We start from the raw sequence: 57,511 nt of genomic DNA on the forward strand, positions 1-57,511 counted from the left end.
TTTAGTTATCAAGGTTCTTTCTCTGTTCTTTCTCAAGTGACAGCTTTTACATTTTATCAAAAGCTTTATCATTTGTCAAGAACTTTTTTAACTTTTTTCATTTTCTTTTTTGTGAAGCTTTCTCTCAACGAGTCAGCTCATATATAATATCATTTGTGTCAGTTTTTGTCAAGAACTTTTTTGACTTTTTTCAAAAACTTTTCTGATATTATTTTGATACGCTATTTTCCTGCTTCCCGAACTACGGTTTGCAATTCTCACCGAATATTCGACAAGATTTTTCGCGCATCAAGCGGAGAAGGAGGGATTTGAACCCTCGCGCCGCTACTAACGACCTACTCCCTTTCCAGGGGAGCCCCTTCAGCCAACTTGGGTACTTCTCCAAAAACGGAGAGGGTGGGATTCGAACCCACGCGCCCTTTCGGACAAACGGTTTTCAAGACCGCCTCGTTATGACCACTTCGATACCTCTCCATATTTACAACAGTGAAAATCGGCTTATTGAACTTCCCCTGTGCAACGTACGTTATGATATCACATGTACATTTCCTATGTCAAGACCTTATTTTATATTTTACAGATTTTTTTGTCTTTTTTCCATAATTGCAGAGCGTATTTTTCTGCTAAACTGTTTTTTCTACTTTATATGATATAAAATACCGGCTGTTTCTCGGAAAAATCCGCAATACAGCCGGTGTCTGGCGCAAAATTTGTCTATGACTCTCTGTTTCTATTTTTGAAGAGTATACTTATTTGCCGACAAACGCTTCTGCCACCTTTAAATCTTCGGGAGTTGTGATTTTTATATTCTCATAAGATCCCTCATACAATTTGACCGATTCACCCAACATCGTTTCCACAACCATAGCATCATCCGTTACAGCGCTTTCTCCTTCTTTTTCCAACAGCCGGTATGCACGTTTTATCAACTCCGTATCAAACACCTGGGGCGTCTGAACAATCCACACATATTTTCTTTCCGGGGTCTGGGATACAATATTATTGTCGTCTACGATTTTAACTGTATCTTTTACAGGCATCCCTGCCGCGCAGGCATGTTCCCGCACCACACATTCATATCCCCTGCGAATAATATTTTCATTCACAAACGGGCGGGCGCCGTCATGGATGTATACATATCCCGCCTTTGTCTCTTTTAAACCGTTCCAAACCGAATGATATCTCTGTTCGCCTCCGCATATGATTTTCTGTACTTTAAAAAAGCCATATTTCTCCACAATCTCTGTGCGGCAAAACTCTTCTTCCCCTTTTCCGACAACAAGAATGATCTCATCTATAAGGTCGGATTGTTGGAATGCCTGCAGGGAATACGCAAGTACCGGCTTTTCACACAACTGCAAATATTGCTTATGAACTTTTGTTCCCATTCTCTTTCCGCTGCCTGCCGCAAGCACGATTGCTGTACAATATACTTTCGTCATAGTTCCACCCCCCTTCCGCTTCCACAATCTCACCTTTATCTTCTCTGTCTATGACATTCTTCGGCTTTAACACTCTTTGCCTCTAACATCCTATCTTTTTGATATTCTCTGTTTTAAAACTCTCCGCGTCTTTAACATTCTATCTTTTTGGCATTCTCTGTTTTAAAACTCTCTGCTCTTTAACATTCTATCTTTTTGGCATTCTCTGTTTTTAAACTCTCTGCGTCTTTAACATCTCATCTCTTTGGTATTCTCTATCTTTGATATTTTCTGATTTTTCTATCGTTCACCGAGTTTTAAATTCGGCACCGCATTCAGATCCCATCCATGACGCGTACCTGCAAGATATTCATAGAATCCTGCTGCGCCTATCATTGCCGCATTATCTGTGCAATAAATCGGAGACGGATGATAGAATTGAATGCCCCGCTTTGCACACGCCGCTTCCATAGCCGTTCTTAACGCCGTGTTAGATGCAACGCCGCCTGCGATCGCAAATTTGCGCATACTGTAATCTTCCGCCGCCTGCATAGACTTCTCTACCAATACTTCCACAACCGCTTTCTGAAAAGATGCGGCAATATCCGCAGGATCAAAACTTTCACCTTTCATCTTGCAGCCGTTTATATAATTGAGAACCGCCGACTTCAAACCGCTGAAACTAAAATCATATTTTGCACCGTCTACATTTGCTTTCGGAAATTTTATTGCATCAGGGTTTCCCTCTCTTGCAATTCTGTCGATCTTCGGTCCTCCCGGATATCCCAATCCGATCGCACGCGCTACTTTATCATAAGCTTCTCCTGCCGCATCATCCCTTGTTCTTCCAAGTATTTCATACTTTCCGTAATCTTTCACACATACAAGATGAGTGTGCCCCCCGGATGCAACAAGGCACAAAAAGGGCGGTTCTAATTCGGGATGCTCGATATAATTTGCCGAAATATGCCCTTCTATATGATGCACGCCGACAAGCGGAAGCCCCGCCGCATAAGCAATCGCCTTTGCTTCTGCCACTCCGACAAGCAGCGCCCCTACAAGTCCCGGGCCGTACGTAACCGCGACCGCATCAATATCTTTCAATGTTACCTCCGCCTCTTTCAGCGCTTCTTCAATCACCTGATTGATTTTTTCAATATGTTTCCGCGATGCAATTTCCGGAACAACTCCGCCATATAATTTGTGCAGATCGATCTGCGATGAAATAATGTTTGAAAGAACTTTTCTTCCATTGTGGACAACTGCAGCCGCAGTCTCATCACACGAACTTTCAATCGCCAAAATATTAATGTTTCTTATCTCTTTCATTTCACGCCTCTCAATCTTCAAACATCAACTCCGCAGTCATGCCGTCATTTCCCGCTTTTGCCCTCGGAAAAATACGGCGCACCTCATCCATATAATACTGCGGTTTTGTCAGCGACGGACTGTAATGCGTCAGCCACATCTCCTCTACTTCGGCTTCCTTGGCAAGTGCCGCCGCCTCATAGAACGTCATATGCTTGTATTCTACTGCTTTTGCCGCTTTTTCTTGTTCTCCGTACATTCCTTCACAAATAAACAGATCAGAACCGGCCGCATTTTCTTTGATCGAGTCCGTAGGCCGGGTGTCTGTCGTGTACGTCAGTTTTATCCCTTTTCGCGGAGGGCCAAGCACAAGATCAGGGGTATAGACTTTATCCTCTGTCTCAATCGTCTCGCCATTTTGAAGCCGGCTCCAATACGGAAGCGGAATTCCCTGTTCTTTTGCCCTCTGAGCATCGAATTTTCCGGCGCGGTCAATTTCCATCGTATATCCGTAACAAAGTACGTTATGATTTACACGGAAAGCTTTCAGTCTGTATCCGTTTATCTCGAATGTCTGTTCAGCGCCTTCTATCTCCTTAAAAACGATCGGAAACGGAAGCTCGGGCGCAATCACTCTAAGGCAGCTCACCACCCGCTCAAGTCCTTTTGGTCCGATCAATGTAAGCGGCTCTGTACGGTCTGCATTTCCCATCGTAAGGAGCAGTCCCGGAAGACCGCTTATATGATCTCCGTGATAATGTGTAAAACAAATCACATCAATCGGTTTAAAACTCCATCCTTTTTCTTTAATCGCAACCTGCGTTCCTTCTCCGCAGTCTATAAGCATACTACTTCCATTAAACCGCGTCATAAGCGCCGTCAGATAACGATAAGGAAGCGGCATCATCCCGCCGCATCCCAACAAACATACATCTAACATTTATTTTTCTGTCCATTCTTTTTGTTTTAATTTTTCACTCTGCGTCAACGGGTATTTTAAAAGAACTCACAAGATCATCATAACAAGATTCGCACAGATCAAAATGATGCCTTTCTCCGTCCTTCTCCGAAAAATACCCCCATTCGCAGTCTGCACTAAATATGCCTTCCCGGGGTTCCCCGTTTCTGACAACAATTTCTTTTCCGCACCGATTGCAGATAATCGCCTCGGTTTCTTTTATCATTTCTCTTTCTTTCAAATAATATCGGCGCATATCTTATCCTCCTGTAAATAGAAATTTACGTTTCCGCTATGCCCAAAGTATATCTGAATTTTTTTCAAATTTCTATCGGAAACCGATTCCGTTTTTGTCGGTTTTTGGCATTATTAATTTTATTTAACTGTTTTGCTCATCAAAACCGCATCTTCATCAGGGTCAGAATAAAAATGCTTTCTGATCCCGTCTTCCGTAAATCCTTCGCTTGTATATAATTTGTGTGCCGCTTCGTTTCCTGACCGCACATCCAACAATATTTTTTCAATTCCCGACTGTTTCCCTATCTTTTCAAGCGCGCCTAAAAGTTCCCGGGCAACCCCTTGCCTCCGCATCTCTTTCACAACGCCTATACGCGCAATTTCCATTTCTTCCGCAGCCGTATATGCCAAAAGATATCCCGCCGTGCGGTCTGCTTTTTCTGCGATCAGACAAATCGCATTCGGCTGTTTCAGCGTTTCAAGAATTGATTTTTCACTCCATGCATCACGGAACAAACTATACTCCAGTTCCGCGATTGCCGCTCCGTCTTCCATGACCATACGGCGGATTTCCGGAGCCGCATTTTTTTCTTTTGCCGCTCTTTCCCGCTCCGCCTGAGAAACGCGCAGATAATCCGGTTTATGTTCTGCCGCCGTTTCATAACGTCCCATCTTAAAATAGCGGATACCAAGCGCTCCTACCACTGCCGCACGCTGTCTGTTTAAATATGACGGCGCAAAAAAATACGGAACTTTCAGACCCTTTTCCAGCATCTTGCGATATACAGGTACTCCATCGCCCAAGAATACGACTCTGCGTCCATAGATATTCAGCCTTCGTATCAAATCTTCCACTGAAACCGCCATCTGTACACGTATTACCTGAAATGCATATTTCATCTGTCCGTGTTCGGAATCTTCACTCTCCTTTTTCGGAACAAAAGAGTAGATTCCTGTATAAACCTGATTTCTTCTTGCATCCATGATCGGACATATAATATCCTCGCATCCGTAGATACTGTATGCCATCGCATCTGCTGTCGGTATATGGATCAAGGGCTTGCCTAACGCAAGCCCCAAACCTTTTGCTGTTGCAGATCCGATCCGAAGTCCTGTAAACGATCCCGGTCCTCCCGCAACTGCGATCGCATCAATCGTGTTCAAATCCGCTTCTACCATTTTCACCATTTCATCAATCATCGGCAGAAGTGTCTGTGAATGTGTCTTTTTATAATTTATTGTAAATTCCGCAATCGTCGTGTCGTCCTCTACTATTGCAACCGTAGCTGTCAGACCCGAACTATCTATTGCCAAAACTCTCATGCTTTACATCCTGCTTTCCTTTTCGCTTTCTTCCGGCATTCGTCCGCCATTCTTCATTCATAACCGCAGTTCACTGCCGCCAAACTTTATACCGTCTTATCCGGTCTTATCCGATCGAACCTCACTTCATCTCATTGATTATGATCTTCCGATAGTCAAACCCTTTTTCCAAGTCTTTTTCTATGATAACTTCCGTCCGGTTTTCCGGAAGAATCTCTTCGATCAGATTCGCCCATTCGATCAGCGAAACACCGTCGCCCATAACATATTCTTCAAATCCCACTTCATCCATCTCTTCGATATCCCCGATCCGGTACACATCAAAATGATACAGCGGCAGGCTTCCTTCGTCATACACCTGCACGATCGTAAAGGTCGGACTGTTTACCGGTTCTTCGATGCCAAGTCCTTTGGCAAGTCCCTGTGTAAAAACAGTTTTTCCGACTCCGAGATCTCCTGTCAAAGTAATCACCTGCCCCGGAAATGCTTTTTCTCCAAGCTGTCGCCCTGCCGAAAACGTTTCCTGAGGACTATTCGTTTCTAAAATCATGTTACAGCGCCTCTTCTTAATGATGGAATAAGCGAATTCCGGTAAATGCCATTGCCATTCCGTATTTATTACATGTAGCGATCACATTATCGTCTCTTACAGAACCGCCCGGCTGCGCAATATATTTCACGCCGCTCTTATGCGCGCGTTCAATGTTGTCACCAAACGGGAAAAAGGCATCCGATCCAAGAGCAACATCTGTCATTTTATCAAGCCATTCTCTCTTTTCTTCTCTTGTAAACACTTCAGGTTTTACTGCAAATGTATTTTCCCACACGCCGTCCGCAAGCAGATCCATATACTCATCGCCGATATACAGATCGATCGCGTTATCACGGTCCGCGCGTCCGATACCGTCCTTAAACTGAAGTCCGAGCACTTTCGGGCTTTGACGCAGCCACCAGTTGTCTGCCTTCTGTCCGGCAAGACGTGTACAATGTATTCTTGACTGCTGCCCCGCTCCGATACCGATCGCCTGTCCGTCTTTTACATAACATACAGAATTTGACTGTGTATATTTCAAAGTGATCATGGAAATAGCAAGATCTATCTTCGCCTGTTCCGGTATCTCTTTGTTTTCTGTAACAACATCAGAGAAGAAGTCCTTATCAATATTCAGTTCATTTCTTCCCTGTTCAAATGTGATGCCGAATACTTCCTTATGCTCAAGCGCTGCCGGAACATAATCAGGATCGATCTCGATAATATTATAATTTCCTTTTTTCTTTTGTTTTAATATTTCAAGAGCCTCCGGTTCATATCCCGGTGCGATCACGCCGTCGGAAACTTCTCTCTTGATCAATTTTGCGGTATCCACATCACACACATCAGACAACGAAATAAAATCTCCGAACGAAGACATTCTGTCTGCGCCTCTCGCCCTTGCATATGCGCAGGCCAGCGGAGACAACTCCCCGAGATCATCTACCCAGTAAATTTTCGCAAGCGTATCAGAAAGCGGAAGTCCGACTGCCGCCCCTGCCGGAGATACGTGTTTAAACGATGTTGCCGCCGGAAGTCCTGTTGCTTTTTTCAACTCGGACACAAGCTGCCATCCATTAAATGCATCAAGAAAATTAATATACCCCGGACGTCCGCAAAGCACTTTGATCGGCAGTTCACGTCCGTCACTCATATAAATTCTGGACGGTTTCTGATTTGGGTTGCATCCATATTTTAATTCTAATTCTTTCATCTTCTTATCCGCTCCTTATAATCTTTATTTGCGATCTTTATTCGTGATCCTTATTCGTAATCCTTATTTCGTAATCTTTATTTATGATTTTTATTTACGATTTTCGTCTCATACTTTCCTGTCTCTATATCGATATAACGCACGAAAAGAGATACTTTATTATCTTCATTCAGGCTGTGCCATAACGTCTCGGTGAACTCGTCCATATCGTTCGGGATTCCGATCAATTTCGGTTCTCCTTCAAAACTCGGCAAAGGATTCCCGTCACACATATAAGTATGGATAAAATGTCCCTCTCCCGCAACCGGATTCTCATATGCAAATGTATATCTGCAGCAGCTTTCCGGATTCCCGTTATTACTTTTCAAAATAGACATTGCATAGTTGTACGTTCCGTTTTCTATATGCATTACTCCGGAGATACGCGGCGTATAATTCGGACCGTCAGGTTCAAACTCGCGGGAGCGAAGTGACTGCTCGAATGTCATCTGCTTATCCATCCCTTCATAGATAGTATCTGTCTGATCTCCGTTTGTAACAATCGTTTTATTACCGAGGACACGCACCGGCGCATAAATAATAAGGCTCGGATCTTCCAGTTTTGCCGGATCAAACGCCTGTGTACGGATTCCTTCTCCTTCTTCCACAAACACACGGTTTCTGCTGTTCTCACTTCTTCCCATGATAAAGTAAGCCGTCACAGCCTTCGTTCCGTCCTGTGTTTTCCCGATAACGACCCCTCTCCCCGGATAAGAATTGTTCTTCAGCTCTTCTTCAATAGACAGCATCTTCATTACACTGTATCTCCTTTCATCTCTCTGTTCAAATTTTCGTCTTCTTGTAAACTTTCCCATCGTCTGACTCAGACAGGTTTTTATTTCAAGTCTTTCATCCGCAGACGGACTTGCGTGATACGGTTGTCTTTCACTTCTTCGATTTTAAATATCAGACCATCCGTTTCTATGATATCCCGATCTTCTTTTGCGGGAATATGCCCCAGTTTTTCAATAAGATATCCCGACAGTGTATCATAATTTTCCGTTTCAAGCTTCAGTCCGAGTTCATCGTTCAAATCATCAATGAGAACTCCTCCGTCAATCTTGTATTCATCTTCTCTGACACACTCTATCTCAGGAACTACTTCCTCATACTCTTCGTTAATATCACCCATGATCTCTTCAACGAGATTTTCGATCGTTACAATTCCCGAAAAGCCACCGTACTCATCGACCAAAAGCGCCATATGATGCCGTGTCTCCTGCATAATCCGAAACAGTTCATCCGCTTCCTTTGTTTCCGGAATAAAGAACGGTTGACGAAGCATCTGCCTGACATCTCCTTTCTTCAACGGATGTTTTCGCATCTCGATCATCATATCTTTTACATGAAGCACACCGATAATATTATCAATGTTTTCTTCATATACCGGAATCCGATTATGTCTTGTCTCAAGGATCTCATCGATCATCTCCTCAAACGGATCGTCAATATCAAATGCTATCACTTCTCGCCTCGGAACCATGATCTCTCTTGCAGTCCTTCTGTCAAACTTAAACACCGAATCGATCATCTCTTTTTCGTCATCGTCAAATGTACCGCTTTCATTTCCCATTTTTAAAAGCGCTTTCACTTCCTCTTCCGTCACCGCTTCTTCCTCATCTTCCGTTTTCATCCCAAGAAGCTTTAACACAAACTTCGTAGACATGGAAAGAAGTTTGATAAACGGAGACAGTATGATCGATATATAGTGTACCGGCATTACCGTAAACATACAAAACGCTTCCGCTTTCTGCAGCGCGATCCTCTTCGGAACAAGCTCGCCGAACACAAGGTTAAAAAACAATCAGCACAAGCGTCACCCCATTGTAAGCAATCTGCGAACTGTACGGAACGCCTGCAGCCTCAAGTGACTGCGCCAGAACAGGCGAAATCCCCGACGCTGCCGATGCCGACGAATAAAATCCCGCAAATGTGATCGCAACCTGAATCGTCGAAAGAAACTTCGTCGAATCCTCAAATAAACCTTCGATCACTTTTGCCTTTTTATTTCCTTCATCCGCCATACTTCGAATCCGGTTCTTATTCACCGATACGACCGCCATCTCCGCCCCGGCAAAAAAAGCGTTCAGCAAAGTGAAAAATAACAACAACAGCAAGTTAAACAAAATAGAATTCCCCGCAGGGTCTGCGTCCATAAAAAATACTCCTCCTGAAATAAATTATTTTCAGGAGAAGTATATCATGCGCCTATCATTTTAGCAAGTTGACGCCCGGTATTTTTGCATTCGCCTTTTTACACACACGCTTTAACTTCATATTCGTTGTCCAGAGAAAGCCGCAGTTTATGGAAGCATATGACCTGCCGCCATATAGATCGCATACCATTCTTCCCGTGTAAGAGTGATCTCGCATGCCTTACAGATCTCCCTAAGCCTCTGCAGATTCATTGTGCCGGAAAGAACCTGCATGTGCGCGGGATGTCTTAAAATCCACGCGGTGGCGATCGTTGTATCGCTGACCCCGTACTTTCCTGCAATCTCGCGGATTTTTTCGTTTAGAACCGCAAACTTGTCGCTGTTTAAAAACACTCCTTCGATCATTCCGTACTGAAATGGCGACCATGCCTGAATCGTAATGTCATGCAGCCGGCAATAATCTAATACGCTTCCATCCCGGTCAACGCTTCCAGGCGTCGTCATATTTACTTCCACTCCGCTCGCGATCATGGACGCATGAGCAGCGCCAAACTGGAGCTGATCCGCCATAAGCGGCTCACTCACATATCTGCTTAGAAGCTCCATCTGCATCGTATTCTGATTCGATACGCCGAAATATCTCACTTTCCCCGACGTATGCAGCTCCTCAAAAGCCGCCGCTACCTCTTCTGGTTCCATGAGCGCATCCGGTCTGTGAAGAAGAAGAGAATCCAGATAATCTGTTCCGAGTCTTTGCAGAGAATCTTCTGCTGATTTTATGATGTGCTCTTTAGAAAAATCGTACATCACCCCCGGCACAATTCCGCATTTGCTTTGAATCCACATATCTTCACGGCTTATTTTCGCTTCTTCCGCCGCCTCTTTAAAACGCTCTTCGCAGACTCCCCCTCCGTAAATATCCGCATGATCAAAAAAATCGACCCCCTCTGCCATTGCCGCATCAACCAGCTTCGCCGCTTCTTTTACGGTCAGTTCTTTCATGCGCATACATCCCATGACAATAGCCGGAACCTGTTTTCCCGTACTTCCGAAATTCACTTTTTTCATCTGCATTTCCACCTCTTTCTTCCTTGCTGTTACTTATATTGTAAACGCTGTAAACGATAGTCGTTTCCCATGTTGGATATCATAACCGATATCCAAGTTCATATGCTCCACGCACAGCTTCCAGCGCCTGCGCCACTTCTTTTGCATCTCCGATCACATATGTTTCATAAGTGTCTTTGATTTCTTCATACAACGGATTCCATGCCTTTGAGCCAACCGCGCATATCACATGTGTAAATCCCGGATATTTCATCTCACCTTTTTTTGTATCTGCGATAATTGTTCCCGCATCAATCTTTTTTACTCTTGCGCCTGTAATCATCTGTACATTTTCCTGTCTGAGACGAGCCATAGTCGGCACAAGATTATTCGGAACCATTCCCTGACCTATGCTGTCTGTCATCTCGATAAGAGCTGCTCTTGCCGCTCCTCTGGAATGATGAAGCACATATTCCGCCGTTTCTATTCCAACCATTCCTCCTCCGATAATCGCTGCATTTCCGCCGAGAATCGGAACTTTTCCGCTCAATACGTCATTTGCCTGAATCATAGTTTCCTTGCCTTCTACCGGAAGTACGATAGGTTCTGCTCCTGTTGCAAGAATTACGATATCCGGATTCTCCGCTTTGATCACATCTGCATTTACTTCTATCTCATAGCGAATCTCTGCACCATATCTGTCACATTCCTGCAAAAGATATACGATCCATTTTGAAATTTCTTGTTTAAACGGAGCGCGGCATGCCAGATTCAACTGACCGCCTGCTTTTTTCTCTTTCTCAAATACGACCACATGATGTCCGCGTTTTGCAAGAATTCTTGCTGCGGCAAGTCCGCCGATTCCCGCTCCGACGACCAGAACATTCTTTTCGGATTCCGCCGGCTTTTCCTCGAACTCTGTCTCTCTTCCCGCCAACGGATTGATCACGCAAGACGCCGGACGTCTTTTCGTCTGTTCGCCCACACATCCGACTCCGCAGCCCGCACAAGGAGCGATCTCGTCATAGCGTTTTTCTTCTGCTTTCTCCACAAAATCCGGATCTGCCAAAAGAGCACGGCCAAGCACAACTCCGTCAACTTCATTTGTTTCAATCACATCTTCCGCCAACTGTGCATCCAGGATTTTTCCGACCGTAATCACCGGTTTTGCAGTTATCGCTTTAATCGCCCGAGCCTCTTTTAAGTTCGTAAACTCTTCTTCTCCATGACATGGAATAATCTTATTGCAGCGCTCGTACTGTGTTCCTCCACTGATTTCAAAACAATCGACTCCGTGTTTTTCCAGATAAGGGATCAGACGTTTCATATCTTCCAATGTATTTCCCTGTGGATCTCTTTCGCTTCCGGACATTCTTAAAACGATCGGGAAATCTTCTCCGCAGGTTTCTTTGATCGCATCCAATACTTCAAACAACAAACGGGCGCGATTCAACAGACTTCCTCCGTATTCATCTGTACGTTTATTTCGTAAAGGTGACAAAAACGATCCAAGAAGCATATATGCATGGGCACAATGCAGTTCTATCCCGTCGAACCCGGCCTCTTTCGCATTTTTAGATGCTTTTGCATAAAGAGCGACAATTCCCGGCAGCTCTTCTTTGGTCAGTTCCCTTGTCATCTGTCCCATAGAATTCGGATAAGAACTGCTGGCCACCGGCGCCACTCCGAAAAATGCACTGATACTTTCCGGACCCGGATGCGTAATCTGCGGAATGATCTTACAGCCATAAGAATGAACTTTGTCTGTAAAGCTTTTGTATTTTTTGATACTTTCTTCATCCCGAAAACAAAGTGTATTTCCAAGATACGGAACATTCGGATCAACACTTGTAGCGTCTACGATGATACATCCCACACCGCCTTGCGCACGCCTGAGCCAGTAAGCTTCCATTTTCTCATTCACAGTACCATCCTGACTTTCATATCCCAGCGACATCGGAGCCATAAAAGTTCTGTTTTTCACTTCCATTCCCGCAATCTTAAGCGGGGTAAACATTGTTCTCATACGCTTTATCCTCCTATATTTCTACAGTGTTCTTGCCGCTTCAAATCCTTCCGCGATCGCATCCAGAGCACGTCTTGCGGATTTTGCGTCTCCGATCACGCGGCACGGAATCTGCCTTTTTTCACATTCTTCCACAAGTAAATGTGAATCATTTGAAGCAAATCCAACAGCAAATACCGCGCAATTACACGGCACAAGAGTTTCATCTTCCAGCACAATTCCTTCTTCCGTAAATTTACACACTTTGCTGTTTGGAAGCATTTTCACCTGCATCTGCTGCAATTTCATCATAACGGCAATCTTACGAAGGCTGCCCAGATCGCTTCCGATCTCATCTTTCATTTCCAAAACAGTTACATCACATCCGTCTGTCGCAAGAGTATCCGCTGTTTCCAGTCCTACCAGACCGCCTCCGATAACAGCGACTTTTCCTTTCGGACACACTTCATGCCTGAGAACTTCCGGTGCTGATGCATGCTGCAACTTATCCATACCTTCTAACTTAATCGTAATCGGAGAAGAACCGATTGCCAAAATAACAGCGTCCACATCTGCATCCTTCAACATTTGTGCATCTACTTTTGTATTCTTATATACCTTTACAAGTTTTTCTACCTGTTCGGCCATCTCAAACGCCGCCGCCTTCATCTCAGCTTTGCCCGGCGCTTCTCCGGCAAGAAGAAATTCTCCTCCTAATGTGTCAGAAGCTTCAAACAGCGAAACTTCATGTCCTCTTTCGTGCAGGATCTTCGCAGCCTCCATTCCGGCAACACCTCCGCCGACAACCCATACTTTCTTCGGAGTTTCCGTTTTACTTAAATCGTACTCTGATTCATGACCGATCATCGGATTTCTCATACAAGTAATATGAGGACGGTTTGCAACATCGGTAAAGCCATCATAGCAGCCCTGATTACATCCTACGCAATGTACAATATCGCCGATTCTGCCTTCGTGCGCCTTATTCGCGAATTCCGGATCTGCAAGCTGCGCCCTTCCCATAACAACCATATCTACTTTGTCCTGAGATATGATCTCTTCTGCCAGCGCCGCCGTATTGATCCTTCCTACTCCGACAGTCAACATCCCTGTCTCTTTTCGGATTCTCGCCGCATTGTCAATATTAAATCCATTTGGCACATCAATAGGCGGAACTTCATACATAGACGCCGCCGTAATGATATTTCCTCTGGATACATCTAGAACATCAACGCCATGCTCTTTTGCAATCTTACAAAATCGAATCACATCTTCAATCATAAGACCGTTTTCCAACATGTCGTCCTGAGCGTCAATTCTGATACACAACGGCATCCCTTCCGGCATATTTTTGCGAATTTCATCAATTACTTCCAACGGGAATCGACATCTGTTCTCAAAACTTCCTCCATATTCATCTTCCCTGTGATTGAAGCCCGCACTCAGAAATGAATGAGGAAGGTAATTGTGCGCCAGATGAAATTCCAAGCAGTCATATCCGGCTTCTACCGCTCTGGCAGCCGCTTTTCCATAGCATGCGATTACTTCCTGAATCTGTTCTTTTGTAATGGCTTTGATCATATAAGCGCCAAAATTCATATCCGAAACAACCAGCATCTGCGCCTTCGGATCCATGCATGCGGCAATAGATCCCTGCCAAAGCTGAATTCCTGCTTTCCCGCCGTTTTCATGGATTGCATCTGTCAGTTTTTTATGTCCTTCAATCAAGTAATCTTCACTGATAGATACAAAATGCGCCGGCGCACTTGGCGTATGTACGGCGGCTACTTCTACAATATTCAGCGCGCATCCGCCTTTTGCTCTTGCAGCGTGGTAAGCAATCAATTTATCTGTCACTGCCCCGTTTTCCGCCGCCATTCTCGTTCCCATAGCCGGCAAAATAATTCTGTTTTTCAGCTCCATATCACGAATCTTAATTGGAGCAAATAAATGTTCAAACATCTTTCTGTCACCTCCGGTATTTTGATTTCATTATAAGGCGAAGTACAGAAAATAGATATTCAGATATTTTAAAATTATTATCAATTATTTACTTTTCATACTACATCTGAATTGACTTGGCGTTTGATTCATATATTTAAAAAAACTGCGCTGAAAAGATGAAATACTTCCAAATCCAACGTCACTGCTGATCTGTGTAACAGTCCGGTCTGTAGCAACAAGATAACTGCAGGAAATCTGAATTCTTACTTCCTCCAACAATTCCAAAACACTTCGTCCAAACACCTCCCGCGCTCTTCTTTCAAGCAAATGCGCATTCTTTTTCAACACTTTCTCCATTTCTTTCATCTGAAACGGATCATGAAAATTAAGTATAAGATAAACCAAAATCTGCAGTGCCTCTTCCTCCGAATGCATTTGCATACCGTTTCCTACATTTTGTTTCTGGTATTCTCTGACGCTCACGTTCATATAACGTTTAAATACTCTGTAAAAATCTTCGATATTAGTAAATCCGAGATAATCACTGATGTATTGGATATTCAAATCCGGAAAATGCAGAAGGGCACAGGCATTAAATATCTTTCCCATTTTCTGAAGCTGAAAAAAAGTATAACCACACCGCCGCACAATTTTACGATTCAATGTTACCTTTGTCATCCCTGCCGCTTTGGCATACTCTTCCATTGGTACTGTTTTGCTTGTATCCAACAGCACCCTTTGAATAACATCCCATACACAGTCTTTTTCGGAATCCTCTTTTTTCTTTCTCTCCATAGCGTATCTGCAGTACAATGCATGTAACTGCATGGCAAGGTAGATATTCATATTATACAGCAGAAATTTTTCTTCCTGCTCTTCAGCCAACAAGTCGTCTAAAACACGAAGAACCCTCTGTTTTTCTTGTGCATTCAAAACAAATAAAGGGGGAACGCCATACATCAGCACCTCATTTTCATTTTCTTTGTGCTGTTCAAAACACAAAAACATAAACAGACCGATATGAAAAGAAACCTTTACGCAGCGCAAAGGTTTTCTGATCTGTTCGATTCTATAAAAATGATGCATGTAAAGGCAGCAGAAAACGCCCTCTTTCATTTGATATTTATCTCCGTTGATCCAAATATCGGCGTCACCGCTCTTAACATAATATATCTCTGTCCTTTCATGAAATTTTTGTTCGAGCGGCTTTTTAATCTCGATCTCTTCTGCATGAATCTGTTTTTCTTTTAAATTATAGTAATCACTTCCTGTAAACCAATCCTTCTGATACCACATTTTATGCTCCTCACCGTTTCTTTTTTCAGATCTGGTTTTCTTCGATCACTCCTGATCGCATTTTATATTATAATCCTTTAGCGTCAGATGATCCCAAACGGCAATTACTTCCTCAGCGCTTCCATCATGCTTTCCTGATATGCCGATCTTCGTTTCTTATACATCGCTTCCCTTATTTCCTGCAGTTCTTGAACAGACACCTGCTCCAGCTTTTTCATCCGCCTGTCGCTTAGTTCTACTTCCGATAAATATGTTTCATACAAATCCGCCTCATACTTCCAAAGTTTCAGCCGCTCTCCATATCGGACCTTTAATTTCTGTGCGATCAAAAGCCCCTCCGGATCAAAATCCCCCGCATACCAAAAAACAGTGTCGCACGAAAATTTATCCATAAGAATAAGTACCGCCAGACGTAATTGCCCATTCCCGCAGATCACAGTCCGCTGCGGATACTCCCTTATCAATACAGAAAATACTGCCGGATTTTCCACAACGTATACCTGACTACTCTGTCCACAGACCTTCTCTAATCTTCCAATCGTCTGTAACGTCAATTTTACAGGCTCTCTATTCTCAAGAAAACCTTCAATGCCTTCATGTAAACCGCCGTCCGGTTTCCATCCGTGAATCCCATATGCCAGCGCATCATTCGATACTTCATCTTTCAAAATCCCTGCCTCATAATAGATTCTGTTTTTATACTCTGCTCTGGAAAGTCCTTCTTGTTTTAAATCGAAATTCCTTTCTCCAAGATAATTAAAGAGTAGTTTTTCCCCTGTCTTCCCTTCATCAAAATAATGGGGATTTCCTGTGACATTTGCCGAAAACACAGCTAACAATTCTTTCTGCTTTTTATCTTGAAACACTTTCAATTTTGCAATCCCTGTCGTTACATACGTTAGAATGCTCCTCAATTCCTCCGGGCTTTCTTTGTATAACTGCGTAATAAGCAAATATCCCTCTTTCTTTTCCTCCAATATGCTGCGCAGCCATTCTCGTCCGCTTTCATCCGAAATACTTTCCAGTATCTCCGCAAAATAATCTTCTCGCCTTTTCGACTCTGCCAGTTCGATTTCCTTTTTTACCTGCAGCGGCTCTCCAAAATAAGTTTCCAGAATCAATTCCCAGGTTAATCCCGCAAATTTACTGGATTCCAAACATTTTTTCATTAAATCCGCAGAAATTGTTATTGTCTTATTACTTGTATAATCCCTTTGAAAAAATCCTCCTAATTGACTTTTCTCTTCTCTGCTCAGCGACGTAAGCATCGCCGTTCCCCCAAAGTGGCCAAGACCGGCATATTTATCCCGCATTTTCAGAAATAGTTTTTTATATACCGGACGCGCCTTGAAATACAGCATGCATTCTTCTAACAGATCGTTTGTTTCTGTTTTATCCATGACTCAAGTCCTTTTCTGTTACCATACTTTTTATATTTCCATTCCAGATATACCGAATAACCGTAACATATTTCGCATTCTCCGGGCGAACAAGCTGATAGATTGCCAAAGCCGGAACCGTATCATAATCTCCCCAGAGAATCTGTGAGTTGATCATAAAATTAAAGTCAAACTCCACCATCAGCCGGAACATGTCCCGAATATTCATTTCATCTACTCCCGCGAATGCCTCGTCCAAGGAAATCAAATACGGAGCATCCTGTCTTGCCCCTGCATATTTTGCTACTACTGCCGAAAATAGCGGCACGTACATCGACATCGCCTTTTCTCCGCCGCTAAAAGTAAAGAATACGCGATCTGTCAGCTCCCTTTTCTTTTCTCCTGTTTTTTGACATTCCAATTGAAACTCAAACCATTGACGATAATCCAGCACATTTCTCATAATCGCATGAAAAGACTGCACATTTTCCAGATCATTTGCAGATTTTCTTGCCTCTTCGATCTTAGAGCGAAAATGTCCGGATAACTGCTGCGCCTCTTCCGGACGCATAATTTCGGCATCTTTTTGCAGAAGTTCTACAAGTTCCCTCGTATCCAGCTGTTCTTCTTTCTCCGCCCGCTTATTTTTCCAACGCAGACTCAGCGTAAGTCCGCTGGAAGTCTTCATAGACTCCATCAATGTGTTCATCTTCTCAACCCATCGCTTACTGGCCTGGATTTTTCCGCGAATTTTCTTACTGATCGTATTGGCAAGAATATCTTCAAATAACTCTCTGTCCTTATCACTCAAAAGCCGGCGCTGTACCTCTGCATCTTCCTTCATTCTGGCAATCAGTTCTTTAAACTTGATCGTGATTCCTCTATACTTAGCAGAAATATCGATTCGTCTCATACTTGTGTCGAAAACTCCGCTCTCCTCATCCAGTTCTTCAAATAATGACTGCAGCGTAACCTGATATTCCAACAGATATCCCCTATTCATATGATATACATTTTGCAGATTCTCCAAAATCTCACTGTGCCTTTTATTTCCGAATCTCCCCATAAACATCCTGCATATCTTCTCCGCCCGTTCTTCCGCATCGTCGCTTACCGCAAACGGACACTCTACATATCCAAGCTGATATTCCATTTCAAAAGCAGTGCAAAATCTGTCTTTCTGCTGTCTGTACTTTCCAACTGAAACTTCTATATCTCCCAGTTTTTCTATAAATTGTTTTTCTTTTGTTTCCAAATGAGAGCTTTGTGTAACACTAGCCTCAATCTCTGACGGCAGTTTCTCCAATCGCTCTATGCAATGTTCCAATCGCTCCCTGATTTCCTCATAATCCGTCAAAGCAAGCTGTTCCATCACTGAATTCAGACTTCCCCGCTTTTCCCGTTCATTTCGTATCATATGATTCAAATCATAGCGAATATCATCCAAATCACCGTCTATTCCTTCCAGATATTCCTTCTGCACCTTGGCATAACTGATTCCATTTATATAATTTCCATAGGAAATCTGTACTTTCATCAACTCTTCTTTATACTCGGTCAAGGATTCTTCTGCTTCCGTAAACACATCCAGACGCGGAGGCAGATAACACTTCTGACATACTTCCTGCACCCGCAGCCGAACTGCATCCAGACTTTTTCGTTCTTTTTCTACAATACCTTTCTGGATCTGTACTTTACACTCTATTTCTTCCAGAATATTCGTTTTCTTTTCTAATTCTTTTGCTGCCACTTTCAGATCCTGTTCTTTCGGAAATGATTTCCACTCTGTTTCCAGACAGCTTTTCCTTTGCTTTAATTGTGTAATTTCGTCTTCCGCTATTTGAATGGTATCTTCCAGCCTCCGACACTCTGCTTCTAGTTCCTGTATCTTCTTTATGCGATACTGCTCTCTTGCATAAGCTCCTATAAAACATGGCGTATAATTTTTCGTAACCGTTCCTTCTATGATTCCGATTCCATAATTTCCTCTTTTATCGATCCATGTCCTGTTTTTTTCTATAGACTCACTTATCGTCTCTTCGTCCTGTTCCTTCCAGCCGATTGCTGTTAATATACGGGAAACATTCTGGTACAGAAGAATATCTCCCTCTTCGTTGTCTACATCCAGAAAATCCATAATGTTATTTCTTACATATGCGGCATCACTGAAAATATAACGGTCACATACCCCCGCATCCAACGCCAGCGCCTGTTCTCTATATTCTTCAGGCACAATCAGCGCATCCAGTATGCCCATATGCAATAGCGCTTCTTCCAGATATGCCCGCTGTGTTTCATCCAATTTGCCGTCAAAATCAATTACTTTATATAACTGCAAATATGGAATTCCTTTTTCTTTCAAAAGCCGTCGATTCTTTTCCACTACTTCACTGCGTTCCGGCTCCGGCTCCTTTTGATTCTTCCACTGTTCCAGTTCTTCGCAAATTCCGTCTTTCTCCAATCGTCTGTCGGACAATTCTCTGCTCTGCTGTAATACTTTTCCCGAAAGTTCCTGACTTTTCCGCTCAAATTCACCATTTGCCAATCCGCGGATATTCCAATAATCGGTTTCCGTTGTATACTTCTCAATTTCCCTTGCCATTTCCTGCAATAGATCTGACTGCAGATGCAGCTCCGCATTCTCCTTTTCCCAACGATATACCGATTCTATTGTCTCCTGTTTTACTTCATGAAACTGATTTTCATATTGAAGGACTTCTCGTTCCGCTTTGTTCTTTTCTTCCTGATAGGAATCCAATTCCTGCAAAAATCTACTGTATCTTTCCTGACAACCCTTTTCTTCTTCCAGCGTCGTTTTTCCAAGACGGACCTTTGTCATATAATCCTTTAATAATTCTGAATGAGCCTGAAAAGAATACTGCTCTCCTTTCTGCTCTGTCAGCTCTTTCTTCATAAATGCAAATTCATCGAAAGGAACCCCCGCCATCTCTTCTTCCATATACTCCAGACTGTTTTCAATTTCTTCCCAAAGCATTTCATTTTTCTGAAATTGAAGTTGTATTTTCTGCTCTGTTTCCTGATATTTTTCTTTTTTCTCCTCTTCCTGCCTCTGTTTTCCTGTAATATTCTTTTTTAATCCTTCTAGTTGACTTTTAATTTCAACTTCCCTCTGCTTTAATTTGACCGTATCGCTGTCAGACAATGATTCCTTTTCCGCCTGATCTTCCGGCGTCGTATATCCCATAATATCCTGTGTGAAATTTTTCATAAAATATCTGGAGACACCTGTATTTTCATAGAGTACTTCACTCGTATCATCCCTCGCAAAATTCTCTTCACTTCCATCATTCAAATTCAGGATTCCACAGTTCACACAATACTTGATCACCTTGATCAAATGTCTTCGATACTGATATACTGTCCAGTCAATCTGCTCCTCCCTGTACTGCCCCTGTATATATTCTGTCAGCTCTGAAAGTACAAATTGCTCTTCGGCTTCTTTTTCTTCCAGAAACATTAAAATCATACAGAAAAAAACATATTCTATTTTCCGGGTAAATTCTTGAATTCCCATCCAGTTCTCCGGTGTCGCCGGCATCTTTTCCACTTTTACAAGATAAGGATTCACGATTACCTGATACCCCAGCTTTTCCATCAAGAATTTCTTAACCGTTCCTAATTCATCCTTTATCTGATAATATAATTCTTTTTCCCGACTCTTCAAAATCCAACGCCGTTCCAGCAGAATTTCCAATGCTCTCATGACTTCTTTTTAAATTCCCTTCACTCATTTTTCTCGAATACAATCACATATGCCGGCATTTGCAGATTACCGTCCGATGATTTCAAAATGCAGATTTCCTCTGTATCCGACTTTTCCACACGATAAACCTGCCCATCCTCTGTTTTCCCCTGAAGACTTTTATTCTCCAATGCTTTGGAAAGCCATGTCAGAAATACATCTCTTACATGCGGCTCTATCTCGGGAAGCTTTGCAAACTCCAGACGATTATCCTGAATATAACTTTTCAAGAGCCTGCGTTCTTCCTCTAATCGCTGAATCGTAGCAAGCCGCATTTCTTCTTTTTCTTTCGAGCGATCAACAATCCCGCTTCGTTTTGCTTTTTCTTTATATGTACGAATCCTCGGCGTCACAGTCACGATATACGGTTCTTCCTCGAACACGCCGCTGTTGATACTCTCGGTCTGACGCCACGGAAGCCCTTTTAAATGCAGCGGCTTTTCAATGCCAAATACAACAGCGGCCAATCTGTGCGCCTCAAAAATATTCTTACATTTTGAAAACATCACCGCAACCTTATGATACTCTTCCCGCCGATTCGCCCCCGCATTGCTCATTTCACTGATTCTTGCCGCATACCTTGTAATCTTTCGTATGATCTCATTCGTTGTGTCAAATACCTTTGCCGCCTCAGAATCCTTTCCGTCTGTTCCGGTAAACCATTCCTCCAGACTCTGCCAACGGCCATATACTTTATCTGCAATCAAATCTTCCTTCACTTCCACATTGATTCTCGGAATCAACAATTCATACTGTATAATTTTTTCCAGCAAACACCTCAAAACCTGCCTGTCCGTATTCTTCAGACATTGTTCTATAAATGCGGCATTGACCTGCAGACTCCTCACGAAACTTCTCAAATACTCGATCAAACGGTCTTTGAACACAAGAAACTCTGTCGTTTTCATCATTTCTTCCGCTTTTACACTGTTCAACTCCCGCATATAATCCTGATAATTCTGATTCAATCGTATAAAATCATTATTCAAATCATTCCACCATGCATAGATATGCTCCTGATCTGCTTCTGTAATCTCAGAAATCTTGCGCAGATTGATGCGAAGTCTCTCCAATAATGTAGGTTCCAACGAAGAACTTTCAATAAACAGATTCTCTACCCGGATAACCATTCGCTCAATTTCTACCGTAGCTTCAGACAACTGATACCGGAACTTTTTATTCTTAAACTCCTCGATAGTCGCAACCTTTCTCGTATCCTGAATTGTTACCAGATTCCCCCATGCAGTCAAAGCCGCCAAGTCCTGCTGACACTGCTCAGGCGTATATTCTCTAAAGTATGCATCTTCCTTTAATTCTTCATATACCTCTTCCTGATACAGCCAATACTTCAGCTTTTCATATTTCAAATAAAAAAGCCGGATGATCGGACGATACCTGTCTGTATTATCCACATTCAGATATTTTGCTTCCGTCATCGGCTTCCTCACCGTCTCCTGTATTCTCATAACTTGTCGTGCTCCTTTGAAATATGATGATTCACTGCGCCTTAGTTATCAGCGTGCTACCATATATGTATTATATCAAAGACGAGAATAAAATCGAAGATTTTATTTATAATTTCCTTAATAATAACTCATTTTTAAAAACTCCCCAGAACCGGAGTCCTGAGGAGTTGTAAATTCTTTTGAAATTGTACGTTCCAAAAACGTATGATTAACGTTTAGGTAACTGGGAACGCTTGATTTTACTGGGTTCTTGGAATGTGGTGTTGCAAACACGTTACAAACGCAGGGCTTCTCATTACTCCTCAGAGCACCTCATAGACTTCAATTAAGAAATCTGACAGCAAGTTCCTGAATAGCAAGTATTGGACCTTGTGCATATGTTTCTTGGAGATACATTCTTTCCAGACGTTCTGTTTCTTTCGTCAAAAAAGAAAGCATTTCTACATCTCCTCGAAATCCAATTACTAAGCACAACATAGATTTGAAATATTCATTCCGAATATTAGAGTATTCTTTCATAAGCCAATTGCAACAGTTTTCTTCACAGTACAAGAAAAAATAAAGCGTATTTTCTCTAAAGATATCCTGCCCGTTTTTCATAGTTTTTTCTTTTATCCATGTCATCAGCACTATTTCGTATTCCAATAATTTTCCTCTTAATCTGCTTCAGTTCCCTCCTGATAAAGGCTTTCGCTGAAATCGCATTGGCATATTCAACAGCTTCAGACTCAAGATATGAACTATATTCAAATTTAGCTGCCGAGAAAGGTATATCTGGGTGTTTATCTAAAAATTTATGTACTTCTTTTTTACTAATGGTTGCCATAATGTTTCACAACCTCCTCCAGCAATGGCAAATCACAACATCTTTCCTTTATTTTCTTGTCATTGCCATTCAATTCTTCATCTTTCTTAAAAAGAGTATCTCTTAATCTTTTTGCTGTCAACTGAATTTGTTCCCGATCAGCTTTAATACACTTATATTGATTTTGAAGCAAACGCTGATATTTTGAATCTTCCATTGCATCAATATCAATAAGAAGTAATGCCGATTCCACAACCGGTATCATATTATTAAAGTTGATTGCACCATATATTCCCTGATTAATTTTCCTAAAATCTTTTGTGTTCTTCATTTTACGATGCTTTTCTTTGGGCGATGTAAATGGTGTATAATATTTTATTCCATCAATCTCAAGCACCACGCCTACATACGGCCGCTTTCCCTTTTTATTATCTACAACTTTTGCATCATATTTTTTCAAATAATTAATGTATTCATCTTTGATATTATAAAATTTCATTTTTCCTCATCTGTCAAAAAAAGAGACGACTTCACTCGCCTCTTTTTCAGGTTCTCTCTTTATGGTGGAGACTCACCGCTTTTTTAGGTTCTCTCTTTATGGTGGAGACTCACCTGCTTTTTTAAGTTTCCACTTTATGGTAGAAACTCACCTAAGACAATTCTTTGTCTATAATAAGTATATGCAATTCTCCCTAAAAAATCAATATAATTCTATAATTTTTCAAAAATATAAACCTCCCAAGGAGCATTCCCTGAGAGGTTTGTAAAATCTTTTTGAAATTGTACGTCCCGAAACGTATGATTAACGTTTGGAGAACTGCGGAGCTCTACGAGCTGCTTTAAGACCGTATTTCTTACGTTCTTTCATTCTCGGATCACGAGTTAAGTAACCTGCGCTCTTAAGCACCGGTCTGTAATCAGCGTCAGCCTCAAGGAGTGCTCTTGAAATTCCATGACGGATTGCTCCTGCCTGTCCTGTATAACCACCGCCGCATACATTAACAATCACATCGAATTTATCTGCTGTTCCTGTTGCCACGAGCGGCTGGCGAACAACAACTTTCAATGTTTCAAGACCAAGATACTCGTCGATATCTCTTTTGTTGATCGTGATTTTACCTGTTCCCGGTACAAGATATACTCTTGCGATTGATTTTTTTCTTCTTCCTGTTCCGTAATATTTTGCGTTAGCCACTGTTATATCCTCCTTTCAACCTTTACCTAAAATGTCAGAACTTCCGGCTTCTGAGCCTGATTTGCATGTTCTGCTCCGGCATAAACATGAAGCTTCTTGATCATGTCTCTTCCCATAGGTCCTTTCGGAAGCATTCCTTTAACAGCCAGCTCGATCACTTTCTCAGGTTTCTTAGCCATCATCTCTGCCAGCGTAGTCTCTCTCATTCCGCCTACATAATCAGAGTGATTGTAGTAGATCTTCTGCTGAAGTTTCTTTCCTGTTACTTTTACTTTCGCTGCATTGACAACGATCACATAATCTCCTGTATCAATGTGCGGTGTGTACTCCGGTTTATTTTTTCCTCTGAGCACTTTAGCAACCTCAGATGCGAGACGTCCGAGTGTACATCCCTCAGCGTCAACCACATACCATTTTCTTTCAATCTTGTCAGGGTTAGCCATATAAGTTTTCATGGGTGTTCCTCCTATAAAATCATCAGATAACATTTACTTGCCTGTATATGTGAAATCAGCACACTCCGGGGCTATGGCGTATACTGTTTCTCCTTTAGTCATGCTGTAATATTATAATCCCTGCTCTCACACATGTCAAGCTTTTTTGTAAAACCTCTTCCCTTATTTTATAAACCTCTTTCCTTATTTTCACAAAATCTATCATACTATTTACAAATCTTATCGTTTCCCCTGCATTTCTCAGCACTTTTTTCAATTTTCCGCTATCGCATTTTCCGCCAATAAAATTTCCTGTTCGATTTCTACTCCTTTTTCCAAAATACACTTTTTAAGCTCTTCTAATTCTCCCGCATTAAGCTTTTCCAATTTTTCTTTCTTTTTCTCTTCCAGAGGAATGCCCGCTCCTCTTTCAAGCGCTTCTTGAAATGCTTCTCGATCCATTTTATACGGCTTCAATTTCGGAAAAATATTTTTCTTATTAAACCGGAAAATACGAATGCCTCCCATATCCATATCTCCCCAATGAAAATACTGTATCTCTCCTTCCGCCACTTCCATTAATCTTTTCAAAAAAATCCGTTCTTTCGGAGAATAAAATCCATGACAGAACAGATAAAGCGTATCCTCTCTGTATTTCATTTCTTCATAATTTGCCTTATTTTCAATCGTTACAATTCTTTGGACTCCTTTTATAGAAACGGGAAAGGCACGTTCCAATGTCTGCGAATTAATCACTGTTCCGTATTGATTTTGAGATGTATCTATTTCATATTCCTTTTCCCTCGCCTTATCTTCTATATACTCCTGTCCGCCCTTTAATTTATACAGAAGCGGACCTTTCCATTCCATCACCTGTGCATAACTGAGAATTCCATGAACGCTTAATATCTCATCGTCAGTCATCCCCTCTTCATACAAAGGTGATCTGACCAGTACTTTCACCACTTTTTTCTCATAATCTTTTTTAAAACGCTTAGAGTCATTAAGCACAGCAGCACTGAATACGCGCATCCACAGAGATTTTTTCAAATTCACAACTGCATTCAAACATCGGAAAAAATCAACGTCCTCCATATCGGGTGATTTTACGATCTCCCCAAGTTCCAACCGTCTTATGATCTCATCATAATAACCTTCCAAAAAACTGCCTTGTACCTCAGCGCGCAGTTGTTCTATTTGTTTTATATAACGAAGCTGCTGCTTTCTTGGATCTTCAATTCCTTCTTTTTCGCACAGCTTTGGAATGACATCTATGGAATAATAGATTTTTTTCATATCCGCGCCCAGATTGCTTTTTTCTGTCCGGATATATCCGCTTTTCTCCAACTCATCAGCCTGTCTGATCAGCTCAGGCAAGCCACCTGCTGCCTTGATCATTTCTCTGTCCGGTTTCGGATGTTTCATGCCTGTCAGCGTTCCCGCCCGATAAGCTTCACTTTTTTCCGCTTTCCCAATAATCCACTTTGCCAACAAATTGCCGCTCATATGCGATTCAACATTTTCCTTCCTTTTTATCAACTTTTAACTATTGCTCCATCATCCAAAAACATTTCTACACCTCTTCCGATCTGCTTTCCCCTGCGATCATATCGAGATAATTTCCTTTGTCAATATGCATCATCGTAACCTGATTTCTAAACCTGCGGAAGCCGTATACGCTGTCCACATTTCGGATCAGAGACTGAAGTCTTTCATCCGGCACGCAGACAATCAACTGAAGTTCCAATTCTCTTGCGTATTTTAAGCAGACTTCGCTTCGCTCCTTATCCATTTTTGAAAATGCCTCATCAAGAAGAACAAGGCGAATCTTTGAATCCCGATTACTCTGCTGCATATAGAGCATTGCGAATCCTGCAAGAAGCGCCACATATTTCGGGTTCTGTCCCTCTCCTCCGGAATCGACGCCCGCCATGTCGTCCACATAATTTTTCTTCTCGATCCCGTTTTCATCGATAGATTGTTCATACATATTAAAGTCCAAATAGTTTCTGTAGTCAGCAAAGCGTTCCATTTCATTTTTGTGCTTTTCACGCCCTGCCCCGTCTTCCTCTCTGGACGGCATGAATTTCTCGGTAAGAAGTCCGATCTTCCTTTCATATTTTCTGAAAAATTCATCTTCCATCAAACTCATCTGACCGTCAAACCCACTATGATCTATTACTTTGCTGTCCAGTTCTTCTGCCATAAGCATCTCATAAAACTGTCCGTTTTCATTTTTTGCCGGAGAGATATCAATCTGATAAATGCTGTCCGAAAAACGGATCTGCGACAGCATTTTATTGATCTGACGCCGATGTCTGTATGCCGACTTGATTTCCCCGTGTATCGTTGCGATCACGTTATCGCGCAGAGAATGGTACACGAGCTCGTATTGTTTTTCAAATTCTTCTTTATATTTCGGCTCAAAATCTTTTCTGCATCGCTCCAAAACTTTGTCGTAAACTTCATTGTCATGTTCTACACCTGAAAATCCATATGCGGGATATGTATTGTTAAATGCATTTCTTGATTTTATCCGCTCATCCTGAAGTTTTGTTTCTTTCTCAAAAAGCCTCTCCGCCATCACTGTCATCTCTTTTTTATAAGCCGCTTCGCTCTTTGTTTCCAAAGCCGACCTCACTTCGGCAAATATCTCATCATTCGGAACATATCCCTTCATCAAAAAATCGAGTCTTTCTTTCAGCGCTTTAATTTTCTCTTCCAGTTTGCCCTTTTTCTTCCCTGTTTCGATTTCTTTTTCTCTTAATCTTCCTGCCGCCTGTTCTTTTTCTTCAATCCGGCTTGTAAGTTCTTTCGTTTTAGCCTGCAGTTCTGCTGCCAAAGTTCCGTTTTTCAGTTCTTTGATTTCTTCTTTGAGCCGGTCTTGGCGGCGGTAATGATCGGCCAGTTCGTCTGCCGCACCCGCAAGACGCATCAAATGTTCCGGTTCCTGACCGAACCGTTCAAATTGCCGGGCTTCTTTCAACGACTCTTCCGTCTGACGATCTGCGATCAGCGAACTTTGAAGATCTATAATTTCCTCCTGCAGCTCTCTTAGCTTTGCCTTCGATACTTTTGTACCGATACATGCATTTTTCGTATAATCCTTCCTGCGCAGATGGCGGAACATATATCCGCTGTACGAATAACAATCCGGTGTGACTCCGTCTTTTACCGTACTTAACTCTTCCACCGTCTCACATTTTTGTATTCTTCCAAGATAACGTTTCAAGCACCGGTCAACATATCCGCTTTCTGCGTGTACCGCTTCATATAGCGAGTTTTCGTCCGCTTCCGGAGAATCCTTTTGAACCGCCTCACTATTGATCAGATCAACTTCTTCAAACTGCTGCATCCTGCGAAATATTTTCGCTGCATCAAGAGCGTATGCCGGTTCTGTAATCATACTTTTTTTAATCCTGCCAAGCCGTCCTTCGATCGCATTTTTCCATTTTTCATCCGTAATATCAAACAAATCCGCGAAAATATGAACTTCGATTTTCCTTCCGTACCTGTCGCTCAACGCACGCTGCAGTTCCTGTCTCGCCTTTTTCAATTCCAACGGATACGGTTTTCTGTCGTTTTGGAGATCTTCGACAGCATCTTGTTTTTCTTTGATGTCTTTTTCCGTTTCATGGATCGAAATACGAAGTTCCGACAATTCATTTGTAATATTATCAAGGGCCAAGTCAAGATGTGTCCTCAGTTCTTTACATAACTTTTCCGTAAGCGCTCCGCCTCGTATTTCCTGAATAAGCTGAAGAGCTCTGTTGCTCACATAATCAGTGACAACATCCTCTTCTTCCCATCGTTTCAATCCTTTCACGATCTGCCGCCACTGTGCCGAATTATCCGCCAGAAGAGCAATTCTGTATTCTAAATCTTTTAGTTCCTGTTCTTTCTTTCCATAATCGCTGTTATTTAATTCTGCCTGTACCCGGGCTCTTTCATCCCGTATCGTCTGCAGTTCGTCCTGAAGTATCTTCTGTTCTTTTTTCGCCTCGTCCGCTTCTTTTTCAACGGATTCCAACTCACTTTCCCGTCCTTTGAGTCGAATTATATTTTCCTCGATATCAATGCATTTGAGCACTGTTTCCGTTCGTACTTTCTCCGCACGCACATTCGTCAGTTCTCTGTCATATACTTGGATCTTATCCAGCATTTCGATCCGTTTTTCCAGATCTTCCACCCGTTCTTTGATCTCTCTGTACGCGCCAAGCTGTTCACTGATCGTCGCCACCGTATCTTCTTTCGTTTTCGGAAACATATAATCTCTTATAAACTGACCTGTTCCACTCGTCATTTTCAGAGCAATGGCGCTTTTTTCCATCGTGATCATACGACCTTGTTCTACCTGACCGAAGATTTCCCCGTACAGCGTATAAAGATAAGCTTCTTTCGACGGATACACTTTATTTACTTCACCCCGGCCTCTGTTATCGGCGCTTCTGCTTCTTTCTTCCGTAAGTTTTCTAATCTGTGCGATCGAATAAGGTACGTTATTTTCCAAATATTCATCCTTTGGAATTCTTCCCGAATGACTGAAATAAGTATATTTTTTCAGATCCGTATCCCCTTTTGCCACCTCGAACGCCGCCCCGACACAAGTCACAATATGAGTGGCGGTATCTTCAATCTCAAGAACAATCTGTGAACAAAAATCAACGTCTCCCCTGTTTGCCGTTCCGTCTTTTTGCGCTCCTCTAAGATAGCTTAAAACGCTTCTCTTGTTTTTAGAATCATCTGCCGCTTTATTCAGAAAATTAGCAGACACACTCCCATACAGAACAACCTGTATCGCATCCATAACCGTCGATTTCCCCGATCCGCTCTTTCCGCTGAAAAGATTCACATACTCGTGGAATTCCAACATTTTATGGCTGATGCCGCCCCAGTTATTGATCAGCATTCTTGTAAAAATTTTCTTCGGCTGTTTCATATCCGTCTGCCTCCTCTCTATATTCTTCAATCAAATCATTCATATCTTTCGCCGTCACATACAGATTGATCGTACTGTAAATATAGATCGGCGTATCGTCTTCTACGTCCCTCACCGCTCCCGGCACGTCGATGATCTGATGAAGCCGCATCAGATAAAGAGAAGCTTTCCATTCATCTGCCTTCAATTTTCTTACGATCAGGTTCGTATTCTTTCCGTATTCGCGCATTTCTTTCAGCGTTGTCACAGGAGCGTTTAACCCTTCTCCCATAATTTTATCTTTATAGATCAGTTTTATGATAAGAAGGATCACCGTTTCTGTCATATTCAGTTTTTCCCTTGCAGCTCCGTCGCCTGTCAAACAGAAAATATGCTCTTGTGCATCATGCGTAAGCTCACATCCAAGTACCGAAAGATAGTCTTCTATAAAATGTCTGTGCCGGACACAGATTTCATACTGTACATTATCTTTCGGCACAAGTGTTGCCGGATCATATTTCACCTGCAAAATACATGTCTGGCGAAACAACGCCTGTATCGTCTTTTTTATCTGTTCCCCTTCTGTGATAGAAATACTTTCCAAATACTCAAACATGACTTAGTCCTCTCTTATTTCCAGCGTTGAAAAACGCATTCCCTGTTCGGTTTCTTCTTCCTCTCCTACGGTGATCTCCCCACTGCCAAACGCATTTTCCGTCGCTTCCTGCCATATAAAAAACAATTTTTCCAAATCTTCAGCCGACCGAACCGTCTGCCGCGTAGTTCTAAATACGTTTCCGACACTGTTTCTTTCTTTGAACTCCTGCAGCTCTTTCCTTGTATAAAGCGGTTTTAAGACAAACGACTCCAAATTTTCTTCCGCCTGTCCGCCTTCCGAAACAGTAGCCGGAACAAACGCTTCTCTCCCTTTTTCTTTCCGTTTGTACAGACTTTCATCCGTCAACGCTCTGTGAGGTCTGCTAAGGCGGATACGCTCCGCCAGTTTTTCCGATATTTCTTCTTTTCTCCTGCTTTTATTCAACAGATCTACAAGCGCAACCGTACGGTCTTCTTCTGCTCCTTCCTGAAGAACGTACCGTATTCTCGCAGCCGCCCTGGACGCAAAAATCGTCTTCTGTTCGATCAGTTTATTATATCTTCTTTCGATCGCATCAAACTGCCTTTCGATTCGTATCAGCGTATCTGCCGCTTCCTCGCACATTGCCGCCGCCCGTTCCAGCCGCAGTTCTTTTATTTTCTCCGCCTCATCTGTTTTTTTCGGATCTTTAACTTTTCCCGCGTTTTCTTCGTCTTTCATCTTCTTTTGACGGACCTCTTCCAGTTCCCGCAACAGTTTCAGCCTGCTCATATCATTTTCCTGTAAATTTCTGTCAAGCAGTTCTTTAACAGCTTCTTTATATCGATAAAAACTGTCCGTTGTCGTCAAGATCGCATATTTTCGGCTGTCACTGTTATTGATCTCCTTTACAAGGACGTCCTGTATTCCCCGAAAATCTTTCTGACGGGACAGTTCATCAAAATACCCTCTCATACCGTCCTGCATATTTACAAGCATCTGCACAAGCTTTTTGGAAACACGAAGGGCGCTTTTTAAAATCTCATTATTTTTTTCTTTATCGGAACTATATGTATACAGATGGCTGTATATCGTCATAACGCTTTCCCGCTCTTCGCTCTCTTGTTCATCAAGCAGACTCCTAAACAACTCCACATACATCTGACTATATTCAGGAAATGTCACAACGTAACTGTTCAAAGCCTCGTCATAGTCCTGTTTCAGCCATCCCCACTCCTGAAAATGTTTCAGACACACGGACGCCATATTAGAACGTGTAAGAAACTCTCCCTCTTCATCATAATTTTCCTCATCCCACAGAAGAGCCGCTGCCGCGATCTTTTCATTCATAACTGCCCTGCACTCTTTTTCCGTCAATCCAAGCACGGAATAAGACAGACTCATTTCCTCATAGATTGCCGTGAGAAACAGCATATAGTAATCCGTATATTTACTTGAAAATAATTTATAAAAATCTTTGGGGATCCTTTCCATCAAACTCATTTTTTACCGTTTTTACTTCCTTTATCTTTGTTTTTGTGCCTTTATTCAGTATATCTACTACACTTTTTAATGTCAATTCTGCCTTGATATGTTACAATCTACCTATCAACAGTTGGCTGTACAGATGTCCGTTTACGAGGAAACATATATCTGATCACAGCAAAAATATAATAACTGAAAGGACTGAAATTATGTGGGCTTACAATGAAACTTTTTATCAGATTTATCCGATCGGCTTCTGCGGCGCGCCGACGCACAATGACGGCGTGACAATGCACCGGATTTTGAAAATTGCAGACTGGGCCGGATATCTCGAAGAGCTCGGGATCGGATCGATCATTCTAAATCCGATTTTTGAATCAGATAATCACGGCTATGACACAAGAGATCTTACGAAGATCGACTGTCGCCTCGGAACGAACGAAGATTTCCAAACAGTATGTGAAACGCTTCATTCGCACAATATCAAGATCATGCTCGACGGGGTATTCAATCACGTCGGCAGAGGTTTTTGGGCATTTCAGGATGTGTTAGAGAAGAAATGGGATTCTCCGTATAAAGACTGGTTTTATATTAATTTTGACGGCAACAGCGCATATAACGACGGCTTCTGGTATGAAGGCTGGGAAGGACACTACGAACTTGTGAAGTTAAACCTGCAAAATCCTGCCGTCACAGACCATCTGCTTAGCTGCATAAAAATGTGGATCGAAACTTTCGGCATTGACGGACTGCGCCTTGATGTCGCTTATTCTCTCGATCATAACTTCATGCGCCGCCTCCGCTCTTTCTGCGAAGAGATTAAGCCGGGATTCGCTCTTGTAGGAGAAGTTTTATTCGGAGACTACAACCTGATCGTCAACAACGAAATGCTTCACAGCTGCACGAACTACGAATGTTACAAAGGATTATATTCCAGCTTTAACAGCATGAACTTGTTCGAGATCGCCCACTCATTAAACCGCCAATACGGACCGGAGCAGTGGTGCATTTACAGAGGAAAGCATCTCATGACTTTTGCAGATAACCATGACGTCACGCGGCTTGCTTCCATATTGACAAACAAGCGGCATATCCCCCTTGCTTACGGACTTTTGTTCGGTATGCCGGGTATTCCCTGTATTTATTACGGAAGCGAATGGGGAGAGGAAGGAACGAAATCACCTGATAATGATTATGCCTTAAGGCCTTGTTTCGATGCGCCTAAGCCAAACGATCTCACCGATCTGATCCGCCGCCTGATCGCTCTTCGCAGAGAAAGCGATGCGCTGTGCAGCGGTTCTTATCGAAATATCGTTATTACAAATCATCAGCTTATTTTCGAGCGCAAAACAGAAAAAGAGCAATTCCTTGTTGCCGTCAACGCATCCGACTGTGAATTCACAGCCGGACACCATGAGTTAAACGGCACATATGAACAGATCCTTTCCTTTGAAAACGAAACGATCACAAGCGGCAAGGACACTTCCGTACAGGAACTTAACGGACAGCTCGTCCTGCCCGCATACAGCATCCGGTATTTAAAAAGAGCTTTATAAAAGTCTTATATGATCCAGCGGGCATGGCTTCCATGGCCGCTTTTTGTCACAGTCAGCTTCCAGTCGATCTGCTCTTTCAATTCATTGACATGAGAAATGATACCTACAAGTCCTTTTTCTCCTGCAAGTTCTTTCAAGATACGGATCGCCCTCTCCCGCGACTGATCATCCAAAGAACCGAATCCTTCGTCTACGAACATCGTCTCCAAACTCACCGCTCCGGCTGTGTTCTGAATGATATCCGCAAGTCCTAACGCCATTGACAACGCCGCCATAAATGATTCTCCGCCTGACAGAGATTTTACGTCGCGGACAGAATCTGTCACCAGATCGTACACATCCAGATCTAATCCGGCCTGCCCCTGACTGCTTAAATCTTTCAATTCCCGACACTGCAGGATAAATCCTCCGGAAGTCATTTTGGCAAGCCTTCGGTTCGCCGCTTGTATGATCTGCCGGAAATACTTTCTCTGAACATACGTCTCAAAATCAAGCTTCACACTGCCTGTCAAACTTCCGTTCGCCGTCCTGCTCAGATTACCGACAACTTCATACTTTTCCCGAAGTTCCTCCTCTGCCGCAAAATACTTTTTAAGGCTGTCACAGGCGCTTTGATGGGTAATATTTTTCCCGTGAATCTCCAGTTTTCGCACATTCTTTTCTTTCAAAAGCATATCTGTCTCATTTTTCTTTCTGACGTCACTTTCCGTCTCCTGCCGCCTTTTACCGTTTAACTGACCTTTCAATGTCTCAACACTGCTTTTCTTTTGAACGACCAGACTTTCATACGTCTTTACTTGATCGTTCATCTGCCTCCAGCCTTCGATCCATTTTTTCGCCTCCCGGTATTCCTCCTGATCCGCAAACCGCTGCTTTCGTATCTCCTGACGAAACATTTCCTGTTCCTGCTCGAACCGCTCTTCCAGTTCCGTTTTCTGTAAAACCAGATTTTCCGCCCGCCCTGCCTGACGTTGGTTTTCTTCTGCAGTTTTTCTGTATGCGTCCTGAAGCTTTTTCAAATTCGATCTTTTTTGCGCAAGCAGGCTCTCATATTCTGCAAGCCGGTCTTCCGCCTGTTTTTCATCTTCCCGAGAATACCTTTCTCCAAAAAGCGCTTTTTCTTCTGTTTCAAATTGTGCGCGAACTTCCTGATATTTTTCCTGTGCCGCCGCTCTCTTTCGCTCCGCTTCATCACGGATCTTTTTCGCCTCTTCTACTGTCTTTTCATCGACTCCGCCTTCGGAAATTTTCGCCTTATGCGGATGATGCACCGACCCGCACACAGGACACGGAGAACCTTCCTTAAGTTCTTGTGCAAGAATCCCCGCCTGTTCGCCGAAAAAGATTCTGTATTTTTCTTCATAATCTTCCGACGCCGCTTTACACTGATCTATGCAGCGTGTCATCTGAACTGTCTGTTTCTCATACTCTGCTTTTAATTTCCGTACTTTTGCATATCTGGGAAGAATCTCACGCAAACGCACGATCTGTTCTCGAAGCTTCGGTTCGATCCGATCCATCTCACTCTCCGCCTGCTCCGCATCTTCTTTCAGCCTGTTCTCCCGCTTACTGTGCTCTTCCATCCACTCATTCAGAGTAACGATTTCTTCTTTGATCCTCCGTGCATCTTCCTTTGTACGAAGCGCCTGCACTTCCAATCTTCTCGCCTGTTCCGAACGTTCTCCCAACAGCGCGTGATTTTTCAAAAGCTCATATTCCGCGCTTTGTTCCTGCAGTCTTTTATATTCCGATTCTGTTCGCTCTAACAGACCGAAGATCCTGTTGATCTCCTCTTTCTTCCCGATCATAAGATGGAGCTGCTCCGATTCTTTCCGAAGCGCCGTTTCTTCGGCTTCCATCGTTTCGTACGCTTCTTTTCCTTCTTTTAATATCCGGCCGAGCGTTTCTGTTACAGCCTCTGCCGAGGGCATTTCCTGGGAAATCAAATCTTCCCACACCTTTTGCACCTTCGATCCGTCTGCATCGACGCGCTCCATCTCACGCCGAATATCGGCTTCATTTTCTTTTAACTGTATATACAATGCTTTTCCTTGCTCTTTTAATTGTTCCTGGACGTCTCTGTATATCTGCGTCTGAAAAATCTTGGAAAATATCTTCTTTCGCTCTTTTGATTCCGCATGCAGCAGCCGCAGGAAGTCTCCCTGCGCTATCATAGCGATCTGCGTAAACTGCCCGGCGTCTAATCCGATGATCTGCTCTATTTTCTGATCAACTTCACGCTTTTTCCCCTGAAACTCCTTCCCGTCGGGCATGATCAGGCTGACTTTTGACGTTTCCTTTACAAGGCGGATCTTTCCGTCTGCATTTTTCCGCTTTCCCGCGCGCATATATTCCGGGTTTCTTCGGATCGTATACTGCCCGTCCCGATATGCAAACGTATATTCCACGAATGTTTCCGCCTCGTCGTCGGCATACTGGCTTCTCATCATATTTCCGTCGCGCCGTCCGCCGCTTGTCCTGTCGTAAAGAGCATATGTCACCGCATCGAAGATCGTTGTTTTTCCGGCTCCGGTATCGCCGGTAACGAGAAACAGCCCGCCTTGAATTTTCGTAAAGTCAATCGTTTCCATACCGGAATAAGAACCAAACGCAGACATCGTAAGTTTGATCGGTCTCATCTTTCTTCTCCTTTCACATCATCAAAAATCTGCGTCATCATTTCCGCCTCTTCTAAAGACATCTTTCTTCCATGCATTTCTTCATAGAAATCCGAAAATGTTTCCAGTGGATTTTCCATGCGGATATCCTCATCCTTAAACTCAAGTTTTTTACGCGTCCGTTCATTATCCGTCCGCACTTCTAAAATACGGCTGTACACTTTTTCCAACTGTTCTTTCGGTCTATAAGGATCGATTTCGTCTGTAAGCGTCACGCTCACATAATCATCCCGCTTTTTCGGATCTGCCGAACTTAAGATTTCAGAAAGACATCCCCGCACTTTCTGTACGTCCCGCAGCGGATGAAGCGGAAATTTTTCGATTGTGACCGCCTCTTTTTTCTGCCCTATCGTCACAAGATGAAGAGACTTTTCTAAGTCCGCTTCACTGACCGAATATTTCAAAAGCGTCCCGCAATATCGAATATGTTCCGCCCCCACTCTCTGTGCCTTGTGCAAATGTCCAAGCGCCGCATAATCAAATCGGCTGATTGCGGAAATGTCTACATTATCAATTCCGCCGACACTGAAAAGTTCTGAATCACACGTTTCCGGAGTCTCGCCGTTTCCTGTATAAAACTGATGAGATACAAGTACGTTTCGCTCCGAAAAGTCGATATCCTCTCTCCTTAAAACCGCATCGACAGCCTCTGTATAACTGCCCGGCGTCTCGTTTTCACACAACAACCTTACATATCCCGGCTTCAAAAAAGGAAGCAGATAAAAATTCACCGGACCATACTCATCTTTTAATACAACTTTTTTCAAATGTTCTTTTTCCGTCTCAGGCGCTTTCCCCGCAATATAGATGCCGCGGCTTCCAAGCAGACGGCTGGCATAATCAAGTCTTTGCGCCGAATCATGATTCCCCGCGATGATCAAAATCGACACCTGAGGGCTTACCGATGAAAGCCGTGTCAGAAAATCGTCAAACACTGCGACCGCCTCTGCCGACGGAACAGATTTATCATAAATATCTCCCGCGATCACAACCGCATCCGGCCGAAGCTTCTCTGTATATCCGATCACTTCCTCCAAAATGTGTTCCTGATCTTCTTTCATATTGTAATGATAAAGATGTTTTCCGATATGCAGATCCGATAAATGTATAAATTTCATTTTACTGTTCCTTTCCGCTTCATCCTGATCGTTTTCTTTTTCTGCGAAAACACGCTTATTAAAGTTTCAGTTTTCTGTATCTGTCAAAGCAGGCAAAAATTTCCTGCGCTCTTGGCATCGCCATACATGCGATACTTGATCTGCTCTCACAGAGCGCATCAAGCGACTCTTTTTCTATAACTTTTTCCATCTCTGCGATCACTTGACGAAGATCTTTCTTTCCGTTCATAAGATGTTTTTGAGCATATCGCATACAATATCCGAGCGCTGTCACCTGTTCGCTGTCAACAATCTGTTCCACATAGCGAAGATCGATCATTTCTTTGTTGATCATGACAGCTTCTTTTCCCATCGTCTTCATCTTGATCCGGTCATTCCCCTTTAAATCTGCATTTGCGATCGGACATCTCTTAAAATCAGGCTGCCGCGCCGGCTCTTGAGAAAGACTGATCGCAGGAAATGCTTCCGCTTCCTTTTTCGCATATCCGGTAATATCTTTCGGCTCGTATCGATCCATCTGAAGGATCGTATCTGCAATATGGAAATAAGCTCCTGAACTTCCCGCTACGATCACGGTGGAAATCCCCTGTTTTTCATACAATTCTCTTATCCGCTCGATAAACGGCGTGATCGGCTCCATCTCCCGATGAATCACTCTTTGCATCAGTTCATCCCGTATCATAAAATTCGTAGCGCTTGTGTCCTCATCGATCAAAAAAAGAGAAGTTCCGGCTTCCATGCTTTCGATTACATTTGCCGCCTGAGACGTACTTCCACTGGCATCTTCCGTACAAAATAAAACCGTGTCCTTTCCATTTGGAAGATCGTTGATAAACATAGAAATATCCGTCTTTTTAATACTCCGCCCGTCCTCGGCGCGAATCTTTACCGCCGTATCGTCGGTGATCACATACTCCCGTCCGTCACCTGCAACATGCGGATAAACTCCTGTTTCCAACGCCTTTAACAGCGTAGATTTTCCGTGGTATCCCCCGCCCACAATAAGCGTGATCCCTCTTTTGATCCCCATTCCGCTTATGACTCCCGCATGCGGAAGTGTAATCGTCACTTCCTGCTCCTTTGGAGACTGAAACTTTACTGCGCCGCGCATCGGCTTAGACGAAACGCCGGACTCTCTCGGAAGAATGCTTCCGTTTGCCACAAAAGCGCAAAGTCCGAGTTTCGGAAGCTGATCTCTTATATACCTCTGATCTTCCGCAAGATCTATAATTTTACGCAGACGGGCCGCATCTGCATTTTTATAAAACAAAGAGGCCTTTACACATTCCGGCACAAACTGAAACAGGATCTTCTCAAGCTCCCGCGCATTGATCGTTCTTCCGTTTGCGGGAAAACCGATTTCCATCCGCAAAATGATATCTCCACTGTTCGGATCAAGTCTGCAGGCCGTACGTTCCAAAACTTCCTGCCCGCAGCGGCTTACAGCGATCATCCCACTTTTTCCCGAACCTTTTGCCTGAAAAGCAAACTGATCCGCCTTTTTTGCAAACTGACGCGTCAATTCATCCTGAAGCGCGATCCGCTGATCTTTCCCACAGTAAAGATCACTCGGAAATGCCGCTGCCTTTCCTTCTACATGTATGCTCACCTTTGACGGAGACGCAAACGGATCTCCCTGTACATGATCTATAGACAACACATATCCCGGAAACCGATATGTTCCTTTCGTATCTTTATAAGCAGGATATCCACGATGATCGATCCTGTTCAATAAACTTCTCAAATCTGCTGCTGACTGCATTTTCTCGATTCCTTTCTTCCACTATTTTCCCGCGCCGCGCATCGGCTTACGTTTTACGTTCTTTTACTCTGTCTGCCGTTATCTTAATGTTCTGATTTCACTGCCTGACAATATTCATACTGACGCTTTACTTCAACTTTAAAATCGTACATGAAAACGGGACCATTTCCAACACATTTTCATATACTTCTCCACTTTCTGCATCAATCTGCTTTCCAATGCCTTCCAAACGAACCTGCCTGTCATTAAAATTCATCACAAAAACAAGACCTTTTCTTCCTGTCTCATCCTCTCTTTTTGCAGCCGTCACGCCATGGGGAAGTCGTTTTAATATGCGGTCGGCAGATGATGCTTCTTTCAACAATCCCGCCTTTATAAACACATCTTTATAAAATGCACTTAGAAACCTCTGATCCGATTCTGCCGAAAGATAATACGCCCTTCCGCTTCCATATGCATTTTCAGTTACTACCGGACATCCTTTATAAAAGTCTTTTTTATAAACAGAGTAAATTTCCGTCTTAGCTTTTGCATGAACGATATCACACATCGTATACGCCGGATATTCTTTTCCGTTATAATCAAAACAATTCTCAAACTCCTTTGACGGCGCGTCCATTTCTTCAGAAACCACCCCGAGTACATCTTCCAACGGATGCCGTCCTATAAAACAAAGATCGGTTTCATTTACAATCCCGCTGAAATACGTTGTCACATAAGTTCCGCCCGCTTCCACGAACGCTCTGACCTTTTCGGAATATCCCTTTTTATACATATAATTAAGTGGCGCCGCCAGAAGCCGATATCCCGAAAAATCATCGTCCATACTTACAAAATCAACGTCCAAGCCACACTCCCAAAACGCACGGTAGTGATCCGTCACACATTTCACATAATCAAGATCCTGACGCGGTCCGCTCGTGTCTTCTACAGCCCACCAGTTTTCCCAGTCAAAAACAATGGCCGCTTTCGCCCTGTTTAAAAAAGTTTTGATCCCGCCGCTTAAGTGCTCCAGCCGCTTTCCTACTTCCGTCACTTCTCGAAATGTTCTCGTATCAGAACCGTTCTTATGATCTACGACTGCTCCGTGAAATTTCTCATAGCCGCCCCTGCTCTTTCTCCACTGAAAATACTGAACCGAATCTGCTCCGTGCGCAACTGCCTGCATAGAAGAAAGCATGTGCATCCCCGGTCTTTTCAGCGGATTGTGAGAACGCCAGCTCACAGAAGAGGGCGTGCTTTCCATTAAAAGAAACGGCTCTCTTTTCAGACTTCTCATAAGAGCATTACCCGCAGATGTATATACCGCCTCCGGCACTTCATCTTTTCTCTCATGCCAAAACGGATAATTATCCCATGATATGATATCAACTGCATTTTTCAGAGTATTGTAATCAACTCCTTTGAAAAATCCCATCATATTCGTCGTTGTCGGAAGATCGGAAAATTCTCTCAATGCATCGGCTTCCATTTTGCAAAAATCTGTAATCTGCTCGGAAGAAAATCTCTTCCAATCTAAAGTCAACGCTGTCGTCAGACATTCGCCCTGCGGAGAAGGGCTGTGGATCTGATCCCAATCTGTATATTTGTGACTCCAAAATCCCGTCCACCACGACGCATTAAGCTTATCCAGTGTTCCGTACTTGTTTTTCAGCCATTCCCGAAACTTTTTCTGACATTTTTCACAATGACATGTGGAATCTTTGAAGTTTCCTCCGAACTCATTGGAAATATGCCAGAGGATCACATTTTCTTTCTTTCCGAATCGCTGCGCAAGAGCCCGGTCTATCTGCTTTACCTTCCGCCTCATGACCGGAGAGGAATAGCAGAAGTTATGGCGCTTCCCCGGCAGGTTTACCGTACCGTCCGCCTGCACCTGAAGCGTCTCGGGATACTTTTGTGTAAGCCAGTGCGGCATTCCTCCCGACGGAGTCGCCAAAACTACCTGTATCTTCCTCTCTCGGAGTTTATCTATAATTTCCTCCAGCCATTCAAACGTATAAACGTCCTCCTTAGGCTCTAACTCCGCCCAAGAAAACACTCCGAGCGTCACACAGTTTACATTTGCCTTATTCATCAACTTTAAATCTTCTTCCAATATCTCCGGATATTCGATCCATTGTTCCGGATTATAGTCTCCACCGTGTAATAAGTGTCCTCCTATCATAGTACAACCTCCTGTTTTCATTTCGGACAATGTGTGTTTTTGCCGCATTCCGGTAATAATACAGTCTCCAGCTCTTCTTTCTGCAATAAGTATGCCCCGAGATTTTTCAGATGTCAATTATAAAAAGAAACAGAGGCTTTCGGAATCATATCTCAAAAAGTCTCTGTTTCCACTTTATCGAAACATCGTTCGCAAGAACATTGTTTCTAATTATACTTCAAATATCAGATCTCCATAAGACGGCATCGGCCATGCCTCTTTATCAACGATCATCTCCAGCTTGTCGATCGGCGCACGCAGATCCTCCATTGCAGGGCACACTGTCTCATAATAATAAGCCGCTTTATCAGGACCGTCGTCCATGGAAGAAGCCGTCTCCGTCACTTTCTCAAGCTGTGCCTGAGCGCGGCTTGCTTCTTTGAGCAGCACGGTAATCTCATCAAGCGTCGCAAGCTGAACACTGGCATCCACACCTGCGGCTTTTACCGAATTAACCGTATCCGCCAGCGTCTTTGTATATTTAATGATCGCCGGAATAAACTGTTTTCTTCCCATATCGATCATCGTACGAGCCTCGATATTGAGCGCCTTTGAATAATTTTCATAGCGAATTTCCGCGCGGGATTCAAGCTCTGTGCGTGTAAATACTCCGAATTTCTCAAAAAGTTCTACCGACTTATCAGATACAAGCGCCGGGATCGACTCAACCATAGACTTAATGTTTGGAAGTCCTCTTCTTTGCGCTTCTTCTACCCATGCCTGTGAATATCCGTCTCCGTTAAAAATGATCTTCTGGTTCTCGATCGCATATTCCTTGATCAGGTCATGGATCGCTTTTTGAACGTCATCCGCCTGTTCCATAACATCACATGCTTCCGAAAACGCTTCCGCCACGATCGTATTGAGCACAATATTGGCAGATGCGATCGAGTCTCTCGAACCTACCATACGGAATTCAAATTTATTTCCCGTAAATGCAAACGGAGAAGTTCTGTTCCGGTCTGTCGCATCTTTCATCAGATCAGGAAGAGTACGCACACTCGTCTCCAGCTTTCCGCCTTTCAAACTATGTGTCGCCTCCCCTGTACTTACAAGCTGATCGATCACATCCTCGAGCTGCTCTCCAAGGAAAACGGAAATAATTGCCGGAGGCGCTTCATTTGCCCCAAGCCGGTGATCATTTCCCGGATCAGCCGCAGATTCTCTGAGAAGTTCCGCGTGTCTGTTGACCGCTTTCAAAACACATGTCAGAACAAGAAGGAACTGAATATTCTCATGCGGTGTCTTTCCCGGTTCGAGCATATTGATGCCATCGTCTGTTATCAGCGACCAGTTATTATGTTTTCCCGATCCATTCACCCCTGCAAACGGTTTCTCATGGAGCAGACATTTCATTCCGTGCCTGCTTGCCACCCGTTTCAAAGTCTGCATCACGATCTGATTATGGTCTACCGCAATATTCGCTTTTGCATAGATCGGAGCAAGCTCATGCTGAGCCGGCGCAGCCTCGTTATGCTGAGTTTTCGCCGTAACGCCTACCTTCCAAAGTTCTTCGTTTACATCTTTCATAAACGATGCGATTCTCTGTCTGATCGTTCCGAAATAGTGATCGTCCATCTCCTGACCTTTCGGAGGCATCGCGCCAAACAGCGTCCTTCCTGTATAGATCAGGTCTTTTCTCTGAAGAAACTTTTCTGAATCTACAAGGAAATATTCCTGTTCCGCACCGACAGACGGCGTCACTTTCTTTGAAGTTGTATTTCCGAATAAGCGAAGCAGACGCATTGCCTGCGTATCGAGCGCTTCCATCGAACGAAGAAGCGGTGTTTTCTGATCAAGCGCCTCTCCGGTATAAGAACAAAATGCAGTAGGGATGCACAGGATCGCGCCTGCCGCGTCTTCTCTTATAAATGCCGGAGAAGTACAATCCCACACTGTATACCCTCTTGCCTCAAACGTAGCTCTTAATCCTCCTGACGGAAACGAGGAAGCATCCGGTTCTCCTTTGATCAATTCTTTTCCCGAAAAACTCATAAGAACTTTTCCACTTGGCTGGGGAGCCGATATAAATGAATCATGCTTTTCTGCCGTAACGCCTGTTAAAGGCAGGAACCAGTGTGTGTAATGCGTCGCGCCTTTTTCAATCGCCCACTCTTTCATCTCATGAGCTATGACATCGGCCGTCTCCAGATCAAGTTCCCTGCCCTCTTCGATCGTGTGCTTCAGATTTTTGTAAATCTTTTTCGGCAGACGCTCTTGCATCACTGTATCGTCAAAAACATTCTGTCCAAAAATTTCAGCTACATTGATTGCTTCTGTACTCATAATTCACCTTTCCTTCCTACCTTTTAACAAGACTGCATGAACGCTTTTTTGTATCAGACTACTCTATGTATTACTGCTTTTACAATATAATACAAAAAAGATTATGGCATACCATAAATCACCGGAAGCACCGAAGAGAACATTCCGGGATCGTAAGCAGCCGCCAAGATCTCTGGCACTCCCGTGCTTTAGCTCGTTGCTATTACAAAAAGGGCACTCCATGCTATGCTGGAACGCCCCTGTTCATGTCTCTGTCAGTCAGTATAACTCCGCCAACTAAAAAAGGCAAGTATTTTTTTGAAAAATTCAGCCGCCGAAAGCAGACGTCAGATATGCTGCGCCGCTGCTTAAGCTTGTCCGATAGAACCGAATAATTCCATTTTCTCTTTTACAGTAGCCATGATTGCGTCTGTACCCGGTTTAAGAAGTTTACGCGGGTCAAATCCTTTTCCTTCAAGGTCTTTTCCTGCTTCAACATACTCGCGTGTAGCTGCCGCAAACGCAAGCTGACACTCTGTATTTACATTAATCTTAGCAACGCCGAGGCTGATTGCCTTTTTGATCATATCTTCCGGAATACCTGTGCCTCCGTGAAGAACGAGCGGCATATCGCCTGTAAGCTGCTGGATCGCATCCAGAGTCTCAAAACTTAATCCTTCCCAGTTCTCCGGATATTTTCCGTGGATATTTCCGATACCTGCTGCAAGGAAATCGATTCCGAGATCGGAAACCATCTTACACTCCTGCGGATCGGCACACTCGCCTTTTCCGATTACTCCGTCTTCCTCTCCGCCGATAGAACCGACTTCTGCCTCGATGGACATGTTCTTCTCATGAGCGATCTTAACGAGCTCTTTTGTCTTCTCTACGTTCTCCTCGATCGGATAATGTGATCCATCGAACATGATAGATGAGAATCCTGCTTCGATACACTTCATACATCCTTCGTAGCTGCCGTGATCAAGATGCAGAGCAACCGGAACTGTGATTCCGAGTTCTTCCAGCATTCCGTTTACCATGCCTACAACTGTCTTATATCCTGTCATATATTTTCCGGCTCCTTCAGATACACCGAGGATTACCGGAGAGTTGCACTCCTGTGCTGTAAGAAGAATTGCTTTTGTCCACTCAAGGTTGTTGATATTGAACTGTCCTACTGCATAATGTCCTGCTTTTGCTTTTTGAAGCATTTCTGTTGCTGATACTAACATATTGTTTTCCTCCAATTCTCTTCTCCGCGCAGATACATCTCATAAGCAAGCTGCATCTGACCGAAAATGTTAATTTAAGCTCTGCGTTCATTATAGCTTATCTCTTAAAAAAAGACAATCAAAATTCGATTTATATTACAGACGTCACGAATGAAATTTCAAATAACGCTCTCATAACGATTTTACAATACTGTTTTCTTCATATTATATTTTGAAAATATCCATAATCCGCTCTTTATATAATGCCTATTATCATAATAAATATTTATGAATATATAGTTTATTATAATTTTACAAAATAACTATCCAAGTGTATAGTATGAATTAAGGGAACACTTTAAAATGCAATTTATGAAAGAAAAGAGGATGAAGTTATGATGTATGACGTAGTGATCATCGGAGCAGGACCGGCAGGGATCAGCGCGGGAATTTATGCGGCAAGCAGAGGAAAAAAAGTGTTGATCACAGAAAAAAACACCGTGGGAGGATTGATCGGAAAAGTATCTACCGTTACCCATTATGCGGGAATTATGACAGAAGAAACCGGAAGTTCTTTTGCCAAGAGACTGAAAATCCAGGCAGAAAATACAGGTATTGATATCATATACGAAGAAGTGACGCAAGTTGAGCTGCAGGGCAGCATTAAAAAAGTGTTCACAAAAGACGGCGCCTATGATGCAAAAAAAATCGTTCTGGCAAACGGTACAACCCCCAGAAAACTCAACATCCCCGGAGAAGCAGAACTTACCGGCAAAGGGATGGGAATGAACGCTCAAAGAGACGGAAGAAAATATACAGACAAAAACATTTACGTCGTAGGAGGCGCGGACGGAGCTGTAAAGGAAGCTCTGTATTTATCAAAATTTGCGAAACAAGTTACGATCATTCATTTTGAAGATACACTCGGCTGCATTGAGGAGTTTAAAAACAAAGCAGAACAAACTCCAAACATAAAACTGCGTTTAGGATCAAGACTTCACGCCGTATATGGAGCAGAACAGGTAGAAGCGTTGGAAATTTCCGATGAAAAGACAGGTTCTGTCGAAAAGATCGCAGACTGCGGATGCGGTATCTTTGTCTACGCCGGAACGACACCGAACACAGAGTTATATTCAGAATTAGAATTAGATAACGGATTTATCCCGGTTGATGAAAATATGGAAACAAACATAGCAGGAGTTTATGCAGTCGGAGATATCCGAGTAAAACAAGTACGTCAAGTATCAACGGCAGTCGCAGACGGAACAGTCGCGGGAATCCATTTGGCAAAATAAAAAAAGTCCGTAAATACGGACTTTCCAAATGACTCCGAGGGGAATCGAACCCCTGATTCCAGCGTGAGAGGCTAGCGTCTTGACCGCTTGACCACGGAGCCTTATTTATATTCGCTGTTTGGTGTTCCTCACAGCGAATATAAATATAACATATGTTTTTACTATATGCAAGTATTTTTTTAATTTTTTTGATTTATTTTTTACATTTTACTTTTTTACTTTTTCGGAATCCACTGATAAACCTGCCGCCACCTCTGAGTCAACTTTGATCTGCACGGCTTGCTTCTTATCTTTAACGGTAATTTCTTTGTGCGCCCCGCCAAATTCTCCGTCTAACGTCCACGGGATTTCTTCCTCTGACTCAAACTTAATTTCTCCCGTCTTAAACGAATACATCCGTTTTGAATCTAACTGTTTCATCACGATCGCGCCGAGAAGTTCATTCAATTCTATTGCGTTTTTCGGTGTCTTGATCAGCGTAACTTCAAATACTCCGTCGTCAAATACGATCTCCGGACCGATAATCCCCTTGAATCCACCGACAGATCGGGAATTTGTCACCATTCCGAATATAAACTCATCCTCTATCACTTCGCCGTCATGCGTGATCTTAATCTTATAAGACGGAATATTAAACACTCTTTTCGCGCCTTCCAAAATATACGCCATATGCCCAAGAACATTTTTCACATTCTGATCCGTGGCATAAGACACGTCCGTAAACAGTCCGAACGCTGCGATGTATGCAAAATAATCTTCCCCGAACATCCCTACATCACACGGGAAGACCGTTCCGTTTACCGCCGTCTCCGCCGCCTCAAGAATATCTTTCGGGATGCCGAGACTTGTCGCAAAATCATTCGTCGTCCCCGCCGGGATATATCCCAGCGGAACTTTACAGTTACAAAGCTGCATTCCTGTAACCGCCTCATCTAAAGTACCGTCTCCGCCGCTGCATACGATCAGATCATACTGACTCCCGCTTTCTTGTATTTTTTCAGCCGCATCATATCTTTTCTGTGTCGGATAAACAGTCACTTCATATCCGCTCTTCGTAAAAATATCCAAAACATCCGCAAGTTTAGGTTTTAATTTTCCCGTACCGGCATTCGGATTATAGATAAATAACATTTTTTTCATACTGCGTCACCGCCCCTATACTTTGTTATTTCCATCTCGTGAAAAGAGAGGACTGCACACAGATGTACAGCCCTCCTCCTTTTATTCGTTTTATCCATCCACTCTATTTTCTGCCTTTTGCAAAAAATGTTTTTATACCTTCAGCCGCTCGCTGCTCGTCTTCTCCATCTGTCACAACAGTGATCTCTTCCCCATCGGCAAGACTCAGACTCATCATACCCATAATACTTTTTGCATTAATGTGTTTCTCTCCGACCTGAATATAAATCGTACTTGCGTACTGACTTGCTTCCTGAACAAGCAATGCGATCGGACGTCCATCAAAATCTTCTTCCGTCTTTACTACAACAGGTGTCTTAATCATAATAATCCTCCTTGTTTCTGCCTGAGACTCTCTGCCATTTCGCTCAGTTTTCTCAGCCTGTGATTGATCCCCGACTTCCCGACAGGAGGAGTAAGACTCTCTCCCAGTTCTTTTAACGTAGCGTCGGGATGATCCAGCCTTGCATATGCCGCTTCAACCAGATTATCCGGCATATTTTCAAAACCGATCATATCTCTGAGATATGTAATATCCTCGACTTGTTTTACCGCCGCGGACACCGTCTTATTAATATTGGCAGTCTCGCAGTTCACCTTCCTGTTTACGGAATTACGCATCTCTTTCAGAATCCTTACATTCTCCAATTCCATAAGAGCTACATGCGCTTCCATTACATTCAATATATCTACTATCTGAGATCCTTCCTTCAAATAAACAACATAAGACTTTTTTCTGCGTACAATCTTAGCGTCAAGACCAAAACTGCATATAACCGACCTGATCTGCTCGGCAATCTCCGAAATCGTGCATACAATTTCAAAATGGTATGATTTATTCGGATCACTCATAGAGCCTGCCGCCTGAAATACGCCTCGCAGAAATGCTCTTCTGCAGCAGACCTGACGGATTATAAGAGGATTAAATCCGCAAATCGCATCCGTTCCCACCTGCTGTTCTCCGATCATCTTCGTTGCCTGAAGGACTCTGAGCGCATCCTCGTGACTTTTTATCACGACAAGATATGATACACTCTCTCTTTTTACATTTCTCTTTACAGAGATATCAGTTCTTATATTAAATGTTTTTTTTAACAATGTAAAGACTTTTCTTGCAACAACGATATTTTCCGAATGAATCTTAATATGATATCTGTCAAAACTGTCAATCGATACTGTTCCGCACATGCCGATAAACGCAGCTAGTTCTGCGATCCGGCAATGTCTCGCCTGACTGATGTTCTCAGAAAGTTCTTCTCTGACTTTTCCCGAAAAAGACATCGTCTCACTTCCTTTTTGTAATTGTATCTTTCTCAATATCGCGGTGTTCAATACGCACCCCGTAATTTTCCTGTTTTTCCAAAACTTTATACAACGCGTTCGCCAACGTTACGGAACGATGTTTTCCTCCCGTACAGCCGATCGAAATAACAAGCTGGTTTTTACCTTCCAGAATATAGTTCGGAATCAGAAATTCTGTCATGTCCTTTAATTTGTCCAAAAACTGTTCCGCCTTTTCATTTCCCATTACATAATCCTGAACTTCCGGATCATTTCCCGTCTTCTCCCGAAGTCCGTCTATATAATAAGGATTGGGCAAAAAACGCACGTCAAATACGAGATCCGAATCGCTTGGAATCCCATACTTGAAACCAAATGACATAACTGTAATATAAAGATTACAAAAGTTTTGTCCCTTCACAAAAATCTTCTCAAGTTCCAGTTTCAATTCTCTCGTAAGCATCTTACTTGTATCCAATATATAAGTCGCTCTCATCTTCAAGAACATGATCTTTTCTCGTTCTTTTGCAATCCCTGTATCAACACGCCCGGAACCGCTCAACGGATGCTGACGTCTTGTCTCTTTATACCGTTTAATAAGCACATCGTCCTGCGCGTCAAGAAAAAGAATCTCGTACTCGATCTCTTTGACATCCATCTCATCAAGAACATCTTTCAGTCCTCCGAAATCCTGTCCTCCTCTGATATCAATCCCGAGCGCAATCTTTTTCACTTCTTCGTCCGGTTCGCTGAACATCTCCACAAAACGCGGAAGAAGCGGGATCGGCAGATTGTCTACACAAAAATACCCCATATCCTCCAACATTTTAAGCGCTGTCGATTTTCCTGCCCCTGACATTCCCGTCACGATAACAAAACGCATTGTTAAAACTCTCCTATCCTTCTTACTTCCGGTTCTAACCGTACCCCGAACTTCTCTTCCACTCTATCCGCAACATCTTTCATCAACTGCATGACTTCCGCTGCCGTAGCATTTCCTCTGTTGATAACAAATCCGCAGTGTTTTTCAGACACTTGAGCGTCTCCGACTCTATATCCCTGCATACCGGAATCCTGTATCAGTTTTCCCGCAAAATACCCTTCCGGGCGCTTAAACGTACTGCCGGCGCTTCCAAATTCAAGCGGCTGCTTTGTAACGCGTCGTTCCTTTAAATCTTCCATATATGCACGGATCTCCTGCCGATCTCCTTTCTCCAGTTTCAAAACCGCAGACAGAGCCACATAATCATTTTTCGCAATAACACTTGTTCTATATCCCATACCAAGTTCTTCATTCGTCAAATTTAAAACTTCGCCTTCAGACGTAAGCACTTCCGCACTTTCGACGATCTGTTTCATCTCTCCGCCGTATGCTCCCGCATTCATACGAAGCGCGCCGCCGAGCGTTCCCGGAATGCCCGATGCAAATTCCATCCCTGTAAGCGACGCCTCGCACGCAACAGCAGCCGTTTTTGATAAAAGAGCTCCCGCCTGTGCATAAACGCGCTCTCCGTCTGCATACACATCGCTCATCTGCTTAAAGACCTGTACGATCACTCCCCGAAATCCTTTGTCACCTACAAGCAGATTACTCCCGTTTCCCATAATATAATATGGGGTAGAGCACTCCCGGCACACAGCAACGATCCGGCGGATCTCTTCTATCTTCGACGGCTGAATAAAATAATCTGCCGGTCCGCCAATGCGAAATGTCGTATGCATCTTCATCGGTTCGTCTTTTAATACATTACCTTCTCCTGATATTTCACATAATGCTTTATACAACTCCATAAATATCTCCATATTTCTGTTTTTTATATATTAATTATCTTCATTATAATGATACATTATAATTCACGCCTAATGCAAAGTAAAGCGAAACGTCACCGATTACCGCCGCATATCCGATTTTACTGATATTATCGGATTCTCTTCTCCGTTCCTTGTCATTATTATCCGCTCCTTGTCATTATTATCCGATTCTTGCAAATTTCTCCAAAAGAGTGTATACTGATGAGGTATCTATATTTTTGCATGCCATAAAATGGCTTATTTTATTTTTTATTAAAAAGGAGTGAATTTAGAACTGTGGATTCTGGTGACAGTTTTCAACTAATTATACTTATAATTCTTTTAGTGCTTTCAGCATTTTTTTCATCAAGCGAGACAGCGCTCATGTCCGTAAATAAAATACGGCTGCGTTCCCTTGCCGAATCAGGCAACAAGCGGGCCGCCCTGGCTCTTGATATTGTGGAGAATAAAACTTCCAAAATGCTGAGCGCCATTCTGATCGGAAACAATATCGTCAACCTTTCCGCATCGGCAATCGCTACCTCTCTCGCCTATTCATTCGGCGGTTATATGGTCAGCATTGCCACTGCTGTTTTAACGGTTATGATCCTTGTCTTCGGAGAGATTACCCCTAAAAATTACGCTACAATGAACACGGAAAAATTAACTCTAAAATTTATACCGATCATCCGATTCTTTATGATCGTTTTGACTCCGTTTATTTTCATCATCAACCTTTTTTCGCGCGCATTTATGTTTCTGCTCCGTATCGATCCGAACGCAGCTTCAACCGCAATGACAGAGGACGAGCTTCGTACGATCGTCGATGTAAGTCACGAAGACGGAGTAATCGAATCAGACGAAAAAGAGATGATCTACAACGTGTTCGATCTCGGCGATGCCAACGCAAAAGATATTATGGTTCCCCGCGTTCACGTTACATTCGCAGAAGTAAATAATACTTACGAAGAGTTGATCGCCATTTTCCGCGAAGATAAGTTCACACGTCTTCCTGTTTATGAAGATACTCCGGACAATATCGTCGGTATTATTAATATGAAAGATCTTCTGCTCTATAACAAAAAGACAGAGACGTTCAACATTCGTGATATTATGCGCGAGCCGCATTTCACATATGAATACAAAGATATTTCCGAACTTCTTGTGGAAATGCGGGATTCTACTTTTAACATCGCCATTGTCCTTGACGAATATGGCGAAATGGCAGGACTGATCACACTGGAAGATATTCTGGAAGAAATCGTAGGCGAGATTCATGACGAATACGACGAAAAAGAGGACGATATGTTCCGACAGATTTCCGAACAAGAATATATCATCGAAGGATCTATGAATCTGGACGATATAAACGACCGTCTGGAAACGGATCTTGTATCCGAAGATTACGATTCCCTCGGCGGATTTATCATCGAACATCTGGATCGCCTCCCTGAAGTCGGAGATGAAGTATGTACCGATAACGGAATTCGCCTTATCGTGGAGGCGCTTGATAAAAACCGGGTAGAATCTGTTCGTATGTATCTTCCAGAAAAACATGATGCTGACAACAAAAGCGAACTTTCTTCCTCTGAAAGCGCCGCACAGACAGCTTTCACCGAGGAAAAATAATACATCTTATACCTATATCGAATATAAATGAGCATATAAAAATTCCGTATCTCGATCTTACCGATCTTGATACGGAATTTTTATTATGTCTTTCTTTTAAATCTTATTATATCAGCGATAACCAATCACTTGCACAGCATCAGTCTTCTTTCTTTCTAACAGCTGCCATAACAGCGCCTGCTGCCAACGCCAGTCCTGCGATCGGAACGATCGGTGATCCTGCCGTGTCTCCTGTCTGCACTGCTTTATCATCATCCTTCGGATCTTCCTGATTCGGATTTTCCGCTGCTTTTTCAAAGTTCGCTTTCAAAGTCAGCGTTCTGTCAACTTTAAACGTAAACTCCGCTTTATCTGAAACTGCTTTTCCGTCTACCGTCCAGTTCACGAATTTGTATCCTTCTTTTGCCGCTGCCGTTGCAGTTACAACGTCTCCTTCTTTATAGCTGTCTTTTTCCGGATTAAGCTTCACAGTTCCCATCTTCGAATCGTTTACACTGACTGTAATCGTGTACTCTTCTTTTTCCACCGGCGGCGTTACCTCTTTCTTTGTCACTTCAACTTTGATTTCAGCTTTCAGATTCTTCGTATTCGTAACATTTTCAGGAAGTTTTCCAAGTGTTCCGCTTAACGTATATGTCTTTTCCGCTTCACCTTTGTATTCTCCCTTTTCCCATGTCACTTCTACGTCTGCCGTCTCTGCTTTCTCGCCTTCTCCGAAATGTACGGTCACTATCTTCGGAAGGTCTTTCTTAAGATCTTCAAATGTTGTTCCTTCTTCTACCGTCACTTTTTCCGGTTTTTCAACGGATATAACATCTTTTGTCTCAACCGGCGGCGTTACCTCTTTCTTTGTCACTTCAACTTCGATCTCAGCTTTCAGATTCTTCGTATTCGTAACATTTTCAGGAAGTTTTCCAAGTGTTCCGCTTAACGTATATGTCTTTTCTGCTTCTCCTTTATATTCTCCCTTTTCCCATGTCACTTCTACGTCTGCCGTCTCTGCTTTCTCGCCTTCTCCGAAATGTACGGTCACTATCTTCGGAAGGTCTTTCTTAAGATCTTCAAATGTTGTTCCTTCTTCTACCGTCACTTTTTCCGGTTTTTCAACGGATATAACATCTTTTGTCTCAACCGGCGGCGTTACCTCTTTCTTTGTCACTTCAACTTCGATCTCAGCTTTCAGATTCTTCGTATTCGTAACATTTTCAGGAAGTTTTCCAAGTGTTCCGCTTAACGTATATGTCTTTTCTGCTTCTCCTTTATATTCTCCCTTTTCCCATGTCACTTCTACGTCTGCCGTCTCTGCTTTCTCGCCTTCTCCGAAATGTACGGTCACTGTCTTCGGAAGGTCTTTCTTAAGATCTTCAAATGTTGTTCCTTCTTCTACCGTTACTTTTTCCGGTTTGTCGATAGATGTAACATCTTTTGTTTCAACCGGCGGCGTTACATTATCTTTTTCAAATTTCGCTGTCAGCGCATAATTTCCCGATACCGTAAATTCGTACTCTGCATCTGTAGAAACCGGAGTTTCTGCATTAGATGAATGATACCATCCTACAAAATGATAATCTTTATCAGGAGTTGCTTTTACCGTTACTTTCGCTCCTTTATCCACCTCAAACGGTTTTCCTGCTTCTGCTCCGACAATCTCGGCTTTTCCGCCTTTTTCTGCATTTACGAAAATTGTATTCTTTCCGGATTCGACAACTTGAATCTCATCGCCTACATTGAATTCAGACACTGCTACCCATCCGTCATTGGACGCTTTCGCAACAAACTTGAATCCATATACAGTCTGCTTATTAAAACGGAATACTTTCTGCGTCTTATCTGCCGCAAATTGTGCGTCTGTGACAACTTTCTTCATTTCTCCGTCTTTCTCTGTCTGAATATATAAGTCTGCCTTTGTTACATATCCGCTTGGCTGATCTTGTCTCGGTGTAAATGCGATCCTGTCGATCTCATAACCTTTGTCAAACTTTGCCTGTGCGAATATCGTATCTACCGTACCCTGACCTGTCGGCGCTCCGTCATGAAGTCTTCCGTTTGTCTCTCCTGCTCCCGCCTGCCACTCTGAGTGCCACTTTGTATCCGCTTTTCCGTCAAACGCCTTTGTAACTTCACCTTCTGTCGCAGAATTGTTGGAATATTCTGAGTCTGTAGTAATAGTCCAATCTTTTTTATTATACTTATCTTCTGTATTCACTGCCGATACAACAACATTGTCGATCTTTCCTGCAAGCGCATTTGTCTTAGATCCGATTCGCTCAATCGGAAGCGCAAACGTAGCGTTTTTAATTCCTTCTTTCTTCACCTGACCGTTATGCACGAATTTTCCGACAGCCGTTCCTACGGATCGACCGTCTGCAAATAATTCTGTCTTTTGCTGTGTAGAAACAATTTTCAGATTGACTTTCTTTCCTACCGGAAGTTCATAATCGAAATAATAATCGTAAAGCTCTCTTGTAAATCCTAATTTTCCGTTTTCCATCACCCGGATATCGTGCGTTCCGTACGCCGGATCTGCCTCAAACAGAATATCTCCCGGTTTGGAAGGCTTGTTCAGTTCAAGATCAAAGGAAATAGCATTGCCGTTTCCAAGCTGCTCGATCGGAGTTGTGACATAACTTTCTTCATCGCCAAGATTCAATACGCCATCTTTGACTTCCGCGCCTTTTCCTTCTTTCAGATCTCGTTTATTCTCTGAACTGTCTTTCATATCAGCGAACTCATATTTCTCATACTCTTCGCCTTTTTTCTCCTCCTGATAATACGGATTCGTATTCGGACCTGTTCCCATCTTCTCTGCAAGAGCTGTCAGCTTTGCCGAAGTTCCTTTTTCCTGTCCTGTTGCCGCCCAGGTTTTCTCTGCGTAGAACGGCATCGCATCGAAGAATCTCCAATACAGATCAGACTCGGAAAGTCCCGAAGCTTTTCTGTCAATGTTGTCGCTCCACAGGGCAAATGCCGCGCCGAGCATCTGATCGTCTCCTGAAGGAACCGCTTTATAAGCTCCGTTTTTCGTTCTTACATTATTTACTTTAAAGTCTTTAAAAATACGGCCTATGTCCAGCAAATCTCCGTAAGCATTTTTTCTTGTGAGACTTCCGTCCGGAACGAGATATCCGTGATCGTCGATCGTATTGATCAGATCATATCCCATATTGTACATATCGATTCCGTCTGCCCAGTCTTTTGACCAAAGATTGATCTGAACGCCATCAATAGCGTCTTTGTTGATCTCTGTCGGCGGATTGTCTTTGATCTGCGTCAAGCCGCCCCACATACGAACGGTATTCGTTTTGTCTACATATGGTATGATCTCGTTGACAAACTCTCTGTATGATTTTGCATCCGCCATAAACTCATCCGCTCCGATGTGAACAACCGTATCTGCATCGAAAGTCGGATTCGTTCCCTTTGTATAATCGTCAAAAATTTCCTTGATCTTCGTAACCGCAGCGTCGTTTGTCAGATCAAAATGATCGATCAGCGGGTTGTTGTTATGAAGCTTATTGCTCACTTTCAATTCCGGCCAGATCTTTGTAAATGACAATGCATGCGCCGGAACGTCGATCTCCGGAACAATATTCATTCCTACCGCGCGTTCGTCTGCGATAAATTTCTTGAACTGTTCTTTTGTAATCGAGTAATCTTTCGCAGTAGGACTTTCTCCTGCTTCGTTTGTCAATCCGGATTCAAGACGAAATGCCTCGTACGCACTAAACGCATTGTTTTCCGTTCCATTTTTTCCGTATTCGCCAAGCCAGATATAGTTATCCGACAAATGCGCCTGAAAATCATTCATCTTATAATAACGCATCGTCCTTGTGATCTCTTTCATCATCTCAAGAGAAACCGGCTTGCGGGCAACGTCTAAAAGAAATCCTCTCGTCTCGTATCTCGGATAGTCGCGCATCGTACCGATACTATATCCGCCGTCTTCACTTCCCTTATACATCTGAAGGATCGTCTGCATACCGTACATATTACCTGTCACAGAGACAGACTGTACGTCGATCCTGTCGGATTTGATATCCATCGTATAACCTTCGTCGCCAAGAAGCTCATCAGGCGCGGCTTTCTTAAAGTTAAAGGCATTTGCCTTTCCTTCGCTGCTCTTGCCTGCTTTTAACTCTTTGCCTGTAAAATCCTTATAATCCGATACAAATTCATCTACAATCGCTTTTAATGAATCATCACTGTATGTTACTTCCGTAAGTGTATCAACCGACACTTTCTGATCGGATTCCGAAAACCACTCCTGTATCTCCGGAATAACCGAAGGTTTCGCATTTTTCGCCTTTGTAGTATCTTTCGTACCTTCTACCGTAAATGCAAGATCTCCGGTATTTTTCACATTTCCTGTTTTTGTCTCAGTTACATTGAAAGAAATCTGCACTTCTTTGTCCGTCATCGGATGAACAACAGGAAGTTTTCCTGTCTCTTTATCCGCCTCTCCGATGATCTGCTCAAAATCAGCTCCGTTCGACTCGATCGTAAATCCGTCCGGTACATTCGGCAGTGTAAATTCATTTACATCTTTTGCAATCTTAGTGCCTTTGATCGAAGCAACAACCTCGTCAAGTGTCTGACCCTGCGGCGTCTCAGACTGATCATTGGAATATGCTCTCACTTCCAGAATACTGATGTTGTTATATCCGTTCTGTCCTTCAATGTCAATCTGAAGATCAAAGTTCGTCATCTTGAAGCTCTTCATATAAACAGGCGTCTCAAAAATGTGCTGTACATTTGTCACATAGCCTGTCTTGCCGCTTTCTGTCGATTTCGCGTTGCTGATCTTAACCGTATGCTCTGTTCCTGCCGCATCTGCATAAACAAGATCAAAGGACTTCACATTAGACGGCATCGGCGCCACGTCTCGAGTATGAAGATCAAAATCCAGCTCTTTTACAAGCGTCACCTTCGGAAATGTTACCGTTACCGTCTGCTTACTTGCTTCCGAATAGTCCGAAGCCCAGCGCGTCTGGTTGTTGCCGTCTTTAATATTAGAAACCGGAAGCGAAGATGCCTCTGTCGTAGACGCTTCCGCCGTAACGCCTGCTGCATTCACATGATTCTTATTCTCTGCCGCTTCGATATCGGACTCCTCTCCGTAAATTTCTATTTCGCTAAGTCCGATATTGCTCCAGAAATCATCCGGTCCTCTATCCGCCTTGTTCACTGTGATCTTAACTGCAGTCACAACTTCCTGCGCGTCCTCTGCCACTGTGATCGTCTGCTCTGACGGCGCATATGTATCTTCATCCGTCTTTTGATAAATATTTTTGTACTCGCCGCTCATCGTCTTCACATCAACTTTCCACTGCTTGATGTTATTCTGATGATTTCCGGCTGCTCCCGTTCTCTCCCAAAACACCTTGATTTCGCTTACTTTCGTCGGCTTTTCAAGTGTCACTTCTATCCACTCGTTTGTCACTTTGTTCTGTGATGTGCCCCAATGCGTACCTTTATTTCCATCAATCGCCTTAGCCGCCGATGTGGAATCAGCCTCTGCTTCGCTTGCCGCAGCTGTACCTTTTAACGCAAGATTTTCTTTTTCCGCTTTCGTATCATTTTCCTCAGCCTGTACCTTTTCAGGCGTAAAGAAAAATCCCGGAACAGCCGCTCCGCTGCTTACGACCATAGCCGCTGCCAACAAACAGCTCACTACTTTCTTTTTCATACACTTTCTCCTTTTTAATCTTTGTTACGGTGATTTAGACATAATCTATGTTTTTCACAAAACACCGAGCATAATCATATTCATTATAACACCTTTACATTTTTCAGGTATATTTTATTTACACAAAATATAATTTTTGTATACTTTTTCTATTTTAAATCATATTTTTTGTGCATTTCGACAATTCAAAAGGGGATTTTCTTTGCTTCCCTTTCGCCATTAAGCTACTCTGATATTTTTTAATGGTGAAAATTGAATAGATAAAAGATCATTGCTTCTAATTAGTAAGTATGTTATGATAATCCCACTTACAGAAATTCTTTCTGTGGAAGCTACCGGCAGCTTCGCCGACC

At 43.0% G+C, this 57,511-nt stretch carries 39 protein-coding genes, 3 tRNA genes and 1 pseudogene; 3 read left to right on the forward strand and 40 right to left on the reverse strand.

Going from position 1 to position 57,511, the window contains the following annotated elements:
* Positions 1 to 293: 293 nt before the first annotated feature.
* The 27 genes and pseudogenes from RUMTOR_RS09750 to RUMTOR_RS09880 all read right to left on the reverse strand — a co-directional run bounded on the left by RUMTOR_RS09750 (position 294) and on the right by RUMTOR_RS09880 (position 31,510).
* Positions 294 to 383, reverse strand: a tRNA-Ser gene (locus RUMTOR_RS09750).
* A 5-nt stretch (positions 384 to 388) separates the two neighbouring features.
* Positions 389 to 474, reverse strand: a tRNA-Ser gene (locus RUMTOR_RS09755).
* A 275-nt stretch (positions 475 to 749) separates the two neighbouring features.
* Positions 750 to 1,442, reverse strand: coding sequence for a 2-C-methyl-D-erythritol 4-phosphate cytidylyltransferase (gene ispD, locus RUMTOR_RS09760; protein WP_044998216.1), 693 nt, complete (start codon positions 1,440 to 1,442; stop codon positions 750 to 752).
* Positions 1,443 to 1,721: 279 nt separating this feature from the next.
* Positions 1,722 to 2,750 carry a tRNA (adenosine(37)-N6)-threonylcarbamoyltransferase complex transferase subunit TsaD gene (gene tsaD / locus RUMTOR_RS09765; protein ID WP_004847556.1) on the reverse strand — a complete coding sequence of 343 codons (1,029 nt, stop codon included), beginning with the start codon at positions 2,748 to 2,750 and terminating at the stop codon, positions 1,722 to 1,724.
* A gap of 10 nt (positions 2,751 to 2,760) precedes the next feature.
* Positions 2,761 to 3,669, reverse strand: a complete 909-nt coding sequence (locus RUMTOR_RS09770) for a ribonuclease Z (protein WP_009243710.1) — start codon at positions 3,667 to 3,669, stop codon at positions 2,761 to 2,763.
* A gap of 34 nt (positions 3,670 to 3,703) precedes the next feature.
* Positions 3,704 to 3,943: a hypothetical protein gene (locus tag RUMTOR_RS09775; protein WP_004847558.1), complete on the reverse strand. Its 240-nt coding sequence runs from the start codon at positions 3,941 to 3,943 to the stop codon at positions 3,704 to 3,706.
* Positions 3,944 to 4,062: 119 nt separating this feature from the next.
* Positions 4,063 to 5,247, reverse strand: coding sequence for a tRNA (adenosine(37)-N6)-threonylcarbamoyltransferase complex dimerization subunit type 1 TsaB (gene tsaB / locus RUMTOR_RS09780; RefSeq protein WP_004847559.1), 1,185 nt, complete (start codon positions 5,245 to 5,247; stop codon positions 4,063 to 4,065).
* A gap of 121 nt (positions 5,248 to 5,368) precedes the next feature.
* Positions 5,369 to 5,797, reverse strand: coding sequence for a tRNA (adenosine(37)-N6)-threonylcarbamoyltransferase complex ATPase subunit type 1 TsaE (tsaE, locus tag RUMTOR_RS09785; RefSeq protein WP_004847560.1), 429 nt, complete (start codon positions 5,795 to 5,797; stop codon positions 5,369 to 5,371).
* 16 nt (positions 5,798 to 5,813) lie between these two features.
* Positions 5,814 to 6,992 (reverse strand): phosphoribosylaminoimidazolecarboxamide formyltransferase, encoded by a 1,179-nt coding sequence (locus tag RUMTOR_RS09790; RefSeq protein ID WP_004847561.1) that lies wholly within the window; start codon positions 6,990 to 6,992, stop codon positions 5,814 to 5,816.
* Between the two features lie 77 nt (positions 6,993 to 7,069).
* Complete coding sequence (locus RUMTOR_RS09795; protein ID WP_044998220.1) at positions 7,070 to 7,786, reverse strand: IMP cyclohydrolase; 717 nt, start codon at positions 7,784 to 7,786, stop codon at positions 7,070 to 7,072.
* Between the two features lie 80 nt (positions 7,787 to 7,866).
* Positions 7,867 to 9,187 (reverse strand): annotated as a pseudogene (locus tag RUMTOR_RS09800) (hemolysin family protein).
* A gap of 147 nt (positions 9,188 to 9,334) precedes the next feature.
* The gene (locus tag RUMTOR_RS09805; protein ID WP_004847565.1) at positions 9,335 to 10,261 is read right to left on the reverse strand and encodes an aldo/keto reductase; all 927 of its coding nucleotides are present in this window, start codon (positions 10,259 to 10,261) and stop codon (positions 9,335 to 9,337) included.
* A gap of 73 nt (positions 10,262 to 10,334) precedes the next feature.
* Positions 10,335 to 12,260 carry an FAD-dependent oxidoreductase gene (locus RUMTOR_RS09810; RefSeq protein ID WP_044998222.1) on the reverse strand — a complete coding sequence of 642 codons (1,926 nt, stop codon included), beginning with the start codon at positions 12,258 to 12,260 and terminating at the stop codon, positions 10,335 to 10,337.
* 21 nt (positions 12,261 to 12,281) lie between these two features.
* Positions 12,282 to 14,201 (reverse strand): bile acid Fe-S flavoenzyme BaiCD, encoded by a 1,920-nt coding sequence (baiCD, locus tag RUMTOR_RS09815; RefSeq protein ID WP_004847567.1) that lies wholly within the window; start codon positions 14,199 to 14,201, stop codon positions 12,282 to 12,284.
* An 84-nt stretch (positions 14,202 to 14,285) separates the two neighbouring features.
* A complete protein-coding gene (locus RUMTOR_RS09820) occupies positions 14,286 to 15,479 on the reverse strand; it encodes a helix-turn-helix transcriptional regulator (protein WP_004847568.1) in 1,194 nt (397 codons plus the stop codon).
* Between the two features lie 104 nt (positions 15,480 to 15,583).
* A complete protein-coding gene (locus RUMTOR_RS09825; RefSeq protein ID WP_004847569.1) occupies positions 15,584 to 16,879 on the reverse strand; it encodes a TIGR02679 domain-containing protein in 1,296 nt (431 codons plus the stop codon).
* Positions 16,872 to 20,582 (reverse strand): TIGR02680 family protein, encoded by a 3,711-nt coding sequence (locus RUMTOR_RS09830; RefSeq protein WP_004847570.1) that lies wholly within the window; start codon positions 20,580 to 20,582, stop codon positions 16,872 to 16,874. The genes RUMTOR_RS09825 and RUMTOR_RS09830 overlap by 8 nt, the downstream gene beginning before the upstream one ends.
* A gap of 20 nt (positions 20,583 to 20,602) precedes the next feature.
* A complete protein-coding gene (locus RUMTOR_RS09835) occupies positions 20,603 to 22,087 on the reverse strand; it encodes a TIGR02677 family protein (protein WP_004847572.1) in 1,485 nt (494 codons plus the stop codon).
* Positions 22,088 to 22,408: 321 nt separating this feature from the next.
* On the reverse strand, positions 22,409 to 22,687 hold the full coding sequence (locus tag RUMTOR_RS09840; RefSeq protein ID WP_044998224.1) for a hypothetical protein: 279 nt from the start codon (positions 22,685 to 22,687) through the stop codon (positions 22,409 to 22,411).
* On the reverse strand, positions 22,662 to 22,913 hold the full coding sequence (locus RUMTOR_RS09845) for a hypothetical protein (RefSeq protein WP_004847575.1): 252 nt from the start codon (positions 22,911 to 22,913) through the stop codon (positions 22,662 to 22,664). The genes RUMTOR_RS09840 and RUMTOR_RS09845 overlap by 26 nt, the downstream gene beginning before the upstream one ends.
* Positions 22,900 to 23,391: a type III toxin-antitoxin system ToxN/AbiQ family toxin gene (locus RUMTOR_RS09850; RefSeq protein WP_004847576.1), complete on the reverse strand. Its 492-nt coding sequence runs from the start codon at positions 23,389 to 23,391 to the stop codon at positions 22,900 to 22,902. The genes RUMTOR_RS09845 and RUMTOR_RS09850 overlap by 14 nt, the downstream gene beginning before the upstream one ends.
* Before the next feature lie 303 nt (positions 23,392 to 23,694).
* Positions 23,695 to 24,087, reverse strand: coding sequence for a 30S ribosomal protein S9 (rpsI, locus tag RUMTOR_RS09855; RefSeq protein ID WP_004847577.1), 393 nt, complete (start codon positions 24,085 to 24,087; stop codon positions 23,695 to 23,697).
* 26 nt (positions 24,088 to 24,113) lie between these two features.
* Positions 24,114 to 24,542 carry a 50S ribosomal protein L13 gene (rplM, locus tag RUMTOR_RS09860; RefSeq protein WP_009243723.1) on the reverse strand — a complete coding sequence of 143 codons (429 nt, stop codon included), beginning with the start codon at positions 24,540 to 24,542 and terminating at the stop codon, positions 24,114 to 24,116.
* Between the two features lie 252 nt (positions 24,543 to 24,794).
* Positions 24,795 to 26,027: a Wadjet anti-phage system protein JetD domain-containing protein gene (locus tag RUMTOR_RS09865; protein ID WP_004847579.1), complete on the reverse strand. Its 1,233-nt coding sequence runs from the start codon at positions 26,025 to 26,027 to the stop codon at positions 24,795 to 24,797.
* Between the two features lie 67 nt (positions 26,028 to 26,094).
* Positions 26,095 to 29,460 (reverse strand): SbcC/MukB-like Walker B domain-containing protein, encoded by a 3,366-nt coding sequence (locus RUMTOR_RS09870; RefSeq protein ID WP_004847580.1) that lies wholly within the window; start codon positions 29,458 to 29,460, stop codon positions 26,095 to 26,097.
* Positions 29,417 to 30,055, reverse strand: a complete 639-nt coding sequence (locus RUMTOR_RS09875; protein WP_004847581.1) for a DUF4194 domain-containing protein — start codon at positions 30,053 to 30,055, stop codon at positions 29,417 to 29,419. Before RUMTOR_RS09875 ends, RUMTOR_RS09870 begins: the two co-directional genes overlap by 44 nt.
* Before the next feature lie 3 nt (positions 30,056 to 30,058).
* Complete coding sequence (locus RUMTOR_RS09880; RefSeq protein ID WP_009243726.1) at positions 30,059 to 31,510, reverse strand: Wadjet anti-phage system protein JetA family protein; 1,452 nt, start codon at positions 31,508 to 31,510, stop codon at positions 30,059 to 30,061.
* A gap of 200 nt (positions 31,511 to 31,710) precedes the next feature.
* Here RUMTOR_RS09880 and RUMTOR_RS09885 point away from each other — a divergent pair, with 200 nt between their 5' ends.
* Positions 31,711 to 33,057, forward strand: coding sequence for an alpha-amylase family glycosyl hydrolase (locus RUMTOR_RS09885; RefSeq protein ID WP_004847584.1), 1,347 nt, complete (start codon positions 31,711 to 31,713; stop codon positions 33,055 to 33,057).
* A 5-nt stretch (positions 33,058 to 33,062) separates the two neighbouring features.
* Here the strand turns inward: RUMTOR_RS09885 and RUMTOR_RS09890 are convergent, their stop codons facing one another.
* From RUMTOR_RS09890 to fba, 6 genes are all read right to left on the reverse strand, one after another.
* Positions 33,063 to 35,696, reverse strand: coding sequence for an AAA family ATPase (locus tag RUMTOR_RS09890; RefSeq protein ID WP_004847585.1), 2,634 nt, complete (start codon positions 35,694 to 35,696; stop codon positions 33,063 to 33,065).
* Entirely contained in the window at positions 35,693 to 36,853 is a 1,161-nt protein-coding gene (locus RUMTOR_RS09895; protein ID WP_004847586.1) for an exonuclease SbcCD subunit D, read from the reverse strand. Before RUMTOR_RS09895 ends, RUMTOR_RS09890 begins: the two co-directional genes overlap by 4 nt.
* A gap of 58 nt (positions 36,854 to 36,911) precedes the next feature.
* On the reverse strand, positions 36,912 to 38,615 hold the full coding sequence (locus RUMTOR_RS09900; RefSeq protein WP_004847587.1) for an ABC-ATPase domain-containing protein: 1,704 nt from the start codon (positions 38,613 to 38,615) through the stop codon (positions 36,912 to 36,914).
* Positions 38,616 to 38,742: 127 nt separating this feature from the next.
* Positions 38,743 to 40,782: a beta-galactosidase gene (locus RUMTOR_RS09905; protein WP_082241036.1), complete on the reverse strand. Its 2,040-nt coding sequence runs from the start codon at positions 40,780 to 40,782 to the stop codon at positions 38,743 to 38,745.
* Between the two features lie 210 nt (positions 40,783 to 40,992).
* On the reverse strand, positions 40,993 to 43,107 hold the full coding sequence (locus RUMTOR_RS09910; RefSeq protein ID WP_004847589.1) for a glutamine synthetase III family protein: 2,115 nt from the start codon (positions 43,105 to 43,107) through the stop codon (positions 40,993 to 40,995).
* A gap of 347 nt (positions 43,108 to 43,454) precedes the next feature.
* Positions 43,455 to 44,318 (reverse strand): class II fructose-1,6-bisphosphate aldolase, encoded by an 864-nt coding sequence (gene fba / locus RUMTOR_RS09915; protein WP_004847590.1) that lies wholly within the window; start codon positions 44,316 to 44,318, stop codon positions 43,455 to 43,457.
* Between the two features lie 374 nt (positions 44,319 to 44,692).
* On the opposite strand from fba, the gene RUMTOR_RS09920 reads away from it, so the two are divergent.
* On the forward strand, positions 44,693 to 45,592 hold the full coding sequence (locus RUMTOR_RS09920) for an NAD(P)/FAD-dependent oxidoreductase (protein WP_004847591.1): 900 nt from the start codon (positions 44,693 to 44,695) through the stop codon (positions 45,590 to 45,592).
* Positions 45,593 to 45,621: 29 nt separating this feature from the next.
* Here RUMTOR_RS09920 and RUMTOR_RS09925 read toward each other — a convergent pair.
* The 6 genes from RUMTOR_RS09925 to murB all read right to left on the reverse strand — a co-directional run bounded on the left by RUMTOR_RS09925 (position 45,622) and on the right by murB (position 49,843).
* Positions 45,622 to 45,693: transfer RNA gene (locus tag RUMTOR_RS09925), tRNA-Glu, on the reverse strand.
* 106 nt (positions 45,694 to 45,799) lie between these two features.
* Positions 45,800 to 46,732 (reverse strand): diacylglycerol/lipid kinase family protein, encoded by a 933-nt coding sequence (locus RUMTOR_RS09930; protein ID WP_004847592.1) that lies wholly within the window; start codon positions 46,730 to 46,732, stop codon positions 45,800 to 45,802.
* A gap of 103 nt (positions 46,733 to 46,835) precedes the next feature.
* The gene (locus tag RUMTOR_RS09935; protein WP_004847593.1) at positions 46,836 to 47,096 is read right to left on the reverse strand and encodes an HPr family phosphocarrier protein; all 261 of its coding nucleotides are present in this window, start codon (positions 47,094 to 47,096) and stop codon (positions 46,836 to 46,838) included.
* Entirely contained in the window at positions 47,093 to 48,052 is a 960-nt protein-coding gene (whiA, locus tag RUMTOR_RS09940) for a DNA-binding protein WhiA (protein ID WP_004847594.1), read from the reverse strand. Before whiA ends, RUMTOR_RS09935 begins: the two co-directional genes overlap by 4 nt.
* A gap of 4 nt (positions 48,053 to 48,056) precedes the next feature.
* Positions 48,057 to 48,935, reverse strand: a complete 879-nt coding sequence (gene rapZ / locus RUMTOR_RS09945) for an RNase adapter RapZ (RefSeq protein WP_004847595.1) — start codon at positions 48,933 to 48,935, stop codon at positions 48,057 to 48,059.
* A gap of 2 nt (positions 48,936 to 48,937) precedes the next feature.
* Positions 48,938 to 49,843, reverse strand: coding sequence for a UDP-N-acetylmuramate dehydrogenase (gene murB, locus RUMTOR_RS09950; protein WP_009242385.1), 906 nt, complete (start codon positions 49,841 to 49,843; stop codon positions 48,938 to 48,940).
* Between the two features lie 297 nt (positions 49,844 to 50,140).
* Here murB and RUMTOR_RS09955 point away from each other — a divergent pair, with 297 nt between their 5' ends.
* A complete protein-coding gene (locus RUMTOR_RS09955) occupies positions 50,141 to 51,472 on the forward strand; it encodes an HlyC/CorC family transporter (RefSeq protein ID WP_009242386.1) in 1,332 nt (443 codons plus the stop codon).
* Positions 51,473 to 51,611: 139 nt separating this feature from the next.
* Here the strand turns inward: RUMTOR_RS09955 and RUMTOR_RS09960 are convergent, their stop codons facing one another.
* Complete coding sequence (locus tag RUMTOR_RS09960) at positions 51,612 to 57,158, reverse strand: family 20 glycosylhydrolase (protein WP_004847598.1); 5,547 nt, start codon at positions 57,156 to 57,158, stop codon at positions 51,612 to 51,614.
* Positions 57,159 to 57,511 lie beyond the last annotated feature (353 nt).

It is taken from the genome of [Ruminococcus] torques ATCC 27756 (genome assembly GCF_000153925.1).
Taxonomy (GTDB): Bacteria; Bacillota; Clostridia; order Lachnospirales; family Lachnospiraceae; genus Mediterraneibacter; species Mediterraneibacter torques.

Excerpts from the sequence above, each read along its gene's own strand:
- ispD (WP_044998216.1), bottom strand. The coding sequence starts at position 1,442 with ATGACGAAAGTATATTGTACAGCAATCGTGCTTGCGGCAGGCAGCGGA.
- tsaD (WP_004847556.1), bottom strand. The coding sequence starts at position 2,750 with ATGAAAGAGATAAGAAACATTAATATTTTGGCGATTGAAAGTTCGTGT.
- RUMTOR_RS09770 (WP_009243710.1), bottom strand. The coding sequence starts at position 3,669 with ATGTTAGATGTATGTTTGTTGGGATGCGGCGGGATGATGCCGCTTCCT.
- RUMTOR_RS09775 (WP_004847558.1), bottom strand. The coding sequence starts at position 3,943 with ATGCGCCGATATTATTTGAAAGAAAGAGAAATGATAAAAGAAACCGAG.
- tsaB (WP_004847559.1), bottom strand. The coding sequence starts at position 5,247 with ATGAGAGTTTTGGCAATAGATAGTTCGGGTCTGACAGCTACGGTTGCA.
- tsaE (WP_004847560.1), bottom strand. The coding sequence starts at position 5,797 with ATGATTTTAGAAACGAATAGTCCTCAGGAAACGTTTTCGGCAGGGCGA.
- RUMTOR_RS09790 (WP_004847561.1), bottom strand. The coding sequence starts at position 6,992 with ATGAAAGAATTAGAATTAAAATATGGATGCAACCCAAATCAGAAACCG.
- RUMTOR_RS09795 (WP_044998220.1), bottom strand. The coding sequence starts at position 7,786 with ATGAAGATGCTGTCTATTGAAGAAGAGCTGAAGAACAATTCTTATCCG.
- RUMTOR_RS09805 (WP_004847565.1), bottom strand. The coding sequence starts at position 10,261 with ATGCAGATGAAAAAAGTGAATTTCGGAAGTACGGGAAAACAGGTTCCG.
- RUMTOR_RS09810 (WP_044998222.1), bottom strand. The coding sequence starts at position 12,260 with ATGAGAACAATGTTTACCCCGCTTAAGATTGCGGGAATGGAAGTGAAA.
- baiCD (WP_004847567.1), bottom strand. The coding sequence starts at position 14,201 with ATGTTTGAACATTTATTTGCTCCAATTAAGATTCGTGATATGGAGCTG.
- RUMTOR_RS09820 (WP_004847568.1), bottom strand. The coding sequence starts at position 15,479 with ATGTGGTATCAGAAGGATTGGTTTACAGGAAGTGATTACTATAATTTA.
- RUMTOR_RS09825 (WP_004847569.1), bottom strand. The coding sequence starts at position 16,879 with ATGGATAAAACAGAAACAAACGATCTGTTAGAAGAATGCATGCTGTAT.
- RUMTOR_RS09830 (WP_004847570.1), bottom strand. The coding sequence starts at position 20,582 with ATGAGAGCATTGGAAATTCTGCTGGAACGGCGTTGGATTTTGAAGAGT.
- RUMTOR_RS09835 (WP_004847572.1), bottom strand. The coding sequence starts at position 22,087 with ATGAGAATACAGGAGACGGTGAGGAAGCCGATGACGGAAGCAAAATAT.
- RUMTOR_RS09840 (WP_044998224.1), bottom strand. The coding sequence starts at position 22,687 with ATGAAAAACGGGCAGGATATCTTTAGAGAAAATACGCTTTATTTTTTC.
- RUMTOR_RS09845 (WP_004847575.1), bottom strand. The coding sequence starts at position 22,913 with ATGGCAACCATTAGTAAAAAAGAAGTACATAAATTTTTAGATAAACAC.
- RUMTOR_RS09850 (WP_004847576.1), bottom strand. The coding sequence starts at position 23,391 with ATGAAATTTTATAATATCAAAGATGAATACATTAATTATTTGAAAAAA.
- rplM (WP_009243723.1), bottom strand. The coding sequence starts at position 24,542 with ATGAAAACTTATATGGCTAACCCTGACAAGATTGAAAGAAAATGGTAT.
- RUMTOR_RS09865 (WP_004847579.1), bottom strand. The coding sequence starts at position 26,027 with ATGAGCGGCAATTTGTTGGCAAAGTGGATTATTGGGAAAGCGGAAAAA.
- RUMTOR_RS09870 (WP_004847580.1), bottom strand. The coding sequence starts at position 29,460 with ATGAAACAGCCGAAGAAAATTTTTACAAGAATGCTGATCAATAACTGG.
- RUMTOR_RS09875 (WP_004847581.1), bottom strand. The coding sequence starts at position 30,055 with ATGTTTGAGTATTTGGAAAGTATTTCTATCACAGAAGGGGAACAGATA.
- RUMTOR_RS09880 (WP_009243726.1), bottom strand. The coding sequence starts at position 31,510 with ATGGAAAGGATCCCCAAAGATTTTTATAAATTATTTTCAAGTAAATAT.
- RUMTOR_RS09885 (WP_004847584.1), top strand. The coding sequence starts at position 31,711 with ATGTGGGCTTACAATGAAACTTTTTATCAGATTTATCCGATCGGCTTC.
- RUMTOR_RS09890 (WP_004847585.1), bottom strand. The coding sequence starts at position 35,696 with ATGAGACCGATCAAACTTACGATGTCTGCGTTTGGTTCTTATTCCGGT.
- RUMTOR_RS09895 (WP_004847586.1), bottom strand. The coding sequence starts at position 36,853 with ATGAAATTTATACATTTATCGGATCTGCATATCGGAAAACATCTTTAT.
- RUMTOR_RS09900 (WP_004847587.1), bottom strand. The coding sequence starts at position 38,615 with ATGCAGTCAGCAGCAGATTTGAGAAGTTTATTGAACAGGATCGATCAT.
- RUMTOR_RS09905 (WP_082241036.1), bottom strand. The coding sequence starts at position 40,782 with ATGATAGGAGGACACTTATTACACGGTGGAGACTATAATCCGGAACAA.
- RUMTOR_RS09910 (WP_004847589.1), bottom strand. The coding sequence starts at position 43,107 with ATGAGTACAGAAGCAATCAATGTAGCTGAAATTTTTGGACAGAATGTT.
- fba (WP_004847590.1), bottom strand. The coding sequence starts at position 44,318 with ATGTTAGTATCAGCAACAGAAATGCTTCAAAAAGCAAAAGCAGGACAT.
- RUMTOR_RS09920 (WP_004847591.1), top strand. The coding sequence starts at position 44,693 with ATGATGTATGACGTAGTGATCATCGGAGCAGGACCGGCAGGGATCAGC.
- RUMTOR_RS09930 (WP_004847592.1), bottom strand. The coding sequence starts at position 46,732 with ATGAAAAAAATGTTATTTATCTATAATCCGAATGCCGGTACGGGAAAA.
- RUMTOR_RS09935 (WP_004847593.1), bottom strand. The coding sequence starts at position 47,096 with ATGATTAAGACACCTGTTGTAGTAAAGACGGAAGAAGATTTTGATGGA.
- whiA (WP_004847594.1), bottom strand. The coding sequence starts at position 48,052 with ATGTCTTTTTCGGGAAAAGTCAGAGAAGAACTTTCTGAGAACATCAGT.
- rapZ (WP_004847595.1), bottom strand. The coding sequence starts at position 48,935 with ATGCGTTTTGTTATCGTGACGGGAATGTCAGGGGCAGGAAAATCGACA.
- murB (WP_009242385.1), bottom strand. The coding sequence starts at position 49,843 with ATGGAGTTGTATAAAGCATTATGTGAAATATCAGGAGAAGGTAATGTA.
- RUMTOR_RS09960 (WP_004847598.1), bottom strand. The coding sequence starts at position 57,158 with ATGAAAAAGAAAGTAGTGAGCTGTTTGTTGGCAGCGGCTATGGTCGTA.